The organism is Lentzea sp. NPDC058450 (genome assembly GCF_042721395.1).
GTDB lineage: Bacteria > Actinomycetota > Actinomycetes > Mycobacteriales > Pseudonocardiaceae > Lentzea.
The window spans coordinates 307204-364874 of the sequence record NZ_JBHXLO010000003.1; the positions used below are offsets into that span (position 1 = coordinate 307204).

At 70.0% G+C, this 57671-nt stretch carries 45 protein-coding genes and 1 pseudogene (2 of these 46 only partly in view); 21 read left to right on the forward strand and 25 right to left on the reverse strand.

Going from position 1 to position 57671, the window contains the following annotated elements:
- The 6 genes in view from ACFWNN_RS07695 to ACFWNN_RS07720 are tightly spaced (at most 16 nt apart) and all read right to left on the reverse strand, a layout consistent with a single transcriptional unit that may run on beyond the window.
- Window positions 1-838, reverse strand: the 5' portion of a protein-coding gene (locus ACFWNN_RS07695; RefSeq protein WP_382439078.1) for a 3-deoxy-7-phosphoheptulonate synthase. It extends 341 nt beyond the left edge of the window; 838 of the gene's 1179 nt are visible here — the first part of the coding sequence; it begins with the start codon at window positions 836-838; the stop codon falls past the left edge of the window.
- A 5-nt stretch (window positions 839-843) separates the two neighbouring features.
- Entirely contained in the window at window positions 844-1821 is a 978-nt protein-coding gene (locus ACFWNN_RS07700; RefSeq protein WP_382439079.1) for a hypothetical protein, read from the reverse strand.
- Entirely contained in the window at window positions 1818-2120 is a 303-nt protein-coding gene (locus tag ACFWNN_RS07705; RefSeq protein ID WP_382439080.1) for an acyl carrier protein, read from the reverse strand. Before ACFWNN_RS07705 ends, ACFWNN_RS07700 begins: the two co-directional genes overlap by 4 nt.
- On the reverse strand, window positions 2117-2539 hold the full coding sequence (locus tag ACFWNN_RS07710) for a hypothetical protein (RefSeq protein ID WP_382439081.1): 423 nt from the start codon (window positions 2537-2539) through the stop codon (window positions 2117-2119). The genes ACFWNN_RS07705 and ACFWNN_RS07710 overlap by 4 nt, the downstream gene beginning before the upstream one ends.
- 16 nt (window positions 2540-2555) lie before the next feature.
- Window positions 2556-4232 carry a prenyltransferase/squalene oxidase repeat-containing protein gene (locus ACFWNN_RS07715; protein WP_382439082.1) on the reverse strand — a complete coding sequence of 559 codons (1677 nt, stop codon included), beginning with the start codon at window positions 4230-4232 and terminating at the stop codon, window positions 2556-2558.
- On the reverse strand, window positions 4229-5536 hold the full coding sequence (locus ACFWNN_RS07720; protein WP_382439083.1) for a phenylacetate--CoA ligase family protein: 1308 nt from the start codon (window positions 5534-5536) through the stop codon (window positions 4229-4231). Before ACFWNN_RS07720 ends, ACFWNN_RS07715 begins: the two co-directional genes overlap by 4 nt.
- A gap of 233 nt (window positions 5537-5769) precedes the next feature.
- Between ACFWNN_RS07720 and ACFWNN_RS07725 the strand changes: the two genes are divergently transcribed.
- Window positions 5770-6972, forward strand: coding sequence for an AMP-binding protein (locus ACFWNN_RS07725; RefSeq protein WP_382439084.1), 1203 nt, complete (start codon window positions 5770-5772; stop codon window positions 6970-6972).
- A gap of 23 nt (window positions 6973-6995) precedes the next feature.
- Here ACFWNN_RS07725 and ACFWNN_RS07730 read toward each other — a convergent pair.
- A pseudogene (locus ACFWNN_RS07730) lies at window positions 6996-8126 on the reverse strand (LysR substrate-binding domain-containing protein); the annotation flags it as partial.
- 168 nt (window positions 8127-8294) lie between these two features.
- Here ACFWNN_RS07730 and ACFWNN_RS07735 point away from each other — a divergent pair.
- On the forward strand, window positions 8295-9503 hold the full coding sequence (locus tag ACFWNN_RS07735; RefSeq protein ID WP_382439085.1) for an MFS transporter: 1209 nt from the start codon (window positions 8295-8297) through the stop codon (window positions 9501-9503).
- A complete protein-coding gene (locus tag ACFWNN_RS07740; RefSeq protein ID WP_382439086.1) occupies window positions 9500-19543 on the forward strand; it encodes a MupA/Atu3671 family FMN-dependent luciferase-like monooxygenase in 10044 nt (3347 codons plus the stop codon). The genes ACFWNN_RS07735 and ACFWNN_RS07740 overlap by 4 nt, the downstream gene beginning before the upstream one ends.
- Here ACFWNN_RS07740 and ACFWNN_RS07745 read toward each other — a convergent pair.
- The 5 genes from ACFWNN_RS07745 to ACFWNN_RS07765 all read right to left on the reverse strand — a co-directional run bounded on the left by ACFWNN_RS07745 (window position 19535) and on the right by ACFWNN_RS07765 (window position 23543).
- On the reverse strand, window positions 19535-20533 hold the full coding sequence (locus ACFWNN_RS07745) for a streptomycin biosynthesis protein (RefSeq protein ID WP_382439087.1): 999 nt from the start codon (window positions 20531-20533) through the stop codon (window positions 19535-19537). The genes ACFWNN_RS07740 and ACFWNN_RS07745 overlap by 9 nt on opposite strands.
- A 368-nt stretch (window positions 20534-20901) precedes the next feature.
- A complete protein-coding gene (locus ACFWNN_RS07750; protein ID WP_382439088.1) occupies window positions 20902-21918 on the reverse strand; it encodes a GNAT family N-acetyltransferase in 1017 nt (338 codons plus the stop codon).
- Complete coding sequence (locus ACFWNN_RS07755; protein ID WP_382439089.1) at window positions 21863-22825, reverse strand: sporulation-delaying protein SdpB family protein; 963 nt, start codon at window positions 22823-22825, stop codon at window positions 21863-21865. The genes ACFWNN_RS07750 and ACFWNN_RS07755 overlap by 56 nt, the downstream gene beginning before the upstream one ends.
- Window positions 22816-23361 carry a hypothetical protein gene (locus tag ACFWNN_RS07760; protein ID WP_382439090.1) on the reverse strand — a complete coding sequence of 182 codons (546 nt, stop codon included), beginning with the start codon at window positions 23359-23361 and terminating at the stop codon, window positions 22816-22818. Before ACFWNN_RS07760 ends, ACFWNN_RS07755 begins: the two co-directional genes overlap by 10 nt.
- 5 nt (window positions 23362-23366) lie before the next feature.
- Entirely contained in the window at window positions 23367-23543 is a 177-nt protein-coding gene (locus ACFWNN_RS07765; RefSeq protein WP_382439091.1) for a hypothetical protein, read from the reverse strand.
- 126 nt (window positions 23544-23669) lie between these two features.
- On the opposite strand from ACFWNN_RS07765, the gene ACFWNN_RS07770 reads away from it, so the two are divergent.
- Window positions 23670-26738, forward strand: coding sequence for a BTAD domain-containing putative transcriptional regulator (locus ACFWNN_RS07770; RefSeq protein ID WP_382439092.1), 3069 nt, complete (start codon window positions 23670-23672; stop codon window positions 26736-26738).
- An 87-nt stretch (window positions 26739-26825) separates the two neighbouring features.
- Here the strand turns inward: ACFWNN_RS07770 and ACFWNN_RS07775 are convergent, their stop codons facing one another.
- Entirely contained in the window at window positions 26826-27668 is an 843-nt protein-coding gene (locus ACFWNN_RS07775; RefSeq protein ID WP_382439093.1) for a helix-turn-helix transcriptional regulator, read from the reverse strand.
- A gap of 211 nt (window positions 27669-27879) precedes the next feature.
- On the opposite strand from ACFWNN_RS07775, the gene ACFWNN_RS07780 reads away from it, so the two are divergent.
- The 7 genes from ACFWNN_RS07780 (at window position 27880) to ACFWNN_RS07810 (ending at window position 33876) form a co-directional block, all read left to right on the forward strand.
- A complete protein-coding gene (locus tag ACFWNN_RS07780) occupies window positions 27880-28785 on the forward strand; it encodes an aldo/keto reductase (RefSeq protein ID WP_382439094.1) in 906 nt (301 codons plus the stop codon).
- Between the two features lie 29 nt (window positions 28786-28814).
- Window positions 28815-29603, forward strand: a complete 789-nt coding sequence (locus ACFWNN_RS07785; RefSeq protein ID WP_382439095.1) for an SDR family NAD(P)-dependent oxidoreductase — start codon at window positions 28815-28817, stop codon at window positions 29601-29603.
- A gap of 72 nt (window positions 29604-29675) precedes the next feature.
- Window positions 29676-30560: a helix-turn-helix domain-containing protein gene (locus ACFWNN_RS07790; RefSeq protein ID WP_382439096.1), complete on the forward strand. Its 885-nt coding sequence runs from the start codon at window positions 29676-29678 to the stop codon at window positions 30558-30560.
- Window positions 30561-30601: 41 nt separating this feature from the next.
- The gene (locus tag ACFWNN_RS07795) at window positions 30602-31810 is read left to right on the forward strand and encodes a M20 family metallopeptidase (protein WP_382439097.1); all 1209 of its coding nucleotides are present in this window, start codon (window positions 30602-30604) and stop codon (window positions 31808-31810) included.
- Window positions 31807-32172: a hypothetical protein gene (locus ACFWNN_RS07800; protein WP_382439098.1), complete on the forward strand. Its 366-nt coding sequence runs from the start codon at window positions 31807-31809 to the stop codon at window positions 32170-32172. Before ACFWNN_RS07795 ends, ACFWNN_RS07800 begins: the two co-directional genes overlap by 4 nt.
- A complete protein-coding gene (locus ACFWNN_RS07805; RefSeq protein WP_382439099.1) occupies window positions 32115-32822 on the forward strand; it encodes an aminotransferase class I/II-fold pyridoxal phosphate-dependent enzyme in 708 nt (235 codons plus the stop codon). Before ACFWNN_RS07800 ends, ACFWNN_RS07805 begins: the two co-directional genes overlap by 58 nt.
- Window positions 32823-32838: 16 nt before the next feature.
- A complete protein-coding gene (locus ACFWNN_RS07810; protein ID WP_382439100.1) occupies window positions 32839-33876 on the forward strand; it encodes a GlxA family transcriptional regulator in 1038 nt (345 codons plus the stop codon).
- Here ACFWNN_RS07810 and ACFWNN_RS07815 read toward each other — a convergent pair.
- Both ACFWNN_RS07815 and ACFWNN_RS07820 read right to left on the reverse strand, forming a co-directional pair.
- A complete protein-coding gene (locus ACFWNN_RS07815) occupies window positions 33845-34708 on the reverse strand; it encodes an aldo/keto reductase (RefSeq protein WP_382439101.1) in 864 nt (287 codons plus the stop codon). The genes ACFWNN_RS07810 and ACFWNN_RS07815 overlap by 32 nt on opposite strands.
- Before the next feature lie 149 nt (window positions 34709-34857).
- Complete coding sequence (locus tag ACFWNN_RS07820) at window positions 34858-35325, reverse strand: hypothetical protein (RefSeq protein ID WP_382439102.1); 468 nt, start codon at window positions 35323-35325, stop codon at window positions 34858-34860.
- Window positions 35326-35470: 145 nt separating this feature from the next.
- On the opposite strand from ACFWNN_RS07820, the gene ACFWNN_RS07825 reads away from it, so the two are divergent.
- Window positions 35471-38209 carry a BTAD domain-containing putative transcriptional regulator gene (locus ACFWNN_RS07825; protein ID WP_382439103.1) on the forward strand — a complete coding sequence of 913 codons (2739 nt, stop codon included), beginning with the start codon at window positions 35471-35473 and terminating at the stop codon, window positions 38207-38209.
- Between the two features lie 175 nt (window positions 38210-38384).
- Here the strand turns inward: ACFWNN_RS07825 and ACFWNN_RS07830 are convergent, their stop codons facing one another.
- Complete coding sequence (locus tag ACFWNN_RS07830) at window positions 38385-39398, reverse strand: aldo/keto reductase (protein ID WP_382439104.1); 1014 nt, start codon at window positions 39396-39398, stop codon at window positions 38385-38387.
- Between the two features lie 127 nt (window positions 39399-39525).
- Between ACFWNN_RS07830 and ACFWNN_RS07835 the strand changes: the two genes are divergently transcribed.
- Window positions 39526-39702, forward strand: a complete 177-nt coding sequence (locus ACFWNN_RS07835) for a CsbD family protein (RefSeq protein WP_382439105.1) — start codon at window positions 39526-39528, stop codon at window positions 39700-39702.
- 40 nt (window positions 39703-39742) lie between these two features.
- On the opposite strand, the gene ACFWNN_RS07840 is transcribed toward ACFWNN_RS07835, so the two are convergent.
- Both ACFWNN_RS07840 and ACFWNN_RS07845 read right to left on the reverse strand, forming a co-directional pair.
- Complete coding sequence (locus ACFWNN_RS07840; protein WP_382439106.1) at window positions 39743-40984, reverse strand: RNA polymerase sigma factor; 1242 nt, start codon at window positions 40982-40984, stop codon at window positions 39743-39745.
- Window positions 40981-41337: a YciI family protein gene (locus ACFWNN_RS07845; RefSeq protein ID WP_382439107.1), complete on the reverse strand. Its 357-nt coding sequence runs from the start codon at window positions 41335-41337 to the stop codon at window positions 40981-40983. The genes ACFWNN_RS07840 and ACFWNN_RS07845 overlap by 4 nt, the downstream gene beginning before the upstream one ends.
- A gap of 121 nt (window positions 41338-41458) precedes the next feature.
- Between ACFWNN_RS07845 and ACFWNN_RS07850 the strand changes: the two genes are divergently transcribed.
- Window positions 41459-42304 carry a DUF1963 domain-containing protein gene (locus ACFWNN_RS07850; RefSeq protein ID WP_382439108.1) on the forward strand — a complete coding sequence of 282 codons (846 nt, stop codon included), beginning with the start codon at window positions 41459-41461 and terminating at the stop codon, window positions 42302-42304.
- A 148-nt stretch (window positions 42305-42452) separates the two neighbouring features.
- Here the strand turns inward: ACFWNN_RS07850 and ACFWNN_RS07855 are convergent, their stop codons facing one another.
- The gene (locus tag ACFWNN_RS07855; RefSeq protein ID WP_382439109.1) at window positions 42453-44696 is read right to left on the reverse strand and encodes a LuxR C-terminal-related transcriptional regulator; all 2244 of its coding nucleotides are present in this window, start codon (window positions 44694-44696) and stop codon (window positions 42453-42455) included.
- A gap of 233 nt (window positions 44697-44929) precedes the next feature.
- On the opposite strand from ACFWNN_RS07855, the gene ACFWNN_RS07860 reads away from it, so the two are divergent.
- Both ACFWNN_RS07860 and ACFWNN_RS07865 read left to right on the forward strand, forming a co-directional pair.
- Window positions 44930-45700, forward strand: a complete 771-nt coding sequence (locus ACFWNN_RS07860; RefSeq protein ID WP_382439110.1) for an IniB N-terminal domain-containing protein — start codon at window positions 44930-44932, stop codon at window positions 45698-45700.
- A 132-nt stretch (window positions 45701-45832) separates the two neighbouring features.
- Complete coding sequence (locus tag ACFWNN_RS07865) at window positions 45833-46921, forward strand: alpha/beta hydrolase (protein WP_382439111.1); 1089 nt, start codon at window positions 45833-45835, stop codon at window positions 46919-46921.
- Window positions 46922-46975: 54 nt separating this feature from the next.
- Here ACFWNN_RS07865 and ACFWNN_RS07870 read toward each other — a convergent pair whose 3' ends face one another.
- A complete protein-coding gene (locus ACFWNN_RS07870; protein ID WP_382439112.1) occupies window positions 46976-47626 on the reverse strand; it encodes a fasciclin domain-containing protein in 651 nt (216 codons plus the stop codon).
- A 97-nt stretch (window positions 47627-47723) separates the two neighbouring features.
- A complete protein-coding gene (locus tag ACFWNN_RS07875) occupies window positions 47724-48575 on the reverse strand; it encodes a DUF4394 domain-containing protein (protein WP_382439113.1) in 852 nt (283 codons plus the stop codon).
- A 145-nt stretch (window positions 48576-48720) separates the two neighbouring features.
- Between ACFWNN_RS07875 and ACFWNN_RS07880 the strand changes: the two genes are divergently transcribed.
- A complete protein-coding gene (locus ACFWNN_RS07880) occupies window positions 48721-49242 on the forward strand; it encodes a sigma-70 family RNA polymerase sigma factor (RefSeq protein WP_382439114.1) in 522 nt (173 codons plus the stop codon).
- The gene (locus ACFWNN_RS07885; protein WP_382439115.1) at window positions 49239-49856 is read left to right on the forward strand and encodes an anti-sigma factor family protein; all 618 of its coding nucleotides are present in this window, start codon (window positions 49239-49241) and stop codon (window positions 49854-49856) included. Before ACFWNN_RS07880 ends, ACFWNN_RS07885 begins: the two co-directional genes overlap by 4 nt.
- 57 nt (window positions 49857-49913) lie before the next feature.
- Here the strand turns inward: ACFWNN_RS07885 and ACFWNN_RS07890 are convergent, their stop codons facing one another.
- From ACFWNN_RS07890 to ACFWNN_RS07900, 3 genes are all read right to left on the reverse strand, one after another.
- Window positions 49914-51431 carry a hypothetical protein gene (locus ACFWNN_RS07890; protein ID WP_382439116.1) on the reverse strand — a complete coding sequence of 506 codons (1518 nt, stop codon included), beginning with the start codon at window positions 51429-51431 and terminating at the stop codon, window positions 49914-49916.
- A gap of 60 nt (window positions 51432-51491) precedes the next feature.
- Window positions 51492-52328: a hypothetical protein gene (locus ACFWNN_RS07895; RefSeq protein WP_382439117.1), complete on the reverse strand. Its 837-nt coding sequence runs from the start codon at window positions 52326-52328 to the stop codon at window positions 51492-51494.
- A gap of 194 nt (window positions 52329-52522) precedes the next feature.
- Window positions 52523-54013 carry a molybdopterin-dependent oxidoreductase gene (locus tag ACFWNN_RS07900; protein WP_382439118.1) on the reverse strand — a complete coding sequence of 497 codons (1491 nt, stop codon included), beginning with the start codon at window positions 54011-54013 and terminating at the stop codon, window positions 52523-52525.
- 96 nt (window positions 54014-54109) lie between these two features.
- Here ACFWNN_RS07900 and ACFWNN_RS07905 point away from each other — a divergent pair, with 96 nt between their 5' ends.
- Complete coding sequence (locus ACFWNN_RS07905) at window positions 54110-54841, forward strand: anti-sigma factor domain-containing protein (protein WP_382439119.1); 732 nt, start codon at window positions 54110-54112, stop codon at window positions 54839-54841.
- A gap of 45 nt (window positions 54842-54886) precedes the next feature.
- A complete protein-coding gene (locus ACFWNN_RS07910) occupies window positions 54887-55267 on the forward strand; it encodes an NAD-binding protein (protein ID WP_382439120.1) in 381 nt (126 codons plus the stop codon).
- 69 nt (window positions 55268-55336) lie between these two features.
- On the opposite strand, the gene ACFWNN_RS07915 is transcribed toward ACFWNN_RS07910, so the two are convergent.
- Window positions 55337-55987: a fasciclin domain-containing protein gene (locus tag ACFWNN_RS07915; RefSeq protein ID WP_382439121.1), complete on the reverse strand. Its 651-nt coding sequence runs from the start codon at window positions 55985-55987 to the stop codon at window positions 55337-55339.
- Between the two features lie 280 nt (window positions 55988-56267).
- Here ACFWNN_RS07915 and ACFWNN_RS07920 point away from each other — a divergent pair, with 280 nt between their 5' ends.
- Window positions 56268-57671, forward strand: partial view of a cytochrome c biogenesis protein DipZ gene (locus ACFWNN_RS07920; RefSeq protein WP_382439122.1) — the 5' portion only. 321 nt of this gene lie beyond the right edge of the window; only the first 1404 of its 1725 coding nucleotides appear in the window; its start codon is at window positions 56268-56270; the stop codon falls past the right edge of the window.

The following is a 57671-nucleotide window of genomic DNA, read 5'->3' on the forward strand; positions in this document are numbered from 1 at the left end:
ACGGCAGTGCGGTGCCGATCGTGCGGGCACCCATGCGGACGATCAGCGTCAACCTCCCGGCGCGATGTCCTCCCGCAAGCAGCTCGATGATCGCGGCGACGTCGTCGGCGGTGGCGGTGGGCCCGATCTTGACGCCGACCGGGTTGTTCACCGTCGCCGCGAACTCGAGGTGTGCACCGTCGAGCTGACGCGTGCGTTCGCCGATCCACAGCATGTGGCCGGAGGATCCGTACCAGCCTCCGCGCAGACCGTCCGGTCGCACGAGTGCCCGCTCGAAGTCGAGCAACAACGCCTCGTGGCTGACGTAGGTGGGCGACAGGCCGGCTGTCGGCAGTAGGAACTGGTTCAGGAACAAGGCGTCCAGTGCCGTCGCCGCGTGGTCGTACGCCCGTAGCAACCGGCGTGCGTCGGCGCGGCGCGCTCCCGGTTCGGGCGCCGGATCGTTCACGGCGTCACCGCGGTAGACCGGCAGCACCGTGCCGTCGGCCCCGGTCTCGGTCGGGCTGGACCGCGGCTTCGCGTACTGACCCGCGAGCCTGCCGACCCGCACGACGGGGAGCCCCGCGACGTGCTCGACGAGATCGCCGAGCACGTCGAGCAGCGCGGCCTTGCGCTGCACTCGCGGTGCGGCCGAGTCGGCGAACGGCTCGGCGCAGTCTCCGCCCTGGATCACGAACGCCTCGCCGCGCGCGACGACCTCCAGCTCGCCGCGCAACGCGTGGCAGGAGCCTGCGTCGACGAGTGGCGCGCGTGATCGCAGCTCCTCAATGACGGCGGCGAGCTCCGCCTCGTCCCAGTCCGGTTGCTGTGCCGCCGTCTTGGCTGTCGTTTTTCGCATCGTTCCTAGCCTCGGACCGCGGCGTAAAGGCGATCGACCTTCGCCTTGCCGGTGATCGTGCGCGGGATCTGGCCGACCCGGTACACCGCGCGAGGCACCGGGAATCCCGCTAGCTGCCGCCAGATCGTCTCGGTGCGCACCGCGCCGCCAGGGTCGGTGTGGAAGAGCTCGTAGTGCTCTCCGCGCACGGCGTCCCGCACCGCGACGCACACCACGTCGACATCGGGCAGCCCGGCGCGCACGGCGTTCTCGACCTGGTCGAGGCGGCACCGGACACCGTTGACCTTGATCAGCCGCGACGACCTGCCGACGAACTCGAAGGTCCGGTCACCCACGAACCTGACGACGTCGTTCAACTCCCACCACTCCGGCGCCGCCACCATGTCGGCCCGCCGGCCGATGCGACCGCTGCGCACCTTGAGCAGCCGCTCGGCGGGTCCATCGTGGACGTCCACATCGGATAGAAGGCGCCACGGTTCCGGCCGCGCGACGTCCCTGACGGCCACCGCTCCGGTCTCGGTGGAACCGAACACCTCGACGGCCCGGAACCCGGTGAGGTCGTTCAGTTCGGCGGCCACCTTCCGCGCCACGGCCGTCGTCGGCCCAGCGCCGTGCAGGACGGCGGCGCCGGGCAACGAGCCGATGGTCGTCGACAGGCTCCGCAACACCATCCAGCTCGACGGCAAGCACACGAACAACGTGCGCTTGTCCGTGTCGAGCGCCGGGGTGGCGAGCGGATCGCCCCACAGGTCGATCGGCACGAGTCCGAGCAGTTCGGGGAGCACGCGGCCGAAGAGGTTGCCGTAGAGGTGCGAGGGAGGCGCGAAGTTGACGATCTGCTCGACGTGTTCACCGAACTCGGTGGCCACGAGCACCGCCTCGGTCTCCAGCTGCACACGTGTCCGCGACCAGCGGACCGGATCACCCGAGTGTCCCGAGGTGACGAACTCCGTCTCGTCGGCCGGGGCTGTTCGCGCCGTCACGCCCCACCCTCCAGCGCCGCGTTGTCCTCGAGCAGGTCCTGGACGAAGCCGCTGATCCGGCTCAGCGTCGAGAAGACGAACCTGACGTCGTGGGAGACGAAGTCGACCTCGATTCCGAACTCCGTCTCGATCCGCGACACGAACTCCATCGCGGCCAGGCTGTCGTACCGATCGGCAAGGACATCGCGTAGTTCGTCGTCGTCCGCCACCCCGTCCAGCACGTCGCCGACTTGGTCGCGCAGCACCGTCCGCACTCGCGCGCGGGTCTGGTCGAGGGTGGGCAGGTCGGTCGCGTTCATGTCGTCTCACCTCGGTGCGGAACGGGCGCGACCTCGTCAGCGCGCGTCATCCGGCCGCCGATGGCCAGGTAGACGTCGCTGGGCGCGGTCGTGCGGAAGTCGATGTGGAGAAAGGGAGTCCGTTCGGTCATGCCGAGCGCTTGGGCGATCTCGTCCGCCAACTCGAGGCGGAAGTGCGCGTCCCTCTCCGGGGAGACGCAACAGACCACCGACGCGTGCCGCAACGCGCCGGGGTCGTGCGGCAGCGCCTCGACCGGCATGCCACCGGTGAACACCGTCCCCGGCGGGTCCTCGGCGAACCGGACCACCACGTGTGCCGGCCGCACGCCGCGGGCCGAGAGCCATCTGGTCAGTCTCACGGCGACCGCCCTGCGCTTCGGCACGGGAAGTGCGGAGGTGTTGATCTGGATCGTGGGCACGTGTCCTCCGCGGTTCTCAGGAGAGCGTCAGTGCGGGCAGGGCACCGGGTCCGTCGTGCAGCCTGCGGTGCAGCAGGGTGCCGAGACAGTCGGCGAGGGCATCTCCTCCGGGAGGAGCGAGCGGGCTCCACGCGGTCCCGCGGTCGGTGTGCACTCGGCGCACGAACCTGCCGAGGTGGTCGGTGTCGACCTCGACGCCGTGCCGGTCCGCGGTCGCCACCGCCTCGTAGGTGGACAGCAGATCCGGCATGCGCGAGCCCTCGTTCGCCCACCCACCGCCGCGCACGTGGTGGCGGGTCAGCAGCAGGCGCACGCCCTGCGAGTCGGCGGAGCCGAGCGACTGGCGCACTCGCAGTGCCTGCAGGCCGGAGCGCAGAGTGCCGGATGGAAAGGTGTCGGTGAACCCCTTCAGTGCGGCGACGTCCAGCACCTCGGCCACGTTCCCACCCAGCAGCCGAACCGATTCGACCGCCGCCGACGTGGACACGAGGTCCGATCCCCTGCCTTCCCAGAAGCCGAAGCCACCGTCGGGGTTCTGCATCGCCCGCAGCCAGGTGAGCACCCGATCCGCTCCGGCCGGATCGTCCTGGAACGCGCCCGCCGCCAAGGCCCACAACGTGCAACGGACCTCGCTGCCCCTGCCCGGCATGTACATGACGCCGCCCTCGTTGGGCAGTTGACAGCCCTCGAGCCATCGGCGACCCCGCTCGGCATCGGTCCGCCCGATCAGGACGGCGGCCGCGGTGGCGAGGGCGTCCGCCGCGGCCGCCGGCTCGCGGTAGGTGTGCCCGCCGCCGGGGCAGGCGAGTTCTGCGAGCCTGGCGACGACCGCGTCGGCGACGTGGTCGGCCCGCGAACCGGTGGCCTGCAACGAGCCGACGGCGCAGAACGACGCCCAGACGTCCTCGACGTCGTAGCCCTGCCACCGGACGAACGCACCACCTGGGCGGCGCAGACTCGTGACCCACTCGTCGACGGGCTGGTCAGGACGGTGCCCCAGCGCGTCCAGCGCGGCGGTGGCGCGGTACGTCGCCCACATGCAGGGGACCTCGGCATCCTCGGCGAACCGGAACCCCCCGTCGGCTGACTGCTGCTCGTTCAGCCAGCGGACGAGCGCGGGCACGTCCCACGGTGGCAGCGCCGGTTCCAGCGAGTTCAGCGCCTTCCACGCTGCCGCGCCGTAGTGACATGCGCGAACGTCGGCGCCCCCCGCGCGGGCGTGGTCCGGTGACCAGCTCAGCCCCCCGTCCGCCGTCTGGAGGGCGGCGAGCCAGTCGAGCAGCCTCGCCCGGTCGGGAACGTCGATGCCGCACACCGTGACGGCGGTCCTCGTCGAAAAGTGCGTCGCCCAGACGTCCGGCTCCTGACCGGGCGTCATCGCGTACGCCTCACCGGTCCACGTGCGGTCCAGCCACGCCGTGGTGCGGTCGACGCCCGGCACCGGCAGACCGAGGTCCCTCAGCGCCTGCGTGCAGTAGAACGTGGCCCAGGCATCGGAAGGCATGCCCTTGCTCCACGCGTAACCGCCGTCGGCGTTGGCGCGGCCACTGAGAAAGGCGGCTGTACCGGCGACGTCCTGGACGGTGTCGACGCGCCCCAGCCACGCCAGCGTGCGCACCGCGGCATAAGTGCACCAGAGGTCGGGACCACCGACGGCCACTCCGACCCCTGGGGGCGAGACCACCGCGGTCATGACGCCACGATCCGAATGTTGGAGCGCTTCCAGCTCTTTTGGGACCCGCCGCTCTTCGTGGTCTGCGGCAGCGAGTTGACGAAGACGATCTCGTCCCACACCAGTCCGGTGCTGGACCGCATCGCCTCGTCGACCGCGAGCTTCATCCCCGCCTCCGCGGACCGGTCTGCGTGCACGTCGCGCTCGAGAAGCAGGCGGGCCCTGGCACCGGACTCGTCCAGCTCGATCAGGTAGCCGGTCGCCGAACTCGCGTGGTAGACGACGTCCTCGACAGCGCGGACCGTCAGGTCCCGTTGGTGCACCTGGATGACGTCCGTGCTCCTCCCGCGCACGGAGAGCAGCGGCGCGGCGCTGTCGCAGGCGCAGTCGCCTCCCACCACGACCTCGTCGCCGGTGTCGAACCGCAGCAACGGCCGGGCGTGCAGGTTGAGAGGAGTCACGACGAGACGACCAGCGCAGTCGCCGGACAGCGGCTTCACCTCGTCGCCGCTCGCGATCTCGAAGTAGTTGGTCGAGGTGAGCAGGTGCAGGCCGCCTTCCTCGCACGTGGCGGCGAGCGTCCCGGTCTCCGTGCTGCCGTAGCTGGCGTCATAGGCGGTCGCCTGCCACCACTCACCCAGCCGCGCGCGCAGGGCGGGTGTGCTGACCTCGCCGAGCAGCATGAGCGTGTGCACGCTCTCGCTGAGCTCTCCGAAGTGGCCTCGCTGTTTGAGCAACCGGGTCAACTGGAGCGCGAGCCCCGGTGCCACGAACACGACCGTCGGCCGCAGCGAGCGCCACAGCGTCGTGAGCCGGTCCCAGTCCGAGATACCGGTGGCGAACGGGTAGACGCGGCTGTGCGGGACGTCCAGCAACTCGCACACCCCGACGACGAGATCCGCCACCGGCACGATGTCCGACGGCAAGAGAATCGCGACGCGGTCCCGCTCGCTCAGGACCCGTCGCCACGCCTGCTCCACCGACACCGCGTTCCAGGCGATGTCCTCGAACAACCGCGGAGTCGGAGTGACCTGTCCCGACGTACCCGTCGTCTCGTAATACTTGGCGCTCGCGCCGAGATCGGTGACGACAAAGCTCCACGGATCGTTCTTGAGCGCTTCCTTGGTCGTCACCGGTTGCGAGGAGAAGGCCTCCTCCGAGAACTCGGGGAGGCACCCGTACGCCGCCGCCTTGGCCGCCCGCTGCCACGCCTCCGCCAATTTCGCCTGGTAGAACTCACTAGGAGGCTGAAACCTGAACAAAGATCGGATCTCGTCCTGCGCCCTGGTCAGCGTGTCCAGCCGTTCTCGGGTGTTGATGAGCATGCTCACTATTCCTCAGATTCGGGGCAGACGACCTGTAGTGCTCAACTTATTGGCTTCGCGCGATGCACGCTAATAACTGGTCCTGCTCAGATGAAAACCATCGATTACCACACCGACCGACTGATAAGCGGGAGTTATCGAATGTGAACGAGATGCTCTTGGACGAACAGCGGAAGTCGTGTCGTACTTGAGTGACGTCCACGGAATCAGGCACCACGACCTGGAGTCGCCTCATGCCTTCCGCTCCTCCTGCCGCGATGGCGGCGTTGCGCCGAATGACCGAGTTGCCGTCGCTCGCCGACCGCTACGCGGAGTTGCCCGGCTTTCCCGAACCCGACTGGGACCAGGTGCCGATCCTCACCAAGGACGACTTCCGGTCCGCCTTCGCCGACGTGCTCGAGCGGGCTCGTGCCGCGCACCACGGCGCGTTCGTGCTCGGCAGCGGTGGCACCACGTCGGCGCCCCAGCTGAGCCTGATCCCCAGCGGCCAGTTCGTCGCCGACGTGCGTGAGCTCTGGGACCCCGTCGCCCGCGACGAGGTCATGGTCAACCTCGACACTCCCGGCCGCCTCTGCGCCTCCCACAACTTCTTCAGCGCACTGGCGCACAGCGCAGGCGCGGTCGTGATCCCGCTCGGCGGCATCGAGGACGACCAGCTGGACATCTGGCTGGACTTCATGGAGCAGTTGGGCGCGACCGCCCTGAGCGCCACCCAGAGCCACATCGCGCATCTCCTCGAGCACTGCGAGTCGACCGGACGCAAGCCCCCGCCGTTGACGAAGCTGCTCTGGAACGGCGAGGCGTTCGGCCGACCCGCCCTGGAGATCACCCGCCGGATGCTCCCGGACGCCGAACTCCACGGGGTGTACGGATCCACCGAGACCTGGGTGATCGGGCACAACGGGCCGCGCTGTGCGCTCGACACCTTCCACCTGATGCCCTACCAGCACGTCGAGCTCGTCGACGGCCTGGTCATCGTCACGAACACGCACCAGGAGTGCCTCAATCCCGTCGTCCGCTACCGCATCGGCGACCGCGGGGAGTTCGTGACCTGTCCGTGCGGCCGCGAGGACCTCGCGCTGCGCGTGGTCGGTCGCGACGACCAGCAGCTCAACTTCATGAGCATCCTGGTGGCACCGCGGGAGATCGCCGAGGTCGCGCTCGCCGACACCGACGTGATCGACGTGCAGGTCGCCCTGTTCGGTCACGGCAACGCCGGCGAGCGGATCGAACTGCGGCTGAAAGTGGCCGACGGTGCCGATCACCACGATGTGACCCGGAGGGTCCGCGACGCCGTCCTGACCGACGTCTACCGCCTCGGGTTCGAGGTGGCGGCGGCACCAGACGCGTTCTCCGTACTGGTGGCCAGCCGTTTCTCGGTCAACTCCCGGTCAGGTAAGACACCGTTGCTGGTGGTCGAGGACGCCGCGCACTGAGCCAGCCGGTCGCGGTCGAGCACGAACGAGAGGAACGCGTTCAACGCCGGATTCGCGTTGTCCGGGCGCCAGGCGAGACCGACCGGCACCTTCGGCTCGTGCCGGATGGTCCTGATCACGACGCCTGGCACGGTGAGCATCGCCGCGGACGACTCGGTGAGCAGCGTGATCCCCGCGTGCTCGGCCACGGCCGCGAGCATGTGCGGCTCGTCGGGCTCCACCCGGCAGATGTCGGGCCGCGGTCCGTTGCCGTACACCGCGTCCAGCATGGAGTCCCACAGCCCACCGGCGGACTGCGGGAAGTACACCAGCGACTCACCTTTCAGGTCGTGCACCGCGACGTCCTGCTGCTCCGCCAGCGGGTGGTCCTCGGGCGCGGCGAGCACGACCGCTTCCTCTCCGAGGACCGCGCACGAGAGACCTGCGCCGGTGTCGATCGGCGGGCGCACGAACCCGACGTCGACCTCGCGCGTCTTGAGGCGGTCGACGTTGAGGCTCGTGAACCCGCTGTAGGTCTTCACGGAGATCTGCGGGTGCGCCTTGCGGAACGACGCGGTGAGTTTCGCGGGCAACCCGATACCAGCCGAACGCGTGTGGCTGAGCACCAACGCGCCCTGCTCGGCCGTGGCCAGCCGTTTGGCCAACTGCTCGACCTGGCCCGCGTGCTCCAGGAGACGCTCGGCTTCCGGCAGCAGCGCGGTCCCGAACGAGGTGAGCGCGACGTGCTGCCGACTTCGCTCGAACAAAGGCCTGCCGATCTCCCTCTCGAGCGCCCTGATGCTCTGAGACAGACCAGGCTGACTGATGTAGAGCCGCTTCGCGGCCCTGCCGAAGTTGAGTTCTTCGGCGACGGCCACGAAATGGCGAAGAGTCCTCAGTTCCACAACATCTCCCCCCAGGCGACAGTTGCGGTGTGTGCTATTCGGTTGTGAACTCGGTCGAACCCGGGTACCCACAGCGCGCCCGGACAACCCTGCCACCATAGCGAATCCGGCCGGGTTCGTGTGCGCCGTTGCGCACTCCGGGACGCGCACCGGCGCGGGCGGGGCGACTCCGTTCCAATTCAGTGAACGGATTCCCACGAACCGGACACTTGCGCGCGACTTCGCCGTGTCGATCGCAACCAGGTGCCCCACTGATACCGGCCCGGTCATAAGCCGTGCTTTCCACGTGGCCACCAGGAGTTATTGGACCGCGATCGCGGCTGTCCGTTTAGCTGGGCGCAGCGCAATTTGCACTGTTCGCGCGGTCAAACCCTCGGCAGGCGGCGTTCACCGTTCCGCCGCGATCGAGAACTCCAAGACCTGTGACGGATCGGGCCCATGGTCAACGAATCGGCTGTCGCTCCACACGGCACGCGGACCGGTAAGTGGTTCGGTTTCGTGGTCATAGCTCACGCGGTGTCCACCGCGGGCAACTACCTCAACCTCGTCGCTCTGGGCCTGTTCACGTACGAGGTGACGGGGAGCGGGCTCGGGGTGGGGTTGTTGATGGCGCTCAGGCTCGCGGCCGGCGCACTCGGCGGGGTCGTCGCGGGCCGCTGCGCGGGCAGGTTCGGCGGGCGGGCGATGATGATCGCCGCCGACATCGCCCAGGCCGCGGCGATGGTCGTGCTGGTGCTCGCCGCCGATGACGTGCTGGTGCCCGCCGCCGCGGTCGTGGTTCTCGGCGCGGGCAACGCGGTGTTCTCCGTGGCCCTGCGCACCTCGGTACCTGAGTGGGTCGGGCAGGCCGCGCGAGTGCGGGCGAACAGTCGGCTGATGGCCGCGCGGTCCCTGGGCACCGTCGCGGGCTTCGGCTCTGCGGGCGTGGTGATCTCGTCGGGCGGCTTCGGCCTCGCGTTCACGCTGAACGCGGCGAGTTTCGCGCTGTCGGCGTGCATGCTCGCGCTGGTGCGGCCCCGGAACGCCCACGCCCAGCCGGTCACGACGCACGACGGACGGAGGTTCCGGCCTTCCGCGTCGTTCCCGGTCCTGCTGCTGGGCATGGTTGCGTTGCGGGGTGTTGACGCGCTGGCGTCGTCGTCGCACAACGTCGCGCTGCCGGTGCTCGCGAGCACCATCCACGCGGGAGACGCCTCCGCGTTCCTGAGTCGCTTCTGGTTGGCGTGGGCCGCCGGTGCTCTGCTGGCTCAGCACGTCGTCAGGCGGTGGTGGCGCGGTCACGACCCGGCCACCGGCGAGCGGCTGTTCGCGATCGGCACGTGCGTCATGGCGGTCGCGTTCGCCGCCGCGTTCACCGGGATGCCCACGCTCCTGCTCCTGCTCCTGGCCCTGACCGCGGGCCTCGCCGACGGTGTCACGGACATCGCCTACACCTCGCGGTTGCAGGAGACACCACACCACCTGCGGGGACGCCTGTTCGGCTGGTCCGCGACGGCCGAGACGTCGGGTTTCGCGGTCGGCATGGTCACGGCCGGAGTTGCCTTGGAAGTCCTGCCCGCGGTCGCCGTCGTGGCGCTGTTCCACGGACTGGCGCTGTGCGCGGCGGCGGGATTCCTGCTGTTCAGAAATCGGGGGGAACGAGAATGACGACGACTTCGACGACGACGTGGTGCACAGGCCCCGCGCTGGACCTGGACGAGGACGACCCGCGGGACGTCGTCTCCGCTCTGCTGCGCGCCGCACGGCTGCACCCCGAGGCGGGCGTGGTCGCAGTGGGCGCGGACGGGCTCGGAGGCCTCATCACCTACCCGCGACTGCTGGACCGAGCGCGGAGGCTTCTGACCGGTCTGCGCTCTCGGGGCGTGCGGCGAGGTGATCACGTCCTGCTGTCGGGACTGCAGCTCGCCGACTTCTTCCCGGCTGTGTGGGCCTGCGTGCTCGGGGGCGCGATTCCCGCTGTGGTCGCCGACCCGGCTCAGGACGGCGGCCCGGTGCTGGAACGGCTGCGGCACACCTGGGAACTGCTCGACGAACCACTGGTGGTGGCGGACACTCCGGTGGACGGCTTCCCGACCGCGACGGTGGCGGAGTGCGAGCGGTACGAGCCCGCGCAGGACCTGGTGCGCGCCGGAGACGACGACGTCGTCGTGCTGATGTTGTCGTCGGGCAGCACCGGCGCGCCCAAAGCCTCCCAACTCACCCAGCGGGCACTCGTGCGCTTCGCTGCGAGCAGCAGGCGGATCCTCGGCGTGCGGCCCGGCGACGTGAGCCTGAACTGGCTGCCGCTGGACCACAGCGGCGCGTTCCTCCTCTACCACCTGCTGGCGGTGTTCACGGGAACCGTCAACGTGCACGCGCCCACCCGGTTCGTGCTGGCCGAGCCGACGCGCTGGCTGGACCTGATCGCCGAGCACCGGGCGAACCACAGTTGGGCGCCGACGTTCGCGTGGCAGCTCGTGGCCGACACCGTCGGCTCCCGGCAGTGGGACCTCTCGTGCGTGCGGACCCTGGTCTGCGGCGGAGAACAGGTGTTGCTGCCGGTCCTCGAACGCTTCTCGGACGTCACCGGCATCGGCCGCGAGTGCCTGATGCCGGTGTGGGGCATGGCCGAGACCACCACCGCCATCACCTACGGCAGGCTGACCGATCCCGGCACGGTCCACCGCGTCCTCACGAACAGCCTCGGCGAAGAACTCGTGCCCGCGGGCGACGAGGTACCGGACTTCGACGTGACGACGTTCGTCGCAGTCGGACCGCCCGCGCACGACACCAGCCTTCGGATCGTCGGCGACGACGGCGTTCCGCTGCCGGAGAACCACATCGGCCGCGTGCACATCAGTTCGGTTCGCGTCACGCCCGGCTACCTGAACGCTCCCGAGGCGACCGAGGCGGCGTTCCCGGAACCCGGATGGCTGGACACGGGTGATCTCGGATTCCTGGCGGGCGGTCAGCTCGTGATCACGGGACGGCACAAGGACCTGGTCGTCCTCAACGGGCACAACCACTTCTCGCACGAGATCGAGGAGGCCGCCGCCTCCGTCGCGGGTGTGCGGATCGGCGGAGTGGCCGCGTGCGGTGTACCGGACGAGCGAACCGGAACCGAACGGCTCGTGATCTTCTTCGTCAGCACCGACGACGACGCGGAGACGTCGGCCGCGATCAGGAAGGCGCTGCACCAGCGACTGCGGCTCACCGCGGCACACCTGGTCCCCGTCGCCGAACCGGACTTCCCTCGCACCCCGGCAGGCAAGGTCCAGCGCGCACTGCTGCGCGAACGCCTGCTCTCCCCGCGCCCAGCCGACGAGCGCACGACGGCCGGGGTGGTGGCGGATGCCGTCACCGCGGTGCTCGGTGGGCCGGTGGCCGAGCACACCCCGTTCTACGAGGCCGGGATGACGTCGGTGCAGATGATCCAGCTCGGCGCGCGCATCGAGCGCGAGCTCGGCACCACCACGCCCGTCACGACCCTGTTCGAGCACCCGACCGTCGCCGCGCTCGCCACGCACCTGTCCGGCGGCGCCCCCTCCCCCGGCGAGAGCGCCTCCCCGGGGGCAACACCGCCGGACGATCGGATCGCGATCATCGGCATGGCGTTGCGGTTCCCGGGAGCGAACTCGCCAGGAGAGTTCTGGGCGAACCTGCGGTCCGGTGTGGACGGTCTCACCACCTTTCCCGGCGACGGCTCCGCCCGCGTACCGGTGATGGGGGTGATCGACGAACCCGAGGCCTTCGACGCGGAGTTCTTCGGGATGACTCCTCAGGAAGCCGGGCTGACCGACCCCGCACAACGGTTGTTCCTGGAGGTCTGCCAGCACGCTCTCGAAGACGCCGGGCACGCGGGCACCTCCGCACGGGTCGGTGTGTTCGCGGGCTCCGGGGCGAACCTGTACGGGCACCAGGGACGGGCGGGGATCGGCGACGGCTCCCCGGCCGGCATGCAGGGCGTGATCGGCCAGTCCCCGGACTTCCTCGTCACGCGGGCCGCCTACCGGCTCGGGCTCACCGGGCCCGCGATCACCGTGCAGACCGCGTGCTCGACCGCGCTGGTCGCCGTGCACCTCGCGGCGCAGGCGTTGCTCACCGGCGAGGCCGACCTGGCACTCGCCGGCGCGGCGGCGGTGCACCTCCCACAGGAGTCGGGCTATCTGCCCGAACCGCCGTTGTCGCCGAGCGGCAGGTGCCGCCCGTTCGACGTGGAGGCCGACGGCACGGTGGGCGGCAACGGTGTGGCCGCGGTCGTGCTCAAGCGCCTGGACCGGGCCATCGCCGACGGTGACGAGATCCACGCCGTGGTGCTCGGCTCCGCGGTGAACAACGACGGAGCGGTCAAGGCGGGCTTCGCGGCGCCGGGCCTCGCCGGACAGGTGGACGTCGTGCGCCGGGCGCTGCGTCGAGCCGCCGCCGAGCCCGACTCGGTCTCCTACGTGGAAGCGCACGGCACCGGCACGGAACTGGGCGATCCGATCGAACTGGAGGCGCTCTCGCGCGCGTACAGCGGAGCCGACGACCGGCGACGCCCGATCGCACTCGGCTCCGTCAAGGGGAACATCGGTCACCTCGACAGCTGTGCGGGCATGGCCGGCCTGATCAAGGTCGTGCTGATGCTCCGGCACCAGGAGCTGGTGCCGACGCTGGGAGCGCGACGGCCCCTGGCCCGCATCACCGAGTCCGGCTCGCGGTTCGACCTCAACACGGAGACCCGTCCCTGGACGGCGGAAGGACCGTTGCGAGCGGGCGTGAGCGCGCTCGGCGTCGGAGGCACCAACGTGCACGTGATCCTGGAGAACGCACCCGCGCGGCCGGCCGCACCAGAACCCCGGATCCCGATGATCGCGCCGTTGTCCGCACACGACCCGGCAGCTCTCACCGACCTCGTCGGACGCGTCCGCGGGCGGCTCGCGGCGGACCTGCGACCTCTCGACGTCGCCACGACCCTCGCTCACGGACGTGCGCAACTCGCTCACCGGGCAGTGCTGGTGGGACGGAACCTCGAAGAGCTCGTACGTCCTGTCAGAACGGAACCGCTGGGGCGTCTCGTCTTCGCGTTCCCGGGTCAGGGCAGCGCCAGGTTCGGCATGGCGCGTGAACTGCACGAGGCCTTTCCGGTGTTCCGGGAGGTGCTGGCCCAGGCAGGCGACGACATCCGCGATCTCCTTCTGGGCGCCGACAGCGACACCCCGTGGCCGACCGAGACGGCCCAACCCGCCCTGTTGGTGTTCGAGGTCGCTCTCGCACGGCTGTGGCAGAGCTTCGGCATCACACCGGACGTGGTGACCGGTCACAGTCTCGGCGAGTACGGGGCGTTGTGCGTCGCGGGCGCGCTCACCCTCACCGACGGACTGCGCGTGACCGCCGCCCGCGGCCGGGCGATGGCGAGCGCCGCACCTGGAGCGATGCTGTCGGTGCGGGCCGAAGGCGGACTGGTGCGACGGATCGCGTCCCTCACCGGCACCGAGGTCGCCGCGGTGAACGGCCCGGCCGCGCACGTGCTCGCCGGTGCACCCGACCAGGTGCGCATGGCGGAGGAGGCCTTCGACGCGGAACGCGTGGCGCATCGCCGGCTCGCGGTCGACCGCGCGTTCCACACCGCGTCGATGGCCGACGCGGTGCGGCGATTCCTCGCCGAGATCGACGACGTGGTGTTCCGGCCCCTGCGTGTGCCGCTGATCAGCACGCTCGACGGCCGGGAACATCCGATCGGCTGGGTTCCGGACATCGGACACCTGGCGCGACAGGCGAGGCAGCCGGTCCGCTTCGACCGGGCGGTCACCTCGGCGGGTGACGCGGACCTGCTGGAGATAGGACCCGGCGAGACGCTGGTTCCGCTGTGCGAGCGCGGGATCGCCAGCCTCGGTCCGGGTGAAGGTGCCGTCGACGCGCTCTGGAAGGCGCTCGGGACCATGTACGTCCGCGGAGCCGAAGTCGACTGGAACGCGGTGCTTCCGCCCGGTGGCAGGCGGGTGTCCCTGCCCGGCTACCCCTTCCGACGCACCGTCTTCCCCGTCACCGCGCCGAATCCTCCCCGCCAGGAGAGCGCCGACTCGTTCGACGCGGTGCAGGCCGTCGTGGCGCGGGTGCTCGGCGTACCCGGATCCTCGGTCACCCCGGACAAGTCCTTCCTCGACCTCGGGGCGGACTCCCTGTCGCTCATGGGCCTCGCGAGGGCGGTCGACTCGCAGTTCGGGGTTTCCCTGCCCGTCCGCGACCTGTTCTCGGACGTCGACACGTCGCGCAAGCTCGCCGCACTGGTGACACCGGCACATCGGGACACCGCGGTGCCGTCAGCGGAGCCCGTACGACCGGCCGGCGTGCCGGAGGTGGTCCGGCGTCAGCTGGAACTCGGCGAGAAGCTGGTCGAACTGATGGAGCGCCAACTGGATCTGTTGACCGGTGAGGAGTCGGCCGCTCCGGTCGCGGTGGTACGGGAAGAACCAGCGCGCGAACCCGTTCAGGTCGCTCCGCCGGTATCGGTACCCGCCACGCTCTCCACCGCCCGGTGCGACTTCAGCCTGTACTTCTTCGGCGACTACCCCGAGCAGGACGAGAACGAGAAGTACGCCCTGGTCAACGCCGCCACCGAGTTCGCGGACCAGCACGACTTCCACGCGGTGTGGTTGCCGGAGAGGCACTTCCACTCCTTCGGTGCGCTGTTCCCCAACCCGTCGGTGCTCGCCGCCTCGCTCGCGGCAAGGACCCGGCGGATCAGGCTGCACGCGGGGTCCGTGGTACTGCCGTTGCACGATCCGATCCGCGTCGCGGAGGAATGGGCGGTCGTCGACAACCTCTCCGGCGGCAGGGTGGGTCTGTGCGTCGCGAGCGGGTGGCACGCGGGCGACTTCGCGCTGGCACCGCAGAACTTCGGCGACCACCGCGAACTGATGTACGAGCGTCTCAGCGAGGTGAAGAGGCTGTGGGCCGGTGACGCGGTCGAGCGGACGTCCGGTTCTGGGCAGCAGATCGAGGTGCGGACCAGCCCACGACCGATCCAGCCGCTGCCGCCGCTCTACGTCGCGGTGGTCGGCAATCCGGACAGCTACCGGCGCGCCGGCGCCGAGGGGCTGGGCGTCGTGACCAACCTGATCACGCAGACGGTGGAGGAACTCACCGCGAACATCGCGCTGTACAGGCGAGTTCGCGCGGAACACGGCTTCGACGCCGACAGCGGACGCGTCGTCGTCCTCGTGCACACCTACCTCGGCCCGGACGCCGCCCGCGCTCGTGCGGAAGCGAGAGGACCGTTCCTGTCGTACCTGAGGTCGTCGCTGTCCTTGTTCGACCAGGTGACCACCAGTCTCGGCGTCGAGGTGGACCTGGAGAACACCCCGGAGGCGGACCTCGAGTTCCTGCTCGATCGGGCGTACGAGAGGTACTGCGACTCCCGCGCGCTGATCGGCGATGAGCACACCGCGTCCGCCGTCGTGGACCGGTTGGTGGCGGCGGGTGCGAACGAGGTCGCCTGCTTCGTCGACTTCGGGGTTCCGACGGCTCGCGTGCTCGAGGCACTTCCCGCAGTCGATCGAATGCGTCTGCGCCACCGGTCGCCGCGGTTGGCTCCGACACCGGCGCAGCGGCGCATCTGGCTGGCCGAACGCATGCTCCCGGGGAGCAACCTCTACCACGAGCCCAAGGCGGTCCGGTTGCTCGGTGAACTGGACGTGCCGTTGTTCACGACCGCTCTGCGGCAGGCCGTGAACCGGCATCCCGCGCTGCGCACGGTCTTCCGCGAGGACGCGGACGGCCCGTACCGGGTGGTGCTGCCGTCGGTCGACCTCGACTGCCCCGTGCTCGACTGCGCGGGAGTCAGCGAGGACCAGGCGTTGCGAGCAGTGCTGGAGACGGACGGCAAGCAGCACCTGGACCTGACCGAGGGTCCGCTGGTGCTGGCCAGGCTCCTGCGCTTCGACGACAGGCGGCACGTGCTCTTCCTGCTGGCGCACCACATCGTGTTCGACTCCTCCTCCACCGCTGTGCTCCTGCGGGACGTCGCCGCGTACTACGGGGGAGAACCTCCCGCCGCGGCAGCGGTCCACGTGCCCCGCGAGCCCGACCCGGACAGCAAGCAAGCCGACCTGGAGCACTGGCTGCGAGAACTGCGCGACCTGCCTGTGTTGCGCCTGCCGACGGATCGGCCACGCCCTCCCGTGCGTGAGGGAGTCGGGGCGCACGTCGTCCACGAGTTCGGTGCGGTGCTCGCGGACCGTCTGACGACGCTCTGCGCCGAGAACCGGGTCACGACGTTCATGGCCCTGCTCGGTGCCGTCGGCGCGGTGCTGGGCCGGTTCAGCGGCCAGGACGACCTGGTGATCGGCACCGCGGTGTCCCATCGTCCGGAGGACGCCGAGGACCAGGTCGGTCTGTTCCTCGACACCGTCGCACTGAGGATGGACCTGTCAGGAGACCCGGTGTTCGCCCACCTGCTGCGTCAGGTCCGCGACAGGACGGTGACCGCGTACGAGCATCGCGCGGTCGCGTTCGACGAGATCGTCGAGGCTCTCAACCCGGATCGCGATCCGAGCCGGACGCCGATCTTCCAGGTGCTGGTCGAGTTCGAGCACGAGGAGGAGGTCGTGTTCACGCCAACGTTGTCGGCGCGGTTGCTCGACGTGCCGAGCGACCGGGCGCCGTTCGACCTCACGCTCTACCTGACCAGGCATCACGACGGACTGCGCTGTTCAGTCGAGTACGACAGCCGACTCTTCGACGAGGACACCGTGCGACGGGTCCTGGGCCACGTCGACGGCCTGCTGCGGCGGGCGGTCGAGCAGCCGGAAGCCCGGCTGTCCGAACTCACCTCGACCACCGGAACCGATCTCGAGGTGGTGCGGTCGTGGCAGGGCAAGTCCGTGCCGGTGCCGGATCTCGGCCTGCACCACCTCGTGGAACGGCAGGTGCTGGCGACGCCCGACGCGGTCGCGCTGCTCGCGGAAGGGACTCGGTGGTCGTATGCGGACCTGGACGGACGGGCGAACCTCGTGGCCCGGCGCCTGCGTGAACGAGGTGTGGGGCCGGGCGACTTCGTGGCGTTGTCGCTCCCCCGGGGCCCGGTCCTGCTGGCGGCACTGCTCGGCGTGCTCAAGAGCGGCGCGGCCTACGTGCCGATCGACCCGGCCACACCGGAGGCACGACAGCGATTCCTCCTCGACGACTGCGCGGCCGCGGAGGTGCTGACGAGCGACCACCCCGTTCTCGCCGACGGACCGCCTGCGGGGCCACCGGCCGTCGAGTTCACTTCGGACAGTGCCGCCTACTGCATCTACACCTCCGGATCGACCGGGAGGCCCAAGGGCGTCGTCGTACCCCACCGCGGCCCGGTCAACCTCGTGTCGTGGCACCTGCGGCACCACCGTCCGATGCGGACCGCGCAATGGACGTCGACCGCGTTCGACGTGAGCGTTCAGGAGATCTTCACGACGCTCGCGTCCGGCGCCACCCTCGTGCTGGTGAACGAGCACGAGCGACACGACCTCGCCGCTGTGGTCACGCGCCACGGGGTGGAGCGGTTGTTCCTCCCGTTCACCCCCTTGAAGCACCTGGTCGAGCAGGCGCCGGAAATGCCCTCGCTGCGCGAGGTCTTCTCCGCCGGGGAGGCGCTGCACCTGACGCCCGCGCTGCGCCGTTTCCTCGCCTCCCACCCGTCCTGCGCGCTCCACAACCAGTACGGGCCCACCGAGGCGTCGATCATCGTCACCTCCCATCGGGTGGATCCCGAGGCGGGCCACCGCCCGCCGATCGGCGCGCCCATCGACGGCGCCGAGGTGAGGCTGCTGGACGCTCGCGGCCGCGAGGTGCCCATCGGCACGAGCGGCGAGATCGAGATCTCCGGTCTTCCGGTAGCGCACGGCTACGTCGGCAGTCCGGAGTTCGGGGGCGTCTACCGCACGGGCGATGTCGGCCGGTGGCGCAACGACGGCACCATCGAGTACCTCGGCAGGCTGGACGACCAGGTGAAGATCCGCGGTCACCGCGTCGAGCCCGGAGAGGTGCAGTCGGTGCTGGCCGAACTGCCCGGTGTGGTGGACGCCGCCGTCGTCGCCAGGCCTGGCCCGCACGGCGACCTGGAGCTGGTGGCCTACGTCGTGTCGCCGCGCGACGATCTCCTGGAACAGCTCGCGCGATCCCTGCCGGACCACCTGGTGCCGAAGCGGTGGGTTCGGCTCGATCGCTTGCCGTACAACACGAACGGCAAGCTCGACAACGAACGGTTGCCCGAGCACGTGGTCCAGCCGGTGCAGGCGGATCGCCCCGCCACCGAACTCGAGCACGCACTCCACCGGTTGTGGTGCGCGGAACTCGGCCTGGACTCCGCACCGGTCACCGCGACCTTCTTCGCGCTCGGCGGCCACTCGCTCAGTGCCGTGAGGCTGATCAACAGGATGGCGGCCGACCACGACATCGCGCTGACCATGGCCGATTTCTTCCGTGCCCCCACGATTCGCGCGATCGCGGGCCGGCGCGCCGCGGAAGTGGTCGACACCGTCGAAGCGCCGTCAGCGCTGCGCCGGCTCAGGCAGCGCCACGACGCACGGCGGGATCCTTCCGTGTACAACATCGCGCAACGCGTGGACGTTCACGGGCGGCTCGACACCGACGCCCTGCACCGTGCACTGACCGAACTGGTGCGCAGGCACGACGCGCTGCGGATCAGACTCGCCGACCGCGACGACGACCTCGTCGTGGAGGTGTTGCGGGAGGTCGCGGTCGACCTGCCGATCATCCCGTGCGAGGACGTGGACGAGTGGTGCGCGCGGGAGGCGGCGCGACCGTTCGCGCTGGATCGGGCACCGCTCTTCAGGTTCAGGCTGGCCAGGGTGCACGACGAGCACTGGGTGCTGCTGGCCGTGTGGCACCACGCGGTGTGCGACGCCTGGTCCTTGTCCGTGCTGTGGCGGGAAATCGGGCAGCTGTACCGCGGAGTCCGCCTCGATCCACCGGCTGCCCGGTACGTCGACTACGCCCGGTGGGAACGCACGGTCCCGCACGCCGATCACGAGCGGTTCTGGCGCGAAGCGCTGGACGGTGCGCCGCTGCGGCTGGAGCTGCCTGCGGACCGGCCACGCTCCGCACCCCTGTCCGGGGCTGGAGCACACCACGAGCTCGTCGTTGACTTCCCTGCGCGGGAACTGGCGGCGCGGCTCGAGACCACGCCCTACGTCGTGCTCGCGGTCGCCTTCTCGGAGTGGGTCTCCGAGGTGACCGGCCTTCCGGACCACGTGCTCGCGGCGTCGAGCGCTAACCGGTTGCTCGCCGGCCACGAGAACACCGTCGGGTTGTTCGGAGACGCGGTGCTGCTGCGCACTGGGTCGGCAGGCGACCTCGCCGAACGGGTCGAGCGGATGAGCCGAGCGGTGAGCGAGGCCGTGGACCACCAGGTGCTGCCGTTGAGCGAGGTCGTCCGCCTGATCGACCCCGGCGTAGCAGACGGCCTGTTCCCCTCGGTGCTGTTCACCGTGGTCACGGCTCCGGAACCGGTCGTGGACCTGCCCGGCGCCGTCCTGCGCCCGGTGCTGAGGCCCGGACTCGCCCGCACCGAGCTGTACGTGGTGGTCCTGTTCGAGGAGACCGGGGTTCGCGTGGTGTTCGAGTACTCGACCGACCTGTTCGACCGGGACACCGTCGTCGGGTGGGGCGAGAAGTTCACGGCCGTGCTCGAACGCCTGGCGGCGCGGCGGGTTCGGACGTCACGCTGATCGCGGCTCCCGGCCGGCTTCCCCACCCAGCTGGTCCGCGAACTTCTCCCACGTGCGGGCGTACTCGCGGGCCAGCCGCACGACGGTTTCGCGCTGGTGCGGCGGGACGGACCGGATCAGTTCGTCCCGCTGGTCCGGGTCGATCGCGGCGGAGTCCAGGAACCTGATCAACGCACGGCCGAACTCTGTGAAGCGCAGCGAGGGATCTCGTCTGAGGTTGGCGATGAGTTCCGCGGGCTCGGCCGTGCCGGGCAGAGGCACGTCCGGGACGGCTTCGCCCGCGGCCTCGGAGGATCGCTGCGGGAAGTCCGGCGCCTCCCCGCGCGCCAGCCGCGCGCGTACGTCCTTGACGGTGGCGGGTGACACGCCCGCGGCACCCGCGATGGCTCGCAGTGAGGCGGACGGGTTTTGCGCGAGGAGTTCGCCCGCCCTGCGCCTGCCCGCGCCACCGTCGCGCGGACGGGCTTTCCCGTCCTTGCCGACCCTCGCGTTCAACTGCTCGGGTTGAGCTGTTGAACACCGCCTGATCGACGCGACGGTCGCCGCGGCGAGCCCGATCACCGCGGCAACGCGCCGGTCCGACCACTCGGGGTGCGAGACGATGATCCGTCGGGCGGCAGCCCGACGGTCCGCGAGCGACAGGGGCAAGCCGTGTTCCCGGTTCGCCTCGACGGCCAGCACGAACGGATCTGCCCCTTCGTCCTCGACGAACAGCACGGGAATCGCGGCATCGCCACGAATGCGCGCCGCTTCGAGCCGGTGCATGCCGTCGATGACCCGCATCGAACGGCGGTGCACGAGGATCGGCGGGAGGGGTTCGCTCACCTGGGCGAGCAGGCCCGCGTGCTCCGCGTTCTCCCCCGCCACCCGCGGCGAGTCGGAGCGGAGCAACGACTCGAGCGGGATCCGTTCAGGCGTCCGTGAGGTCGTGCCCAGCGCATCCGTGCGATCAGGCTCGTGCGAACCGGCGGCATTCCTGCCGACACCCATCGTCCCCCCAAGGACTTCACTCGTCTCCGATGCCTTGCGGGACCAGGATGTACGCGCTCACTACTCGAACACGACTCGGCACCGATCGCGGCCTGGTGAGGTGCCCGCTGCGGCGCGGCCAGGAGCGTCGCGGGCCGCTGCTGAGGCACGTGCCCCTCGACGGGTGGCGCGGCTTTCCCGGCCGCACCGACCCTCCGACCTCTCACTCACTGCTGAGCACGATCGCGCTTCGGGGCACGGGCTCGCGAGATGAGCTCCAGGCTGTCCGCACCCCCAGCACGGACACCCGAGCTCCAGTGTGCGAGCCCGCACTACCCGTGCGGTATCCGCCGACTACTCGTCGGCACAGTCCGGCGTCCGCCGACACCTCACCCGAGGCGAGCCCGGAGCTCCGCGATCTCCGCGCTGACGGCGACGGTCGTGGCTGTGGTCGTGAACCCGATCTGGTCGTTGACCCTCATCATGTGCTCGTTGCCCGCGTTGACGTTGGTGAACACCCGGTCGACCTCCGGCCGTTCGGAGAGGAGGAGTCGCAGCATGTGCGCCTTGACGCAACGGCCGAGGCCGTGGCCGCGATGGGCGGGAACGACGGCGGTGTCCTGCTGGATGCCCCACGTGGGATAGGTCTCGTAGACGTCCATCTGCGTCACCGCCACCGCGTTCCCGGTGTTCTCATCGATCGCCACGACCACGCGCTGCACGACTCCCTGTTCCTGTCTGGCGGCTTCTTCCTCACGTACGCGGGCGGCCGTCCAGTCGGCGAACCTGTAGTCGGAGTCCTCCACGGGCGCGTCGCGCATGGCGAAGAGGGCCTGCGCGTACGTCGACACGAGTTCCTCCGGCGCGGTACCCGCCCAGGCCACGAGGCGGTAGCCGTCAGGGACGGGTACGTCCCAGCGCGACCGGTCGACGTTCTCGATCTTCAGGGTCTGCGCGACGGTGGACTTCGCCGTGTGCAGGCCGACGTCGATGGCCCACCGATGCCCGGCGCCGTCCTTGGCGAGGTCCCATCCCTCCACCACGGACCTGCCGTGCGACTCGAGTTCGGGCAGCAGTGCCCGCAGCACCGCCTTGCCCACGCCCTCACGACGCCGCCGCGGCGCGACGGTGATCTCCGTCAGGGCGAAGTGACCGTTCTCGTTGTCCGGGAAGTAGGCCACTGCTCTTGCCACCAGCTCGCCGTCACGACGCACGACCCAGGTCCGCCGCGGCCCGAGGCCCGCCGCCGGCTGACTCAACGCCGACACCCACGCCTGGTAGTCCAGCAGCACAGGGTGCTCGTGGTCCTGTACCTGAGCGGCGGTCGAGAGCTCGTAGAGCGCCGTCAGCTCAGCCGGAGTCGCCCGCTCCGCCTCGAACGGAAGAACCTCCACGCACGCGTTCATTTCGCGTCACCACCTCATCTTCCGCAGATCGGATCGGGGAGCACACAAGGACGACGACGCCGATCAGCACCAGGCCGAACGCCGACAAGCTCATCAGCACCATGATTCCCGCGTGAAATCCGATGCCCAGCACGAGCGCCCATCTCCGTGCGCCGTCGCCACACCAGAACAGCACGGCGAGTGCGAGCTGGACCGCGATGACCGACCAGCTCGCACTCGCGACGATCCAGTGGACGTGCAGCAGCGGATCGATCAGGTCCCGCAGGAAGGGCGGGAAACCGGCGTACGGGTGGTACGCGACCGCGACCATCGCACTTCCTCGACGCCACAGGGGATCCCCGGCCTTGGACAGGGCCGCGCCCAGGTAGACGATGGAGAGTTGCAGCCGCAGCGCGTGGTGCCCGGCGTAAGCCACGCCCCGCCAGGCGGCGGGCATCGGTGAGTCAGGGCCTGTCCAATGCCACGTGCGATCGTCGCCGAGACACAAGGGGATCAACAGCATCGTCGCGAGCATGAGCACGCGGTCGCCGCCGTCGGACTCGGGTGTGCTGACGACCATGCTGAACGCCACGTACCAGTGCGGAACGCAGGACAGCCGGGGGCGATAGCCGGACAGGACGACCAGCAGGACCGCGATCGTCACGGTCCTGCCGATGAGCAGGCTCGCGCCCATCCCCTCGGTCGCACACCACAGCGAGATCGCCCGGATGCCGTCGCAGCGCACTCCGTCCGGTGGCCGTAGGACCGGGGAGAACAACGCGGTGCTCTCGCTGAACACCACTGTGGACAGTTGGGCGAGTGCGAGCAGGCTCCTGCCGATCCCCTGCTGGAGTCCTCTCGGTTCGGCCAGGACTGCGGCCCGCACGAGCCGCGAGTGCAGCGCGTGCCACGCGCTCGTCAGCCGCATTCGACGTTCACCACAGCGATTCTGTGCACTCTTCTCGCTGTCGCGGGTAGTCGCCCGGGCTCAGGCACCTCGGTCCGTTCCGCCGACAGCACGAGGTCTCCGCACAGGAGCCGACCTCCGGGGCCGTTCTCCAGCCGGTACGGGTCGACGGGACCGAGGTCGAGACCGCACTCGAGCGCGTCGCGTCGCGTGCAGATCTGCCACTGCTCGTCGGGGACGCGGCGGGCGAACCGCCACGCCTCGTTGAACCGGGTCTCGGCGGACCTGCCCAGGCCGTGGTGTCCGATGTCGTCGAGTGGCGACAGGGGAAGCCCCGGCCCGGAAACCCGATAGGCCACCACCGAGTCCCTGTCGAGCCCGGTGAAGAACCTCCAGTGCTGCGGCCAGAGCACGGCGAACGCGCTCAGCCCGGGAACCCCGAGCTGAGCGAGCCACCCCAGGACGAAGCCGCCCACGAGCACCAGCGACGCGAATCCGAGTCCGCGTGCGGTGCGGGTGTGGACGTCCTCGTCTGCCGGACGAGCAGTGCGGCTCATGGCGCTCAGCCGGTGTGGCCGGGCGGCCTTCCCGTGTGGTCGGCCGTCGAGTCGGTCAGAACCGAGTTGTTCGACTGAGGTCCCTCGTTGCCCGGTTCGTCTGCGGAAGCCAGACCCGCGACCCACACCGCGACGAACGCGGCGACGACCAACACCAATCCCGAAATCGTCTTCTTGCTCACTTGTCCCCCAATGGAATTCACCAACGGTCCGATGAGCAGTCAGACCTGGCGACGAGCCTCCCACCTGTCGCTACCTGACCGCTACTCGCACACTACCCTGAGTCACCTGATCAGTATGCTGAGCAGGTGAGCGTGACGTTTCGCCTGCTGGGACCATTCGAGACGATCCTGTCCGGGGAGCCGGTCAAGGTCGGCGGCGCGCGCCAGCGCAAGCTGCTCGCGGTCCTCCTGCTCAACGCGAACCGGATCGTGTCCGTCGACCAGCTCGTTGCCGCTCTGTGGGAGAACCCACCGGGCTCCGTGCGTCAGCAGGTCCACAACTCGATCGGCAGCTTGAGGCGCGTGTTGGCGGGTGCATCGAGCGAGGTCCAGATCATCAGGACCGACACCGGTTACCGGCTGGACGTCGCCGAAGACGTGATCGACCTCCACCGCTTCGACCGCAACGTCCGCGCCGCGCGTGACGCGGAGCAGCGCGGAGACCTGTACACGAGCCTCGGGCTGCTCGACGAGGCCTTGTCGCTCTGGCGCGGCAAGGCGTTGAGCGGTCTGGACGGGGTGTGGTTCGAGACCGCCGCGGCGAGCTTGAACGAGAACAGACTCGCCGCCGTCGAGCAGCTCGCGTCCTGCCGCATCCGTTGCGGCGAGGCGGCTTCGCTCATCGGAGACCTGACGAAACTCGTGCGGCAGCACCCGCTGCGCGAGTCCCTGCGCGACCGCCTCATGCGGGCGCTGTACCTGAGTGGCCGCCAGGCGGACGCGCTCGCCGTCTACGAGGAAGGCCGCAGGGTTCTGGCGGACGAACTCGCCCTCGACCCCGGCTCCGGTCTGCGCGAACTGCACCTCGCGATCCTCAACGGATCGCTCCCGGTGACGACCACGCCGCACCACGAGGGCACGGCGGAGATGCTCTCCGCACCAGGGTCCGGCACTAGTCCCACGAAGTTCTACCTGCCTCACGACAACCACGACTTCTCCGGCCGCACGGCCGAGATCGCGCACCTGCTCGAGGAGGCGGCCAGGGAGAATCCGTCGACTCTCGTGATCTCCGCCATCGACGGGATGGGCGGCGTCGGCAAGACGACGCTGGCAGTCCACTTCGCACACGAGGTCGCGGACGGCTACCCGGACGGTCAGTACTTCGTCGACCTGCACGGGTTCACCACCGGAATGGAGCCCATCACCGCCGACCAGGCGCTCGAGCAACTGTTGCGCGACAGCGGCGTGCCGCCCGAACTGGTGCCCACCGGAACCGAGGCGCGCAGCCATCTGTGGCGGTCCCGGACCGCGGGTACCCGCAGTCTTCTCCTGGTGGACAACGCAGTCGACGCGGCTCAGGTCCGTCCGCTGCTCCCCGGCAGCGCGGGTGTGCTGGTCATCATCACCAGCAGGCGCAGGCTCTCCGCGCTCGACGGCGCGGTCCCCATGTCGCTCGACGTCCTGTCACCCCACGAGGCCGCGGACATGTTCGCGCGGGTCGTCGGCGAACGCCGTGCGGAGAAGGAACCGGAAGCAGTCGCCGAGGCGGTCCGGCTCTGCGGACATCTACCGCTCGCGATCCGGATCGCCGCCGCGCGACTGCGGGACCGGGACAGCTGGACGGTCGCCGACCTGGTCGACCGAATCCGCGACCACGCGCACCGCGCACGATTCCTCCAGGTGGAGGACCGCAACGTGATGGCGGTGCTGAAACTCTCGCACCGGTACCTCGATCCGTTGCATCGCAAGGTCTTCCGGTTGCTGAGCCTGCATCCGGGCGCCGAGTACGACGTCGGTTCCACCGCCGCGCTCGCGGAAATCTCGACCGACCAGGCCGAGTCCTGTTTGGATGGACTCTTCGATTTCAACCTCGTGAAGCAGTTCACGCCAGGACGGTTCCACTTCCACGACCTCGTGCGGGACTGCGCGGTCCAGATGCGCTCCGAAGTGGACACGGAGGACGAGCAGCAGGCGGCGCTGAGACGCCTGTTCGACCACTACCTGAAAGCCGCCGGGATCTGGTGTCAAGCGCTCGCACACGGCAATCCGGTGAAGGAACCCGACGAGGACTCACCGTCCAGCGTGCGGACTCCGGCATCTCCCGCCGAAGCGACAGCCGTGCTGAACGCGGAGTTCCCGAATCTCGTCGCGACCGCACGTCTCGCCGCAGAAGTCGGCCGGCACGCCCAGGCGTGGAAGCTCGTGTGCGCCCTGGAGCCGTACCTGAGGGCGACCAACTACGCGGGCCCGTCCTACGACCTCTACTCCCTCGCCGCACGCTCGGCGAACATCGACGGAGACGCCCACGGCGAGTCGCTGTGCTGGTCGGGCTTGGCCTCGGTGTGCCGGGAGCGCGGGCTGACGAGCGAGGCGATCCGCCACCTCGACCGCGCACTGGAGTTGACCAGACGACTCGGCGAACTTCACCGCGAGTCCGCACTGCTGATCCACCTCGGCCTCCTGCGTCTCGACATGGATGACTACGCCGGGGCCGAACGGGACTTCGGCCTGGCGCAAGCCCACATCGCCGAGGAGCCGGATCACCCGTACCACGAGACGATCATCAACAACCAGGCCGTGGTCGCCAGGGAACTGGGCAGGTTCACCGAATCGCTCGAGCACTTCACCCTGTCGCTCGAGCTGATGCCACCCGATGACGCGATCAGCCGACTGGTGACCAGGTGGAACGTCGCAACCGTGCTGCACGCGCAGCGCGAACACCACGGAGCGCTCCGAGAGTTCGGCGAAGTGTTGTCGGGCAGCCAGGCGATCGGGTACCAGACCGGCATCGCTCTGGCGCAGTTGGGCCTGTGCGCCACCCAACGATCGCTGGGCGACTACGCGGCCTCGGTCCAGCACGGCCGCGACGCACTCGTCCTCGCGCGCCGGCTCAACCTGCACAGGGTGGAGTGTGAGGTGCTCGACGCCCTCGGCGAAACCGCCGTGGCGGCGAAGGACCTCGACCACGCGGAAAAGGTCTACGCGCAAGCCAGAGAACGATCGAACCACTACTCTTTCGCTCGCTACGAGGCACGTGCACTGGAAGGATTCGCGCACATCGCTCACCGCCGGCACGACCCGACTCTCGCCGAGCGCTACTGGCGCGAGGCGGTCGCGATGTACCCAAGCGTCATGCACGACGCCACTCACGCGCGACATCACCTTGCCTCACTCGACGACGAGTCGGCGACCTGCTTCCGGTGCGAAACGCCGTAAAGCATCAGCCCTTGGCCCAAGACCACCGCGGCTGATTGGTTCGTTCTCCTGACGGACCACTGGTGCCGGCGGACTCCGCGCGAGCCGTCAGTCCGGCGTGCTCTCCCCGGCGAGCAGTCGCAGGCTCTTCGCGGCGGCGGAGCCGGGAGGCGCGCTGTAGACCACCACGTTGAGTCCGCTCTCGTCCGGCAGGCCGAGCGTCTCCTGGTCGAGCACCAGGTCACCGACCACCGGGTGGTTCAGGCGTTTCGTGGTGTCGCGGAAGACGTACACGTCGTGCGAGCCCCACATCGTGCGGAAGGTCTCGCTGCCGGCGGTCAGGTCGCCGATCAGGGTGGACAGTTCCGGGTCGTGCGGCCGCCGTCCCTGCTCGACGCGCAACGCCCCCACGGCGAAGCGGGCCATGCGGTCCCAGTCGGGGTAGAAGCGCCGGGCGGCCGGGCTGAAGAAGGCGAAGCGGACCACGTTGGATTTGAAGGCCGGGTCGTCGAGCATCTCCGCGTAGAGCGCTCGGCCCAATGCGTTGGCGGCCAACGTGTCGAGGCGGTTGTTCATCACGAACGCCGGCAGGCCGGGCATTCCCTCGATGATGCGCGTCAGGCTCGCCCTCACCGCCGGCCGCGCCCGTTGCCCGGCGCGGGAGCCTGGTGTTCCCGCCGTGCGCGCCAGGTCGTGGAGGTGCATCCGCTCGGTGTCGTCGAGCCGCAGGGCGGTCGAGAGAGCGTCCAGCACGCTGTCGGAGACGCCTCGGAGGTTTCCGCGTTCCAGGCGTGTGTAGTACTCGATGCTGACGCCTGCCAGGGCAGCGACCTCGCCTCGGCGCAGGCCCGGGACCCGTCGCTGGCCGTGGTCCGGTAGTCCCACCTGGCCGGGCGTGAGCTTGTCGCGCCGGGACCTCAGGAACGTGGTGAGCGCGTCCTGGTCGTCCATGATCACAGGATAGGACGGGATGCACGACGTCTGGGGGACCCTGGTGGTGACCCCCACGCCGGTGTCCTTTGTGTCCGGTCTGCTGAGCGGGTTCAGGGGTGGTCTCGCAGTACACGGATCAGCTCGCCCTCCCGCGACTCCGGGCCGCGGGGTCTGCTGGGAGCACGGCGCTGAGCCGGTCCTGTTCCAAGAGTGAAGCGGAAGCACAGAGATGAACGCAGTTCCCGAGATCAGCCTGAACAACGGCGTCACCCTGCCGGCGCTCGGCTTCGGCGTGTTCCAGAGCGCGCCCGAGGAGACCGTCGCCGCGGTCGAGACCGCGCTCGCCACCGGTTACCGGCACATCGACACCGCGGCCGTCTACTTCAACGAGCGCGAGGTCGGGGAGGCCGTTCGGCGGTCCGGTGTGGACCGGTCCGAGATCTTCCTCGAGACCAAGGTGTGGGTCAGCGACTACGGCTACGAGCAGACCCTGCACGCGTTCGACAAGAGTGCGCTGAAGCTGGGTGTCGAGCAGATCGACCTGCTGCTCCTGCACCAGCCGGTGCCCTCCGCGTTCGAGCGGACCATCGGTTCCTACCGGGCGTTGGAGAAGCTGCTCGACGACGGCCGGGTGCGTGCGATCGGCGTCTCCAACTTCACCGCCGAGCACCTCAAGATGCTCATCGAACAGACCGAGGTCGTGCCTGCGGTCAACCAGGTCGAGCTGCACCCGTACTTCAGCCAGCGCGAGCTGCGCGAGGTCGCCGACCAGCACGGGATCGTCACCCAGGCCTGGTCCCCCATCGGCGGCGTGACCTTCTACCCGGACACCATCGGGTGGGGCGCCAAGGACCGGACCAGCACGCTCACCGAACCGGTGATCCTCGGCATCGCGGAGGCCCACGGCAGGTCCGCCGCGCAGGTGATGCTCGCCTGGCACCTGCAGCAGGGCCGTTCCGCGATCCCGAAGTCCGTGAAACCGGAGCGGATCGCGGAGAACTTCGACGTCTTCGACATCAAGCTCAGCGCCGAGGAGCTGGCGGCGCTCGACGCGCTCGACCGGGGCGTCCGCAACGGACCCGACCCCGAGGCCATCACGCCGGAGAACAGCAACTGGCCCATCCCGGAAGCGTGATCGACCAGAACAGCGAAAGGGCAACGGCAGTGGACTTGCAGCTGACGGGAAAGCGGGCGCTCGTAACGGGATCGAGCGCCGGGATCGGGGCGGCGGTCGCGGTGGCGCTCGCGCGTGAAGGCATGGCGGTGGTCGTGCACGGCCGTGACGAGGTGACGGCGAACGAGGTCGCCGAGTCCATCAGGGCGGAGGGTGGCACCGTCGACGTCGTCCTCGGCGACCTCTCCACCGACGCCGGGGCGGCACGGGTCGCCGAACGGGTCGGCGCGGTGGACGTCCTCGTGAACAACGCGGGCGTCTACGAGACGAGCGACTGGGACACGCCGACGACCGCGCACTGGACCAGGGCGGCCGAGACCAACGTGCACTCCACGGTGCGGATGATCCAGGCGTTCGTGCCCGGCATGAAGGAACGTGGCTGGGGGCGCGTCATCCAGATGGGGTCGGGCACCGGCCACCAGCCCCTGCCCGGCTACCCGCAGTACGGCGCGACCAAGGCCGCGCTGCTCAACCTGACGATCTCGCTCTCCCGTCATCTGCGCGGCACCGGGGTCACGTCGAACATCGTCACGCCCGGCCTCATCCGCGTGGGCTCGCTGGAGACCATGTTCCGGGCGATCAGCGCCGAGAACGGCTGGGGCGACACGTGGGAGGAGATCGAACAGGGCGCCCTGCGCGACTTCGTGCCGAACGACGTGGGGCGCATCGGCACCCCGGACGACGTCGCCTCGATCGTGGCGTTGCTGGCGAGCCCGCTCTCGCGCTACGTCACCGGCGCGAACTGGCAGGTCGACGGCGGGTCCACCGCGGGCATCTGACGCGGGCGCTGCGGTCTGGGGGTTAATGCCAGTGCCTCCTCCGGCCGCCGCTGTCGATCTAGCCTCGGGCTCATGAAGCTGGAAGACGAGGTGCGCGGCTTTCTCACCTCCCGCCGCGCCAGGATCACCCCGCAGGACTCGGGTCTTCCTTTCTACGGCGGGAATCGCCGCGTCCCGGGCCTGCGCCGGGAGGAGGTGGCGCTGCTCGCGGGGGTGAGCACCGACTACTACAACCGGCTCGAGCGCGGCAACCTGCGCGGGGTGTCGTTGGCCGTGCTCGACTCGGTCGCGTGCGCTCTGCGGCTCGACGAGGCCGAGCACGCGCATCTCCGGCACCTCGCACGGGCGGCGAACTCGGCGCGGACCGGGCGGCGGCGGACGATCCCGCAGGCCGTCCGTCCCGCTCACCGAAGCCTGCTCGACACGATGCCGGGAGCCGCGGTGATCCTGAACAGCAGGATGGACCTGTTGGCGGCCAACCAACTCGGCCGCGCGCTGTACTCCGACGTGGCCACCGCCGACGACCAGCCGGGCAACCTGGCGCGGTACGCGTTCCTCGACCCGCGGGCGAGGAAGTTCTACGCGGACTGGGAGAAGACGGCCGACGAGGCCGTCGCGGTGCTCCGCTCCACCGCCGGCAGCGATCCCGGCGATCGCCTTCTGTCCGAAATGGTCAGTGAACTCTCGTTGCTCAGCACGGACTTCGCGTCGCGATGGGCGACGCACAACGTCCGGTTCCACTGCAGTGGGACCAAGCGACTGCACCACCCCGTGGTGGGTGCGCTGACGCTGTCGTTCGTGGCCCTGGACCTCCGCTCGGACCCCGGTCTCACGATGCTGGCGTACGTCGCCGAGGCCGGTTCCAGTTCTGCGGACGCCCTGCGCGTGCTGGAGAGCTGGGCCGCCACGCAGGAGTCCCCGTGCCCTGACCACCCCCTGTCCGGTCAGGCCGGATAGCTCATGATCCGCAACGCCCTGGACTGCCTTGGAGGAGACACATGACTCTCGCGACCCGGATTCAGGAGTGGGTGGAACCACGAGCGGAGGAGATGGCCGAGCTGCTGGAGAAGCTCGTCGCGCTGGACACGGAGAACCCTCCTGGCCGCGGCCTCGGCCAGTGCGCCGCGTACCTGTACGAGGTCATGGACCGGTTCGGGTTCGCACCGGAGATCATCGAACTGGCGCCGCACGACCAGCTCGAAGAGCCCCGCGTCGTGCAGGGCCGGGTCGGTGACGGCCCGCGGCTGGTCTACTTCCACGGCCACTTCGACGTCGTGCCCGCGCAGAGCCGCGCCCAGTTCACGGCCGAACGCCGCAACGGGCGCATGTACGGCCGCGGCACCGCTGACATGAAGGGCGGGGTCGTCTCCATGCTCTACGGCGCCGCGGCCGCCCGCGACCTCGGTCTGCTGGGCGACGGGTCGATCGTGTTCCACCTCGTGTGCGACGAGGAGACCGGGAGCGACGCCAGCTCGGGCCATCTGCGGCGGGCAGGTCTCATCGACACGTCCGCACTGGCCATGGTCACCGCCGAACCGACGGGCGGGGTGATCTGGCACGCCAGCCGCGGCGCGCTCACGATGCGGGTCGAGCTCAGGGGGACCGAGGCGCACGTCGGGCAGGCCCACCTCGGCGACAACGCGTTCCAGCACATGGTCAACGTCGCCGCGCCCCTCAACGCGCTCGCGAAGGAACTGCTGGAGAAGCGCACCGCGTTCCCCATGGAGGACGAGGCCGCCAAGGGCTCGATGATGGTCGTCGGCGGGGCCAGCGGCAGCGGCGTGAACTTCAACGCGGTGCCCGGCTCGGCGTGGTTCTCGATCGACCGCCGGTTCAACCCGGAGGAGGACGTCGACGAGGAGATCGAGCGGTTGAGCACGCTCATCCACTCCGCCGCCGAGGCGTCCGGCACCACCGCGTCCATCGAGATCGTGCAGCGCCAGCCGTCCGCCGGTGTCGACCGGGCCCATCCCGTGGCACGACTGCTCGCGGGCAGTGTCGCCGAGATCGAGGGCACGGCGCCGCCGTTCGAGCTCTGCCCCGGCATCCTCGAGACCCGCTGGTACGCGCAGCTGGGCATGCCGGCCTTCGGGTATGGCGCCGGACGTCTCGACGTGTCCCACGGACCCGGCGAGTACGTCGACGAGGCCGCGATGCGGCGCTGCGCCGCCGTCTACGCGATGTTCGCGGCGAAGGCCTTCGCGTGATCCCTGCCGCTCTGACCGGCGTCCTCGCCGCGGTGGAGCCCGGAACGCGAGAGCTCGGCGTGCGGCCCGGCGCGCCGGGTCTCGTCACCCAGGGCGGCGCCGAACTCGTCAACATGGCCTCGTGCGACTACCTCGGTCTCGCCCGCCATCCGGTGGTGGTCCGGGCGGCGCACGACGCGCTGGACGAGTGGGGTCTGGGCACCGCGGCCGGTCGCCTGCTCAGCGGCACGACCGAGCTACACCGCGACCTCGAACACCGCCTGGCCGCGTGGACCGGGTGCGAGGACGCCGTTCTGCACTCGTCGTGCTGGACGGCCTCCGCCACGCGCTGTCCACCTTGCCCGCCGAGGCGGTCAAGGTGATCGTCACCGACGGGGTGTTCAGCATGGAGGGCGACGAGGCTCCCCTGCGTAACCTGCTGGGCCTGGCGGAGGAGAACGGCACGCTGCTGGTCGTGGACGACTCGCACGGCACCGGGGTCGCCGGCCCGCGCGGGCGGGGAACCGCGGAGAGCCACCAGGTTCTCGGCGGCGTCGACGTCATCACCGGAACGCTCGGCAAGGCGCTGGGCGGAGCGATCGGCGGGTTCGTCGCGGGCTCTGGCGCACTCACCTCGGCGCTGCGGACGTTGTCGCGCCCCTACACCTTCTCGAACAACCCGCCGCCCGCGGTCGTCGCGGGGGCGCGAGCGGCTCTCAACGTCCTGGCAGGACCCGATTCGCCCTTGCCTCTGCTGCGCACCAGGGTGGCGCGGCTGCGCGCCGGGATCACCGCTCTGGGGCTGCCCACCTTCGCCGGCGACCATCCCGTCGTTCCCGTCGTCGTCGGTGACGAACTCGAGACACGCGCGCTCAGCGAGAGGATGATCGCGCAGGGCGTCTTCACCACCGCGCTGACCTACCCGGTCGTCCCGCGCGGCCAGGCCCGGCTGCGGCTCCAAGTGTCGGCCGCGCACAGCGAATCGACGATCGACCACGTCCTCGACGCGCTGGCGTCCTGCTGGATCCGTTGAAACCGGAGGAAGAACCGTGCTCCCCGACCACCACTCCGGGCAGCCCAGGACGACGCCGCACCGGGTCGCCGTTCTGGGCCTCGACGGTGTCGGCACGTTCGAGGTGGCGCTGGCCGTCCAGGTCTTCGCGTCGGCGAACGACCACGCGGGCGCCGAGCTCTACGAGGTCGCCGTGGCAGGCCCTGCGGGACCCGTGGTCACCCGCACCGGGTACGCCACGAGCTACGCGCTGCTCCCGGACCGGCCGCTGGCGTGGGCGGAGTCCGCGCACACCGTCGTCGTCCCCGCCGTTCCGGGGATGTTCACCCCGTCCCCGGAGCTGACGGCGGCCCTCCTGCGCGCCCACGCGGCCGGGGCCAGGGTCGTCGCGCTCTGCCTGGGCAGCTTCCTGGTGGCGGGCACCGGCCTGCTCGACGGCCGTGAAGCCACCACCCACTGGCACTGGGCCGGTCAGCTCGCCGCCGAACGGCCACAGGTCCGGGTCCACCCTGGCCGCCTGTTCGTCGAGGACCGCGGGATCTTCACCTCCGGAGGCGGCACCGCCGCGCTCGACCTGCTCCTGCACCTCGTCGAACTGGACCACGGATCGGCGCTCACGGCGGAGATCGCGCGGTTCATGGTCGCCCCGCTGCGCCGCGACGCCGACCAGGCGCAGCACGCCGGGTGGGCCGTCCCGCGCCGCACACCCTCCCTCGTGGACACACTGCACTGGGCGGAGGAGCACCTCGGCGAGGAGCTCACGGTCGCGAGGCTCGCCCGGCACGCGGGAACGAGCGTCCGGACGTTCTCCCGCCTCAGCAGGGACTCGCTCGGCATCCCGCCGATGGAGTGGCTGCGGCGAGCGCGCGTGCGATACGCGAAGGAGCTGCTGCAACGCACGGACTGGACCGTGGACCGGGTCGCCGCGCAGTGCGGGTTCGGTTCCGAGTCCGCACTGCGCTACCACTTCGGCAAGCTCACCGGCGTGTCCCCCGGCCAGTACCGCGGCAGGTACGGCCCCGCCCGCGGCAAGCGACCCGACATCACTCCACAGTGGACTCCGCGGCCGCGGTGAGGCGGTCGACCTGCTCGTCGGTCAGGCGCAGCGAGGCCGCCCTGACGTTCTCCTCGAGGTGCGCGATCGAGGAGGTGCCGGGAATCGGGCAGATCACCTCGGACCGTGCCAGCAGCCACGCGAGGGCGACCTGCGCCGGCGTGGCCTCGGTGGCCGCCGCGACCTCGGCGGCGACTCCGCCTGGCTGGGCGAGAGCGCCGTTCATGACCGGGAACCACGGCACGAAGGGGATGCGTTCGCGGGCGCAGTGCTCGACGACGGGGTCCCAGTGCCGCGTCGTGAGGTTGTAGATGTTCTGGACCGCGGCGACGTCGATGATCGTCCGCGCGTGCTCGATCTGCGCTACGTCCACTTCGGACAGTCCGAAGTGCGCGATCTTGCCCTCGTCCCGCAGTTCCTTCATCGTGCCCAGCTGGTCGTCGAAGGGCACCGCCGGATCGACGCGGTGCAGGTAGAGCAGGCCGATGCGGTCGACGCCGAGGCGGCGCAGGCTCATCTCGCACTGGTGCCGCAGCAGAGCGGGATGACCGACGGGCACCCATTCACCGGGCCGCGGCTGGACCTGGCCGATCTTCGTCGCGATCAGCAGGTGTTCGGGGTACGGGTGCAGGGCTTCGCGCAGCAGGTCCTCCACCACGCCCATGCCGTAGCTGTCGGCGGTGTCGATGTGGTCGACGCCGAGCTCGACCGCCCGGCGGGCCAGCGCGATGGAGTGGTCCCGATCCGTTGGCGGGCCCCAGATCGCGGGGTCGGCCATGCGCATCGCCCCGAAAGCCATCCTGGACACCGTCCTGCCGCCGAGTTCGACGGTCGACGTCCGTGTGTTGTGCATGTGGTGATCTTGGAACGCCACCCGCGCGCCGTGCTGCCCAGCAGCGGCCAAAGACGTTCAGCATTCGGCCACGTGGCGGGTGGCGCCGCAGGCTCCCCTGTCCTCCGGCGCCACCCGCGTCTCGGGTGCGTCCGCTCAGCGCGAGCGGACTACCTGCGGTAGCACAGGCCGGTGTGCGACCCGCCGTTGTTGTGGTCGTAGGCCTGGAACGTGAAGTACGAGCTGGTGATCGGGCCGAAGCGGCCGTCCACCTTGACCGCGGGCTGGTTGATCCGGATCTGGGCGTTCCTCATCGCGTGCTCGGTGTTGCCGCCGAAGTCCGAGTCCGGGCCCTTCGGGCCGACGTACTGCTCGTAGCAGGCGACCAGGCTCTCCTGCAGCACCAGCGTGGGGAAGCCCTTGTGGCCCCGGACCACGACGCAGTTGTAGTTGCCCGAGTTCCCGCCGAGCGACGGCACGTGCAGGTACCAGCCGCCGCCGATGCTCACGTTCGTGTAGCTGGTGCACGCGACCTCGGCCGCGGCCGCCGGCGCGGCCTGCGCCGCCATCGTCCCGGTGAAGGCCGCCACGACCGCCAGCAGCACGGCCAGGCCTGCCCTCCTGAGTGTTCCGAACATGTGGTGTCCCCTCTGAGGTGAGTCGTTCCCCTGTGGGACCCACGGTCGGCGGCCAACTCCGTGAAACTTCAGCGTTCTTCAACAATCCGCTGGTCAGCACTGATATGACCGCTCGCACAACCTGTCGGCGACTGGGGACCACCGGATGGAACTTCGTCTCTTGGGTGGAATCGTGGTGCTGGTCGGGGGCCACGCGCTGGACCTCGGACCGGCACGGCAGCGCTGCGTGCTGGCCGCGCTGGCGGTGGACGCGGGCCACGTGGTCTCGGTGGACCGGCTGATGCGGCGCGTCTGGGGTGACGACCCGCCGCTGCGGGCCAGGGCGACGTTGCTGAACTACCTGTCCCGGCTGCGACTGCTGCTGGCCGGTGCCGTGGCCGTGACCCGGCGGCCAGGGGGTTACGCCCTGGAGGTCGACCGTGCCGCGGTCGACCTGCACCGGTTCGACGAACTGTGCGCCGAGGCGCGGTCCGCCGACGACCACGGCCGCCGCGCCGGGCTGCTGGAGCAGGCGCTGGAGCAGTGGCGCGGCGAAGCGTTGACCGGCATCGACGGCGACTGGGCGACAGCCGAACGGGACCGGCTCGGGCAGCAGCGGCTGAGCGCCGAGTGCGATCTGACCGACGCCCTCTTGGGCCTGGGCCACGGCGAGGACCTCGTGACGCCGTTGAGCGCCCGCGCCGCGCAGTGGCCGTTGGACGAACGGGTGGCCGGGCAGTTCATGATGGCGTTGCACCGTGCCGGACGCACGGCCGATGCGCTGGCCCACTACCGCCAGCTCCGCGAACGCCTCGTCGAGCAGCTGGGCACCGAACCGGGCACGGCGCTGCAGAACGTGCACCAACGCGTGCTGGAGGCCGATCCCGGCCTGACCAGACCCTCCGGTGACACGGCGGCGGCACCGAGACAACTGCCCGCGCCGCCGCGGTGGTTCACCGGCAGGCAGGCCGAACTGGCCCGCCTCGACGAGGCGCTGGCACCGGGCGCCGCGACCGTGGTCATCTCGGCGATAGGCGGCGCGGGCGGCATCGGCAAGACCTGGCTGGCGCTGCACTGGGCCCACCGGCACGCGGACAGGTTCCCGGACGGCCACCTGTTCACCGACCTGCGCGGGTTCACCCCCACCGAGCAGCCGGTCACCCCCGACGCCGCGGTGTTCGGTTTCCTCACGGCACTCGGCGTCGCGCCGGTCCAGGTCCCCGCGGACCTGGACGCCGCGTCGGCGCTGTACCGGAGCCGGGTCGCGGGCAGGCGAATGCTGATCGTGCTGGACAACGCCGCCACCGCCGAGCAGGTGGTGCCGCTGCTGCCGGGCAGCCCCACCTGCACCGTGCTGGTCACCGGACGGAACAGGCTGGCCGGTCTGATCGACCGTCACGGCGCCCGGCACCTGCACCTGGACGTGCTCACCCGGCAGGAGGCCCGCGCACTGCTGGCCGCAAGGCTCGGGGCCGGCCGGGTCGCCGCCGAGCCGGACGCGGTCGACGAGCTGATCGACCTGTGCGGCGGCTACCCGCTGGCGCTGTCGATCGCGGCCCGCAACGCCACCACCCGCCCCGGCATCCCCCTGGCCGAGGTGGCCACCGAGCTGCGCGAGTTCGGCCTGGAGCTGCTGGACCAAGAAAGCGGTCTGTCCACGGTGCTCTCGTGGTCCCTGCGCTACCTCACCACGACCCAGCGGACCCTGTTCGCGTTGCTGGGCATAGCACCCGGCCCGGACACGACGCTGCCCGCGGTGGTCTCCCTGACCGGAACCTCCCCCGCCGACGCACACCACGCGCTGTCCGCCCTGGAAGAGGCGTCGCTGCTGGAACGGCACCCCGGCCGCCGGTACGCGATGCACGACCTGGTCCGCGACTACGCCACCACCACGGCCTCAGACCTGCCTGCCGCCGAGCGCGCCGCGGCGTTGATCCGGGTGATCGACTTCCACCTGCACACCGCACGAACCGCCGACCGCCTGATGGACTCGCACCGCCCGGAGATGCCGGCCACCCCGCCCGCGCCAGGCGTCCGCCCCCTCCCACTGCTGGACGCCGCAGCCGCGTCAACGTGGCTGGAGGCCGAACACGCCACTCTCCTGGCCACCCAACGCACCGCCGCCGCCCTGGGCCGCCACGAGACGGTCTGGCACCTGGCGTGGACGCTCGACACCTTCCACCTCTGGCGAGGACACCGGCACGAAGCGCTGGCCGTGTGGCGCGCCGCCCTGGACGCGGCCGCCCACCTGCCCGACCCCGCCGCCCTGAGCCGCACCCACCGGCTGCTGGGCCGCGCCTGCTCCCGCCTCGACCTGCGCGACGAGGCGTCCTGGCACCTGGAGCAGGCACTGGAACTCGCCATCCGCCACAACGACCAGACCGAACAGGCGCACACCCACCGCTCGCTCGCGTTCGCCTGGGACCTGCGAGGCGACGACCGCCGAGCCCTGAACCACGCACGGCACGCCCAAGAGCTGTACCACGCACTAAACCAGCCAGCCTGGGAAGCCGACGCACTCAGCGCGGCCGGCTGGTACGCCGCACGCCTGGACGAGTTCGACACCGCGCGTGAACACTGCCAGGCCGCCCTCGCTCTGCACCGGCTGCACCACAACCCGGCGGGCGAGTCGGCCACCCTGGACAGCCTCGGGCTGATCGCCCAGCAGACCGGCGACCACCGGCAGGCCGTGGTCCACTACCGCGAGGCCGTCGCGCTGTACCGGTTGCACGGCAACGCCTACTACGTCGCGGAGACCCTGGACCGGGTCGGCCGGTCCCACCTCGCCCTGGCACAGCACGACGAGGCCCGCGCGGTCTGGCAGGAGGCATTGGAGCTGTACCGGGACCAGGGACGCGACGAGGACGCCACCAGGGCGCGGCTGCAGCTCGACGACCTGCCGTGACCTGCGGATTGTTGAAAGCTGCGGGAGTTTCACCGGCGAGGCGACACCCGCGTCGGCGAGCGCCGACGGCCCGGTGACGATCATGGCTTCCTGCGGAGCCGTCAGCTCCCCGCCGAGGGACGGCCGGATCATCGACGCCTACCTGCAGAAGGGCTGACGCCTCGTCGAGCCGGGGTCAGCGACGGCGCAGCGAGGGCTGTTCGAGCTGTGGCGGCACGTACGCCACGTCGATCGGGCCGACGTCGGTTCCGGGCGGGACGATCTCGTCGACGCGGTCCAGCACGTCGCCGGAGAGGACGACGTCGACTCCCGCGAGCAGGTCGTCGAGCTGCGCCGGCGTGCGGGGGCCGATGATCGCCGAGGTGACGGCCGGATGGGCGGTCACGAACCCGAGAGCGAGGTGCGGCAACGACAAGCCGGCGTCGGCCGCCACCTCGGCGAGCTTCTCGACGGCGTCGAGTTTGCGTTCGTCGGTCAGGTGGCGGCGCGCCCAGTGCAGACGCCCCGGCGACGGGGTTTCGGTGCTGCCACGGCGAAGCCTGCCGGACAGCAGCCCCATCGACAGCGGGCTCCACACGAGAACGCCGAGCCCGTAACGCCGGCAGACCGGCAAGATCTCGCGTTCCACTCCCCTGTTGAGCATCGAGTAGTGCGGTTGCTCGCTGCGGAACCGGGCGAGCCCTCGTCGTTCCGCGACCCATTGGGCTTCGACGATGTCCGACGGCGGCAGGTTGGAATGGCCGATCGCGCGGATCTTGCCCGCGCGCAGCAGATCTGTCAGCGCACCCAGGGTCTCCTCGACGTCGGTGCCGGGCTCGGGATGATGGGCCTGGTAGAGGTCGATGTGGTCCACGCCGAGACGGCGCAGGGAGCCCTCGACGGCCGAGATGATCCAGCGCCGGGAACTGCCTCGCTGGTTGGGGTCCGCGCCCATCCGCCCGTTGAACTTGGTGGCGAGCACGACGTCGTCCCGGCGCCCTCGCAGCGCCCGGCCGACGATCTGTTCGGTCTCGCCGTCGCCGCCGTAGACGTCCGCGGTGTCGATCGTGTTGATGCCGCGGTCGAGTGCACTGTGGACGATGCGCGCGCACTCGTCGTGGTCGGAGTTGCCGTACGGGCCGAACATCATCGTGCCCAGGGTGAAGGTGCTGACCTGGATGCCGGTTCGGCCGAGAGGGCGGGTGTGCATGGTGGATCCTCTCGAGCGGTTCTGCGCCGCGAGGACACGGCGACGAGAACCACGATGTCCGGAGTAGCGGACAGAGATCGTCCGCTACCGCACGTTTGTCGTTGCCGGTGCAGGGAATCCGATGAGCATGGGTGCTGATGACAAGCTGGAAGCCAAGGCCGACCAGCTCAAGGGCAAGGTGAAGGAAGGCGTCGGCGACGCCACGGACGACCCCGGTCTGGAGGCTGAGGGTCAGACCGACCAGGCCAAGGGCCATCTGAAGGAGGCCGCGGAGAAGGTCAAGGACGCCTTCAAGAAGGACTGAGCCGGTCTTTTGAGGAATTTCGGTCACCGGCTGGCAGAGGTCACAAGTTCCGCGTGACCTCTGCCAGCCGTTCGGTGAGGAAGGCGCGTTCGACCTCGTTGGCGGTCAGCGCCAGCGCCTCCTCGTACGCCGTGACGGCCTGCGGCCAGTTCTCCAGCCGGCGCAGGAGATCTGCGCGAGCGGCGCTGAGGTAGCCGTAGGTGGCCAGGGCAGGGTCGGCCAGCAACGGTGCCAGCGCGTCCAGTCCGGCCTGGGGCCCGTCCCGCATGCCGACCGCGACGGCGCGGTTGAGTTCGACCACCGGCGAAGGCCACAGCCGGAGCAGGACGTCGTAGAGGCTGACGATCTCCGTCCAGTCGGTGTCGGCCCAACTCGGCGCCTCCGCGTGCACGGCGGCGATCGCGGCCTGCACGGCGTACCGGGTCGGTGGCCGCCGCAGCAGACTCTCGGTCAGCAGCGACTGGCCCTCGGCGATGAGCCGCCGGTCCCAGCGCGAACGATCCTGTTCGGACAGCAGCAGAAGACGCCCCTGCGCGGTCAGCCGGGTCTCCTGACGCGCCGCGTTGAGCAGCAGCAGCGCGAGCAGCGCACCGGTCGCCGCGCTGGTCGGCATCAGCAGGTGCAGCAGGCGGGCCAGCCGGATCGCGCTGCCGGTCAGGTCGCGACGCACCAGGTCCGCGCCGAACGGTGCGGTGTGCCCGGTGGTGAAGATCAGGTGGACGACCTCGAGGACGGCGCAGACCCGTTCCTCCAACTGGTCAGGACCCGGCACGCGGTAGGGGATGCGCGCCGCGGCGATCTTCTTCTTCGCCCTGGTGATGCGGGCCGCCATGGTGGCCGGCGGCACCAGGAACGCCCTGGCCACCTCGGGCGTGGACAGGCCGCAGACGAGGCGCAGCGTCAGCGCGACCTGAGCGTCCGTCGACAGCGCGGGGTGGGTGCAGGTGAAGATGAGCCGGAGCCGGTCGTCGTTCAGGGCGTCCTCCGGCCCCCGCACCGTCTCGTCCCCGACGAGCAGGGGCATCCGGCGGCGGAACGCCGAGTCACGGCGCAGCACGTCGAGGGCGCGGTTGCGGGCGGTGGTCGTCAGCCAGGCACCCGGCCGTTCCGGGACGCCGCTGCGGCCCCACGTCTCCAGGGCCTGCGCGTACGCGTCCTGGACGCACTCCTCTGCCAGGTCGAAGTCCCGCGTCAGCTGGGCGGTCGTGCTGAACACCGTGGTCCAGTCGCGGCGGTAGGCCTCGCCCACCGCCGCGACGACCGCGTCTCCCGGGTCGCTCACCCGCGCTCGACCACGGGACGGATCTCCAGGCCGCTGTGCGTGTAGTTCAGCTCGGGCAGCAGTGCGGCCAGTTCGAGCACCTCGTCCAGGTCAGCCGCTTCGAGCAGGTAGTAGCCGCCGATCCCTTCCTTGGTCTCCAGGAACGGGCCGTCGGTGGTGTGGACCTGCCCGTGCGCGTCCGCGCGCAGCGAGGTGGCCATGGGCGTGTTCTCGAGCTGCCGGCCGTCGAGGACGCGGGTACCGGCCTTCGCCGCGAACGCCGTGTGGCCCGCGTTGTGCGCGTTCCACTGCTCCTCGGTCATCGCGTCCCACTGCTCGGCGTCGCCGTAGATGAGGATCATGTACTTCGCCATGTCGTCAGCCCCTCGGGTGCGGGCCCCCTCGGTGGGTGGCCTCTACCCTACGACGAACCGCACGACCCGCAGATCGACAGTGCGTGGGAGCGATTTCAGCGTTCTGCCATCATGCTGCGGCATGGATCGTCATGAGCAGTTCCGCAACGCAGCGATCGATCGAGGCATTCCCGAGGACGAGGTCGACGCGTTCGCCGAGCACCTCCGGTTCGCGGTCTGGGCGCGGCCGGCCGCAGACGGCGAGGAATCCGCCGGACGGATGGGAGGCCTTCCCCTGTTACCGGCCGGTGTGGACTGGCCGGGCGGCGAGTTCCCGTTGCCGTTCATCGGTTCCGTCGACTGCGCCGCCCTGCCGCGAGCCGAAGGACTCGACCTGCCGGCGGACGGATCGCTGCTGTTCTTCCTGCACCACGAGGAGGACATGGAGGAACACCCGTCCACCGACTACGCGCGGGTTCTGCACGTTCCCGCGGGTACGCAGACGCAGGAGGCGGCACCGCCACCCGACCACGACTCCAGGACGTTCTTCTGCGAGAGCATCCCGTTCGTCGCTCCCGAACAACGGATCGCCGCGCAGGTGCTGCCGGAACTGCCGGACTGGATCGCCGACCGCGACGTTCAGTTGTGCGAGCTCGTCGACGAACTCTGGCCGGAGGCGAAGAACCGCTACCGCTACACGCTCCACCTCGGCGGGTACTGCACCAACGTCGGCAGCTCGGACGGCCCGCACACGCAGATGTCGTTCGACAGCGTCCAGGAACAGCGGGCAGCGAACCCCGACCTGTCCAGCGACGAACGGTGGCGCCTGCAACGGGAAGAGGAGCAGCGGCTCGTCGGCCAGTGGCTGCCGCTCGCGCAGTTCTCCACGCAGAGCGAGGTCTACTACGGATGCTTCCTGATCAGAACCGAGGACCTCGCCGCGAAGAGCTTCGACCGGATGCGGTCGTTCACGATGTTCACCGAATGAGTGGTCCCTGTGCGCCGAGGCGCACAGGGACGTGCGTGGCGCCGTCCCGAGCCGGCTGAACCGCATCTGGCGGATCCACGCACTGTGCATCCGTTGCGAGACAAGGCTCGGTTCGGTCTCACGCGGGCCGTCCACCCGAACAGGTGACCTAGGTGGTCGCGGGCAGGTCGACGTCGGCGAGGGTGCGTTCGAGCTCGCGGCGGTTGCGGGCGCCGAGCTTGCGGCGGATGCGGGTGACGTGGTGCTCCACGGTCTTGGCGGAGATGAACAGCGTGTCGCCGACCTCGCGGTAGGTCAGGCCGTCGCGGACCAGTGCGGCGACCTCCTGTTCGCGGTCGCTGAGGCTGGCCGCGTTGACCCGGTCCTGGCCCTGGCCCTGGAACTGGCGGGCGGTGTCGAGCAGTTGGGCCATCGCCTTGCGGTCGGTGGTGTGCATGGCCGCGTGTCCGGCCAGTCGTGCGGCGTCGCCGCGCAGGCCGTGGGCGCGGAGTTCCCGGGCCGCTGCCTCGACTTCCGCCGCGTCGACCTCGTTGCGGCCGGCGAGGGTCCAGCAGCGGCCCGCGTCGGCCAGGGCGCTGGCGAACGGCAGGGTGGCCGCGGAGTGCGTGAGCACGGCGAGGTGTTCGTCTGCCGCGTCGTGGTCGCCGGTGAGCAGTGCGGCGTGGAAGGCGTTCCACCTCGGCAGTGTTGTCCACAGTGGAGGGTTGTCGAGCCGGTCGAGCAACGCCCACGCCTCGCTCAGGTGCGTCTCGACGCGGCGGAACTGGCCGATGCGGGCGGCCGCGACGACGATCTCGGTGAGCGGGATGAGGGTGTAGAGGTCGACGGGGTGCACGACGAGCGCCTGCTGGGCCGGTTCCCAGGCCTCCCCCAACGCACGCAGGTCGCCGGCGCGGCGAGTGGTGCCGAGTGCCAGGGCCGTCGCGAAGAGGTCCTCGCGCGGTTCGCGGTGGGCGGGGTCGAGTTCGGCCGCGTCGAGGTCGCCGGCGAGCATCTCCGTGGTGGCGAGCAGCAGGCGGTGGCGGTCGGCCTGCAGGCCCAGGCCGTCGTCGCCGAGCACGGACCTGCTGAGCAGCGTGCGGGCGGTGGCCAGCTCTCCGGCGTGCAGGCAGATCAGGGCGGCGAGGGCGACGGGGCTGTCCGGGTGCACCGCGGCGCGCGGGCCCGCCTGGTTGACCCCGGCGGTGGCGACCGCGGCGGAGACGGCGGCCATGGGCGGGCCGGTGACCGAGGCGACCACGATGTCGGCGAGGCGGTGACCGAGGCTGTCGGACAGCGAGCCGGTGGGCTGGGGCGCCCTGGCGGCCAGTGCGGAACGAGCGCGGTCGAGGTGCCCGGCACCCAGGAGGCCCGTGACCGCGAACCCTCGGGCGACAGCGTCGTCGGTGTGCTGGAGCAGTTCGGCGCCGCGGCCCACCTGGCCGCGCAAGGTCAGCACGGTCGCGGCGACGAGCAGTGCGTCCGCGTCCGCTGCCGCGTGCACGGCCTCCAAGGCTCCGTCGAGGTCACCGCTGAGGGCGTGCGCGCGGGCCAGGTCCGTGGTCGCGCCGGTGACCTCGAACAACCTCGCGGCGAGCGCCGGATCGCCGGTGACCACCTCGCGACCGGCAGCGGTGAACACCTCGGCGAGATCAGCGTCCGCCACGCCCAGGTCCAGCAGCGAGAGCACGTAGTGCGACACCGGCTGGGCCCGTGCGGCCTGCGCGACGGCGAGTTTGCGCAGCAGGTCCGCCCGCACGTCCGCGGGGGTCAGCGCGATGATCGCGTCCGCCGCGACGGACAGTGGTGAGCCGTCGACCTTCAGCAGGCCCGCGGACCTGAGCGACTCGACGGACTCGGACACCGTCGGCAGGTCGATCGCGAGCACCGAGGCGAGCAGGCCGAGGTCGAACGGGGCGCCGAGCGCGCCGGCGAGCAGCAGGTCGCGCGCGGTCGCGGGCAGTTCCTCGAAGTGCCGGGCGAAGGCCGCACGGGGATCAGCCGAGAGTTCGGCCAGCACGAACGCGGGCGTGCCGCCGGTCCGTTCATAAAGGCGCGCCACGAGGTCCCGGCTCGGCTCCTCGCCGAGAACGCCCGCCGCGAACGTCCTGACCTGCGACGGGGACAACGGACCCAGCGGCACCCTGGCCACGGTGCCGGGCAGCGAGCCGACGAGCCGGGCGAGCGCGCGGTTGTCCGGCCACAGCCGATGGGCGATCACCAGCGGTTCGCCGGACGCCAGCACCCGATCGGCCTCCGCCTCGGTGATCGCGTGTCCGTCGTCGACGGCGGTGAACCCCTCGAAACTCGCCAGCACCGCGGACTTGCCGCATCCGGCCGGGCCGGTCAGCACGACGTGGTGTGCGTCCCGCGCTCGTTCGAGTGCCCCGATGGTGCCTTCGTCGAGCAACATGAACGCGCGAACCTCCTCGTGACGAGTCCTACCGAGAACATTCGGAGCATCACCCGTTCGGGTTTGGTTTCGAGACGGAAACCCGGAAAAACCCCCTATCCCCTCACTCGCGGTGGCTGCAATCCCCTATGCGTCTCCCCGGTTCCGAACCCGGATCGTCACCCGATGCGGCGAGAGTGCGGTTCTTCGTAACTTTCAGTGGCACAAGCACAACGACGCACCTGGAGTTCGACGTGACCCTGCCCCAGACGCTGAACGAGTTCGCCCTCAACCTGCTCGGCGACCCCGACGCCCGGTCGGCCTTCCAGCTCGACCCCCAGGGCTCGCTCGACGCCGCCGGTCTGGGCGACGTGCACCCGGCCGACATCCAGGAGCTGCTGCCGCTCGTGCTCGACTTCGCCCCGGTCTCCTCGCTGGGTGACCTCGGCTCGATCTCCGACCTGTCGCTCGACGACCAGCTCGACCTCATGGGCACCCTGCAGAACACCGTGGGCTCGCAGCTCGAGGACAACACGGCCTTCGGCGCTGTCTCCGGCCTCGTGGCCACCGTGCACGGCGTCACGAACGGGTTCGACGTGCTCAGCGACCCGACCAGCGCGCTCGACATCGCCCAGGTCGGCACGGTCACCGACGTCACGAAGACCGTCACCGACCTGAACGTCACCGACACCGTCGGCGACATCAGCAACGGCACCGAGGTCCTCGACACCACGCACATCACCGATGTCGTCGGCGACGTCACCAGCGGCGTGCACACCGGCGACCTGGGTGTCACCGACGCGCTCAACGGCGACGTCACCTCGGTCATCGGCAACGTGACCGGCAACGACCTCTCGCTCGACCACGTCGGCAACGTCACCGACGTCGTGTCCAACGTGGGCAACCTCGGCGACGTGACCGGTGTCGGCCACGTGGGCGACATCGGCAACATCGGCGACGTCAACGGCGAGCTGGGCGACGTCAACGTCGGCGGCGTGCTGAACGACCTCGACCTGGGGCTCTGACCTAAGCCCTCCCGTGAGAAACCGCCCCGGAAACCTGGTTCCGGGGCGGTTTTTCGTGTCCGAACCAATCCACGCGGTCCGGCGCGACGAAGCACCGGTGTCCAGGCCAGTCCAGTGGAAGGGCCGACCAGCGTGCTTCAGACCATCATCGTGCTGATCGCGGTGCTCGCGGCGGTGTCACTTCTTCCTTCCCCCGCACCGTTCCTGTGGGTTGTCCGCGCCCTGACGCTGAGCCTCGCGCCTCCCCTGGCGCTGCTCGCGATCGTGCTGGCGGTGGTCGCCGCGGTCGACGGGAACCTCGTGTTCGCGGTCCTCGCCGCGGTGGTCGCGGGCGCCCAGTTGTGCGTGGCCGGAGCACAGCTCGGCCAAGCCCTCGCGATGGGCGCTCGTCCGTCCGTGTTCGCCGCTTTCTTCGACATCACAGGCTTTCTGCGCGCACGTGCACCGGAGACGCACGAGCTCACGTCGCGCGACGGCGCCCGCCTTCCGCTGGGGATCTGGCATCCGGCCGACCGGCACACCACCGGGCCGGCGGTCGTGCTGGTGCACGGCGGTGGCTGGGCAGGCGGGAACTGGCGTCAGCTGCGCGCCTATGCGAACTGGTTGGCGGACAACGGCTATCGGGCGATCTGCATCAGCTACCGGCTCGCGCCGCCCGCCCGGTGGGACGTCGCGCCGTTCGACGTGCTCGACGCCATGAAGTGGGTCGAGGACCATGCCGGCGAACTCGGTGTGGACCCGGCGCGGATCGTGTTGTTCGGTTCGTCGGCGGGCGGGCATCTGGCGTTGCTCGCGGCCAGCCTTGATGAACATCCACGGCCGTGCGGCGTCGTGTCGGTGTACGGGCCGGTGGACCTGTTCAGTCTCTACGACTCCTTGCGGCGCAAGCGCTTCAGTCCGGTCGACCGCGAGGTTTCGCCGTTGGTGGACTTCCTCGGCGGCACACCGCAGGAGGTGTCGTCGCGCTGGGAGTGGTGCTCGCCCATCGCGCATGTGCGCACCGCACCGGCACGCGTCTGCATCATCACTGGTGCGAACGACCAGTGGGTGCCGATCGAGACGGTCACGCCGTACGTCGTGGCTCTGGAACTGCCGACGCTGGTGGCGCTCAAGCGCGCCGACCACTGCTTCGACCTGGTCTGGGGTTCGATCCCCGCCCAGGCGGCGCGCTTCGCGATCCTGGAGTTCGTGCGCCAGTCGGTCGTGGCGAGCAGGCGCTGACACGGGAAGGCCCCCGGCACAGCGACTGTGCCGGGGGCCTCACGCGGTGGGCTGTCAGGCGGGGATCAGCACCGTGTCGATCAGGTACACGGTGGCGTTGGCGGTGTGCACGCCGCCGCAGATCACGCTGGCGTCGTTGACCTTCAGCGCGTCCTTCGAGCCGGTGACCTTCACGACGCCGGTCTCGACGGTCTTCTGGTCGCCGACGATCTTGTCGGGCGAGATCTGGCCGGGGACGACGTGGTAGGTCAGGATCTTGGTCAGCAGCGCGTCGTCGGTCTTGAGCTTCTCGATCGTCGCGGCGTCGATCTTGCCGAACGCCGAGTCGACCGGCGCGAACACCGTGAACTCGGCGCCGTTCAGCGTCGAGACCAGGTTGACCTTCGGGTTGAGCTTGCCCGACACCGCGTCGACCAGCGTCTTGAGCAGCGGGTTGTTGCTCGCGGCGACGGCGACCGGGTCGGCGGCCATGCCCGACACCGAACCGGCGCCCGACGGGACCTGCTTCGCGTAGTCCGCGCAGCCCGGGCCGACCAGATCGCGCGCCGGGTCCGCGGCGGCCGAGGAAGCGGCCGTCGAGGTCGGGGCGGCAGCCGTGGACGAGCTGCCGCTGGCGGCGGTGTCACCCGAGCCGCAGGCAGCACCGAACAGGGCGAGCGAGGCGACGCCGACGGCCAGGGCGGTGCTGCGGACGGTCTTCTTCATAACAGGACATCTCCAAAGAGTGTTCGAACGATTGCTGACCGTGATTCGAACCCCTCCAGAGGGCGGATTGGTTCGGTTACCAATCCGTTACTCACCGCTACTTCGCGAACGCCACACCGACGACTTCGCCGCCCGCGAGCCCGGCGACGGAGGCGCGGCCGGTGCCCAGGTCGATCTTCACCAGCAGGGAGCCTCCGAGCAGCGCCAACGGCGAACGGACGGCGGCGAGGGCGTGGTGGCGGCCGTTGACGGTGGCGATGTCGAAGCCGTTGGCCTTGTCGACGTCCACGCCGAGCCTGCCGACGGTGAAGAGCTGGCCGGTGTTCGGCGAGACGACCGGGGTGACACCGGCGGCCGTGCCCTGGGTGACGAGCGTGTCCTTGTGGCTGTCGATGTCGTAGAGGGTGGTGGAGGTCGCCCCGGCGACGCTGTTCGTGTAGCCAGCCGCGGACACCTTGGGCGTGGAGCCCGCCGCGCGGTCGCCCGGCGCGTAGGCCAGCGGCCCGTCGGTGGCGGCGAGGGCGCCGGTGTCGGGGACCAGGCGCAGGTTCTGGCCGGTGGAGGTGACCAGGCGGATGCGGTCCACGGTCGGGTTGAAGTCGAAGCCGATCGCGGTGCCGTTCAGCGCGATCGGGGTGCCCACGGCGGTGGCGCGACCGGTGCGGGTGTCGAGCGTGTAGAGCTGGCCGGAGCGTGCGATCGCGTACAGGACGCCGGTGGCCGGGCGCACGTCGATGCCCGCGAGGCGGTCGTGGGCCTTGAGGCCGGTGACGCGCACGCGGTGCTGCGCGAACAGCGGCGAGGACCAGGTGCGGGTGCTGAGCACGCCGTCGTCGGTCAGCAGGTGGACGCGGAGCTGGTCGCCGGACGCCGAGGCGGGTGCGGCGCCGAGCACGCCGGCGAGCAGTGCGGCGGCCGCGGCGATGGCGGTCGTGCGGGCGATGCGCATGGTTTCTCCCAGGGCCTGATGAACGCGGAACACGGGTGTGTACGACGCGTCCGGGTCCGGCGTTGAAGCCCGAACCGAACAAATCAGACCCATCCACCGCGGGCCCGGTGCCGAACTGGCTTTCAGGAGCGGCGACGGGAAGCTCATGGCGATCATCGGCAAGAAGACGGACCTGGACCTCCGGGACGTCTACGCCACGCACGGCCCGGAGCTCTACCGCTTCGCGCTCCGGCAGCTCGGCGACGGGCAGGCGGCCGAGGAGGCCGTGCAGGAGGTGTTCCTGAGAGCGTGGCGGTCCGCCGAACGGTTCGACCCGGACGTGGCGAGCCGGCGCGTGTGGCTGTTCGCGATCGCGCGCAACGTCGTGATCGACGAGGCTCGCGCGCGGGCCCGGCGGGACCGGCGAGTCGACGCGGCCGCGGCGCAGCTGCCCGGCGACGTCTCCGACCACGCCGACTCGGTGCTCGACCAGCAGCTCGTGGAACAGGCATTGCTGAGGATCAGCGACGCCCACCGCGTGGCCCTGGTGGAGACTTACCTGCGCGGCCGGTCCTATCAGGAGGTCGCGGCGGAGGTGGGCGTGTCGCAGGTGACGCTGCGCAGCCGGGTGTTCTTCGGGCTGAAGGCGCTGCGGCTGGCGATGGAGGAGATGGGGGTGCGGCCGTGAACGACCCCGTGCACGAGCGGCGAACCGAACTGCTCGGCGCCTACGTCCTCAACCACCTCACCGGCTCCGAACTGGACGCCGTGCAGGACCACCTCGACGACTGCGCCGACTGCCGGGCCACGGTCGCCGAGCTCGCGCCCACCGTGCGTGCGCTGGCTGGCGCGAACCCAGACAACGTCACCGTGCCGTCGCATCTGGAAGACCTGGTCGTGCGGAAGGTCGGCGCCCACCGCAGACGACGCACTGCTCTCCTGGTCGCCGCGGCCGCTGTCGTGCTCGCCGGCGCGACCTGGTGGTACCTGCGCCCCACGGCGCCTTTGGAACAGGTCGCGATCTCGGCGGCGGCGCCGGGGGTGACGGCGGAGGCAGCGCTCGTCCCGCACACCTGGGGAGTCGAGATCAAGCTCGACGGCCAGGGGTTCGCCGCCGGGCAGACCTACCAGGTCTCCGTCACCGGCACGGACGGCGCCGAGGTGTCCGCGGGCTCGTTCGTCGGCACCGGCCAGAACCTCATGCACTGCAACCTGAACAGCTCCCTGCTGCGCGCCGACGCGTCCGGGTTCGTCGTGCGCGACGCCGCCGGGGCGATCGCGCTGTCCTCCACGTTCCCCTGACCGCACGAGAAAGGCGGGGCCGGATCGCTCCGGCCCCGCCCTGTGATCACCTCGTGGTCACGCCTTCACGGAGTGCTTCCCGTGGGTCCAGGACTTGGCGTTGCCGCCGTCGCCCGCCGGACCGGAGTTCCCACCGACCGTGTTGCTGTGGTTGGACGCGTCACCGGTTGAGCCGGTGGCACCCGTGTCGCCGGAGTTGCCCGAGGTGACCTCGGTCCAGGACTTGGTGCCGTGGTTCTTCCAGTTGTGGTGCTTCCCACCGTGGTGCTTGCGGCACTTGTCGCCGTGGTGTCCGGACCACTTGCTGTTGTCCGTCTTCACGAACGCCTTGTTGCCGCCGGTGTCGCCGGAGTTCCCCGAGTTGCCGGAGTTCCCGGTCGTGGCGTTGTTCGAGCTGGAGGCGTTGCCGCCGTTGCCCGAGTTCCCGCCGTTGCCCGCGGTCGCGTTGGCCGAACCGGACTTGCCGTGGTTCCAGGACTTGCCGTGGTTCCACTTGTCCTGCTTGGTCATCGCCCACGCGTCGCCACCGTCACCGGCAGGGCCGCTGTTGCCACCCAAGGTCGCGCTGTGGTTCCACGCGTCACCGGTCGAGCCGGTCGCACCGGTGTCGCCGGAGTCGCCCGACGTCACCGTGGTGTGGGACTTGGAGCTGTTCCAACCATGTCCCTGCTTCTCGCCGATCGTGTAGACGATCGCCTTGTTGCCGCCGGTGTCGCCGGAGTTCCCCGAGTTGCCGGAGTTCCCGGACGTGGCGTTGTTCGAGCTGGAGGCGTTGCCGCCGTTGCCCGAGTTCCCGCCGTTGCCCGCGGTCGCGTTCGTGTTGCCGGACTTGCCGTGGTTCCACGACTTGCCCTCGTTCTTGGCCCACGCGTCGCCACCGTCACCGGCCGGGCCGCTGTTGCCGCCCTTGGTGACGCTGGTGTTGCTCGCGTCGCCGGTGTTGCCGGTCGCACCGGTGTCACCCGAGTCGCCCGAGCTCACGCTCGTGTTGCACTCGGCCAGCACGCAGAGCCCGTAGGCGCTGTTGCCACCGGTGTTCCCCGAGTTCCCGGAGTTGCCCGAGTTCCCGGACGTGGCGTTGTTCGAGCTCGTGGCGTTGCCGCCGTTGCCCGAGTTGCCACCGTTGCCGGCGTTGGCCGAACCGGACCTGCCCTGGTTCGCGGCGGTCGCGTTGCCACCGTCACCCGCCGGGCCGGAGTTCCCGCCCGTCGTGGTGCTGTGGTTGGACGCGTCCCCGGTGTTGCCGGTCGCGCCGGTGTTGCCCGAGTCGCCCGAGCTCACGTTGGTGTTGCACTTCGCGAGCACGCAGACGTTGTGGGCGCTGTTGCCACCGGTGTCGCCGGAGTTCCCGGAGTTGCCCGAGTTGCCGGACGTGGCGTTGTTCGAGCTGGAGGCGTTGCCGCCGTTGCCCGAGTTCCCGCCGTTGCCGCCGTTCACAACGGAGTGCACGACGTCGCCGACGCCACCCAGGAGGCCGTTGCCACCCGTGTCAGCGCTTGCGATCGCCGATCCGGCCAGGAGGAACCCTCCTGAGAACGCTGCGGCCAGCAGGCCGCGTCGCAGATAGCTGTTCATGTCGATCTTCCTGTCGGTTCAAGCTTGGTGATCTGGTCGGCTTGGGACTGACAGGGCTGATCAACTGGGATGACTTCGGCCGTAGTAGTAGCACCACGACCCGTGGACCTGATCTCCCGCAACCTCCGGGAGAGTGGCACCACGCGGACGGTCTCCTTGTCCTGACGGCAGATCCGCCGTCAGCTGGCTCGCCGACCCGCCGGTAGCGGCCGTTCCCGTCATCCCCGGTAACGCGAAGGGCATGTCGGGCAACGGTTCGGCGGGTGCGTTCGGCACCGGCGCCACGCCTGCCTCAGATCGTTCCTGGGGCGCAGGCTGTTTCGCCGAAGCCGCAACAGGATCGGTCCACGCCACCGGAGTGGCGAGTGGTTCGAGCGGAACCACCGGGTCCGGCGCGGGCGTCGGCGGCACCACCTCTGCCGGAGCAGAAGGCTTGTCCACCAACGGTTCCGCGGCACGCGCGACGACCGGGACGTCCGGCACCGCCCGCACCACCGGGGTGAGCAGCGGGCCGACCGCCGGTTGCAGCGGTGCGAGCACGGGCTCCACGGACTGCACGACCGGCGCCACGACCGGGTCCAGCACCGCGTTGAGCGGCTTCAGAACCGGCTTCGCCACGTCGTTCACCGGCGCGAGCACCGGTGCCGCGAGCTCGGTGACCGGCGAGAGCACCAGCTCTGCCTCGCGAACGACGGGAGCGGTCAGGTCGGAGACGCTCTTGGTCACCGGCGCGACCGCCTCTGTCACGGGCGACACCAGCTCGGTGACACCGCCCAGCAAGCCGGGCGAGTCACCGTCGTCAGCACTCGCGACTCCGGCCGAGAGCAGCCCGAACCCGAGCAGGAAACCACCCAGCAGTACCACCCGCCGGACGGTTCTCGTACACGTCGACTTCATGAAATCACCTCCCCTCGAACTTGAGGAGCACCCGTTCATCAGGTGATTCGAAGCCCTCTGCCACCCGGTTCACTCGAAAGTGGAAGAAATTCTGTTCTCGCAGCTCAACTTGTCAAAGAATATTGAAACATTAAATTCCAACTACTTTGCGCCACGAAATTCAATCCAAATGATCCACTCAGCGTGGCGAGCGCCTAGCCCGCCACCGAGGTGAAGACCATCGAGTGCCAGCCGGTCGCCCCGTCCGGGATCGGGGCGGCGCGGTCGTTGGTCTGGGTGTAGCCGTCGCGGTCCGTGGCACGGCATTCGACGGTGTGGTTGCCCGGCTCCAGGTCCAGCTCGGCACGCCACATCCGCCACGTGTCGACGTTGACCTCCTTGGTCAGCGTGGTCGGCTGCCAGGGCCCACCGTCGACCCGGACCTCGACGCGGTCGATGCCGCGGTGCTGGGCCCACGCGATCCCCGCCACGACGAACTTCCCGGCCGGCACCCGTTCGAACGACTTCGGCCGGTCGATCCTCGACATGGTCTTGACCGGGGCCTTCTTGGCCCACGTGCGCTGCGCCCAGTACGGGTCGAACGCGTCGAAGGTGGTGAGCTCCATGTCCACCAGCCATTTCGTCGCGGACACGTAGCCGTAGAGACCGGGTACGACCATCCGCACCGGGAAACCGCGCTCCAACGGCAGCGGCTCGCCGTTCATCCCCAGCGCCAGCATGGCGTTCGAGCCGGGCGCCATGATCGTCTCGACCGGGGTACCGCACGTCCAGCCGTCCACGCTGCGCGTCGCGAGCTGGTCGGAACCGGGGCGCACCCCGACCTCCCGAAGCAGTTCGGCCAGGTCCACGCCGATGAAGTTCGCCGTCGAGATGTACGGCCCACCGACCTCGTTGGACACGCAGACCAGTGTGATGGTCTTCTCCACCAACGGGCGCCGCAACAGGTCGTCGTAGGTCAGCACCATCTCCCGGTCCACCATGCCGTGCACCCGCAACCGCAGGTCCTCCGCGCGCAAACGGGGAATGCTCAACGCGGTGTCCACGCGGTAGAACTTGTCGAGCGGCGTCAGGAACGGCGGCGTGCCCTCGCGGGAGAAGTCGGCGTCGAACGGGATCTTCGGCGCGGTCTCGCGCGGCCGGAGCGTGATCGCCCGGCGGGACGCCTCGACGTCCACCCGGCCGGCGAGCAGCTGCCCGCCCACCGCGGCGACACCGGCACCCGCCGCGATCGCCGCGGTCGACAGCAGGAACTTCCGCCTGCCCGGCACGACAGCGGGCGCCTGCGACCACAACCAGCGGAACGCCGCGACACCGACGACCAGGCTCACGACCGGGGCGATGACTGCCCACGCGGTCGTCGTGGGCCGCGCCAGCACCGCGGCGATGCCCAGCAGTCCGAGCACACCCGCGAGGGCCATGCCCGGCCAGGGACTGCGGCGCGACACCAGACCGGCGACCACGCCCAGCACCGCGAGCACGACCGCCATGCCGCCGAGCAGCACCAGCTTGTCGTTCTCGCCGAACGTGCGGACCGCGAAGTCCTTCAACGGAGTGGGCGTCAGGTCGATCGCCGTGTTGCCGACCGCGAGGAACGGCGAAGCCAATGGGCTCACCAGCCCCGCGACGAGATGTCCCGCCGCCAGCGCGGCCGCCACAGACACAAGACCGACGAGGATGGAACGCATCGCTTTCACACCGATGATTCGGCACCGTTCGTTCACCGGATTGGTTCACTTCCATCGCACAGCAATCCGTTCGCCGATCAGTGTCGAAGCACCCGCGTGAAACCGGGAACGCCTAGTGCGATCAACCCGCACCTGCAGACCGGTGCCCACGCGCTCGGCGCGCTGCCGGAAGCCGAACGTGCCGAGTTCCAGCAACACCTGACCCGATGTCAGTCCTGTGTGGACGAACTCGCGGGGTTCACCCGGACCGCGGCCCTGCTCGGTGCCGCCGTCGACCGCATCTACCCGATGGCCCTCCGGCCTGTCGTGCTCGACGCGGTCCAGCTCGTGCACCAGGTACCGCCCGGCGCCGGCGTCAGGCCGGTCCACTCGCGGAGGCAGGGCTTCCAGCGGGCCGCCGCGCTCGTCGCCGCGGCCTGCGTGGCCGCCATGACGGTGGCCGGCGTGCATGCTTCGCTGACCAGTCCGGGAGTTCGTCCGGTGACCGCTCCCCCGCGCACCAAGACAGGTGATCTGCTGGCGGCTCCGGACCTGCGGCTCCTCTCCGCAGCGAACCAGACGGGCACCGCGGCGGTGTCGGCAGCGCGCGACGAGATGCTGTTTCTGGCGAACGGCCTGCGCACGTTGCCGCACGACCGCGCGTACCAGTTGTGGCTGGTCGACGCCCGCGGACCGCGGTCGGCCGGAACGGTCCTGCCGGGGACCGAGGTGACGTCACTGCTGGTGAGCGGACTGGGAGGGGCCGACGAGGTCATCCTGACCGCGGAACCGGCCGGTGGGTCGCCCAGCCCGACGGGCGCACCGGTGGTCACGATCGCGCTGCGCTGACCTCGGCGGCCAATCCGGTTCGAGGCGTGCGCCGAATCCCTGGTCGTGACCGATCACATCCTCGTCATCGGATACGGCGACGCCGGCCGCGCCGCCGTGAACGCGGTCCTGGCCTCGCAGCCGGACGCGCGACTGACCGTGCTCGACACCGACTACCTCGCCGTCGCCGAGGCGACCGCGAACGGCGCCACCGCCGTCGTCGGTGACGGGCGGGACAGATGCGCGCTCGACGACGCCGCCGCCGACCTCGCCGATCGGGTCATCATCGCGGTCCCCGACGACCTCAACGCGTTCATGATCACCAGAGCCGTGCGGCCGATGAACCCCGACACCGTGATCGTCGTCGTGATCCGCGAGCCGGAGAACCACGTGGTCTTCGAGTCGGACGGCACCGTGACCATCCACAACAGACCGTCCGGCCGCTAGACGGGAAGACTCCGGAAACCGCAACACAGTGCGGTTTCCGGAGTCGCGGTACGGCTACCCCTGGAGATGTCAGGCGGGGAGCAGCACCGAGTCGATCAGGTACACGGTCGCGTTCGCGGTGTGCACGCCGCCGCAGATCACGTTGGCGTCGTTGACCTTCAGCGCGTCCTTCGTACCCGTGACCTTGACCGTGCCGGTCTCCACGGTCTTCTGGTCACCGACGATCTTGTCGGGCGAGATCTGACCCGGGACGACGTGGTAGGTCAGGATCTTCGTCAGCAGCGCGTCGTCGGTCTTGAGCTTCTCGATCGTCGCGGCGTCGATCTTCGCGAAGGCGGAGTCCACCGGTGCGAAGACGGTGAACTCGGCGCCGTTGAGCGTCGAGACCAGGTTGACCTTCGGGTTCAGCTTGCCGGAGACGGCGCTGACCAGCGTCGTGAGCAGCGGGTTGTTCGACGCGGCGACCGCGACCGGATCAGCGGCCATGCCCGACACGGAACCGGCACCCGACGGAACCTGCTTGGCGTAGTCGGCGCAGCCGGGGCCGACGAGGTCGCGGGCCGGGTCCATCGCGGCCGCGGACGAGGCGGTCGTGGTGGGGGCGGCCGCGGTGGAGGAGCTGCCGCTGCTGGCCATGTCACCCGAGCCGCACGCCGCGCCGAACAGGGCGAGCGAGACGGCGCCGACGGCCAGGACGGTGTTGCGAACGGACTTGTTCATGACGAGACATCTCCCAGGAGTGTTCGGCCTGTTGATGCCGGTGATTCGCCACCCCCGCGACAGCGGATGGGTCTGGTTATCGACCTGTTACCAACGAATCCGCGCATCTGACGTGACCAGGAGAAACGCCCCGGCGCAGGGCTTCAGTCCACAATCGACGGTCGGCGTCACCCGATCGGTGGGGGTGCGAAGTGTTTCGCCCGTGCCGGCAATCCGCGGTGCCCACTGCCCCGAAGCACTGGCACCAAGCACTTTCGCCACACTCCAGTAGGGCTCCCCCATGTTGACCCTCGCACTGATCGGTCTGATCGGCGGCCTGGTCACCGGCATCTCGCCGTGCATCCTCCCCGTCCTTCCCGTCATCTTCTTCTCCGGCGGCACGCAGAGCGCCCGCACGACGGACTCCGGCTCCGGGGTGGCGGTGGCGACCAAGCCGGCGTCGCGGGCGCGGCCCTACCTGGTCATCGCCGGGCTCGTCGTCAGCTTCAGCCTCGTCACGCTGTTCGGCTCACTGCTGCTGACCGTGCTGAACCTGCCGCAGGACGTGCTGCGCTACGCCGGAATCGTCGTGCTCGTGCTGATCGGCATCGGCCTGATCGTGCCGCGCTTCGAGCAGTTGCTGGAGAAGCCGTTCACCTGGATTCCGCAACGCAACCCGGACGCGAGCCGCGGCGGCTTCACCCTCGGCCTCGCCCTCGGCGCCGTCTACGTGCCCTGCGCCGGACCCGTGCTGGCCGCCATCACCGTCGCCGGCTCCACCGGCCGGATCGGCACCGAGACCGTGGTGCTGACCCTCACGTTCGCGGTCGGCGCCGCGATCCCGTTGCTCATCTTCGCGTTGGCAGGCCGTCGCGTAGCCGAACGCGTGCGGGCCTTCCGCAAGCGCCAGCGCGGCATCCGCATCACCGCGGGCATCGTCATGATCGCGCTCGCGATCGGCCTCGTGTTCAACCTGCCGCAGCTGCTGCAGCGCGCGATCCCCGACTACACGGCGTCGTTGCAGGACAAGGTGAACAACTCCGAACAGGTCAAGAGGGCACTGAACCTCGGCGGCCTGGTCAACGACCAGAACAAAGACCTCGACAAGTGCTCCGACGGCGCCCCCGAACTGGAGAGCTGCGGCACCGCACCCGACCTCACCGGCATCCAGCAGTGGATCAACTCCCAGCCGCTGGAGCTCAAGGCGCTCCAGGGCAAGGTCGTGATGGTCGACTTCTGGGCCTACTCCTGCATCAACTGCCAGCGCTCGATCCCGCACGTCGTCGCCTGGGACAAGGCCTACCGCGACGCCGGACTCCAGGTCATCGGCGTGCACTCACCGGAGTACGCGTTCGAGAAGGAACCCGCGAACGTCGAGGCCGCGACGAAGAACTTCGGCATCACGTACCCGGTCGCCCTGGACAACAACCTCGGCACGTGGACCAACTACCGCAACCGCTACTGGCCCGCCCACTACCTGATCGACGCCTCCGGCACCGTGCGGCACATCAAGTTCGGCGAAGGCGACTACCAGGTCACCGAGAAGCTCATCCGCCAACTGCTGAACGACGCCAAGCCCGGAGTCCAGCTGCCCGCGGCCACCGAACTGCAGGACGACACCCCGGTCATCGCCGACATCACCCGCGAGACCTACCTCGGCTCCACCAAGCGCGTGAACTTCGCCGGCACCGAGGAGTACACCAGC

Bases quoted from the DNA above. Each gene is read 5' to 3' on its own strand.
- ACFWNN_RS07740 (WP_382439086.1), top strand. From the start codon at position 9,500: ATGACGACGACTTCGACGACGACGTGGTGCACAGGCCCCGCGCTGGAC.
- ACFWNN_RS07715 (WP_382439082.1), bottom strand. From the start codon at position 4,232: ATGACCGCGGTGGTCTCGCCCCCAGGGGTCGGAGTGGCCGTCGGTGGT.
- ACFWNN_RS07815 (WP_382439101.1), bottom strand. From the start codon at position 34,708: ATGCACAACACACGGACGTCGACCGTCGAACTCGGCGGCAGGACGGTG.
- ACFWNN_RS07790 (WP_382439096.1), top strand. From the start codon at position 29,676: ATGAAGCTGGAAGACGAGGTGCGCGGCTTTCTCACCTCCCGCCGCGCC.
- ACFWNN_RS07880 (WP_382439114.1), top strand. From the start codon at position 48,721: ATGGCGATCATCGGCAAGAAGACGGACCTGGACCTCCGGGACGTCTAC.
- ACFWNN_RS07735 (WP_382439085.1), top strand. From the start codon at position 8,295: ATGGTCAACGAATCGGCTGTCGCTCCACACGGCACGCGGACCGGTAAG.
- ACFWNN_RS07835 (WP_382439105.1), top strand. From the start codon at position 39,526: ATGGGTGCTGATGACAAGCTGGAAGCCAAGGCCGACCAGCTCAAGGGC.
- ACFWNN_RS07900 (WP_382439118.1), bottom strand. From the start codon at position 54,013: ATGCGTTCCATCCTCGTCGGTCTTGTGTCTGTGGCGGCCGCGCTGGCG.
- ACFWNN_RS07875 (WP_382439113.1), bottom strand. From the start codon at position 48,575: ATGCGCATCGCCCGCACGACCGCCATCGCCGCGGCCGCCGCACTGCTC.
- ACFWNN_RS07705 (WP_382439080.1), bottom strand. From the start codon at position 2,120: ATGAACGCGACCGACCTGCCCACCCTCGACCAGACCCGCGCGCGAGTG.
- ACFWNN_RS07775 (WP_382439093.1), bottom strand. From the start codon at position 27,668: ATGGACGACCAGGACGCGCTCACCACGTTCCTGAGGTCCCGGCGCGAC.
- ACFWNN_RS07870 (WP_382439112.1), bottom strand. From the start codon at position 47,626: ATGAAGAAGACCGTCCGCAGCACCGCCCTGGCCGTCGGCGTCGCCTCG.
- ACFWNN_RS07890 (WP_382439116.1), bottom strand. From the start codon at position 51,431: ATGAACAGCTATCTGCGACGCGGCCTGCTGGCCGCAGCGTTCTCAGGA.
- ACFWNN_RS07750 (WP_382439088.1), bottom strand. From the start codon at position 21,918: ATGAACGCGTGCGTGGAGGTTCTTCCGTTCGAGGCGGAGCGGGCGACT.
- ACFWNN_RS07745 (WP_382439087.1), bottom strand. From the start codon at position 20,533: ATGGGTGTCGGCAGGAATGCCGCCGGTTCGCACGAGCCTGATCGCACG.
- ACFWNN_RS07895 (WP_382439117.1), bottom strand. From the start codon at position 52,328: ATGAAGTCGACGTGTACGAGAACCGTCCGGCGGGTGGTACTGCTGGGT.
- ACFWNN_RS07820 (WP_382439102.1), bottom strand. From the start codon at position 35,325: ATGTTCGGAACACTCAGGAGGGCAGGCCTGGCCGTGCTGCTGGCGGTC.
- ACFWNN_RS07725 (WP_382439084.1), top strand. From the start codon at position 5,770: ATGCCTTCCGCTCCTCCTGCCGCGATGGCGGCGTTGCGCCGAATGACC.
- ACFWNN_RS07755 (WP_382439089.1), bottom strand. From the start codon at position 22,825: ATGCGGCTGACGAGCGCGTGGCACGCGCTGCACTCGCGGCTCGTGCGG.
- ACFWNN_RS07720 (WP_382439083.1), bottom strand. From the start codon at position 5,536: ATGCTCATCAACACCCGAGAACGGCTGGACACGCTGACCAGGGCGCAG.
- ACFWNN_RS07830 (WP_382439104.1), bottom strand. From the start codon at position 39,398: ATGCACACCCGCCCTCTCGGCCGAACCGGCATCCAGGTCAGCACCTTC.
- ACFWNN_RS07795 (WP_382439097.1), top strand. From the start codon at position 30,602: ATGACTCTCGCGACCCGGATTCAGGAGTGGGTGGAACCACGAGCGGAG.
- ACFWNN_RS07850 (WP_382439108.1), top strand. From the start codon at position 41,459: ATGGATCGTCATGAGCAGTTCCGCAACGCAGCGATCGATCGAGGCATT.
- ACFWNN_RS07780 (WP_382439094.1), top strand. From the start codon at position 27,880: ATGAACGCAGTTCCCGAGATCAGCCTGAACAACGGCGTCACCCTGCCG.
- ACFWNN_RS07845 (WP_382439107.1), bottom strand. From the start codon at position 41,337: ATGGCGAAGTACATGATCCTCATCTACGGCGACGCCGAGCAGTGGGAC.
- ACFWNN_RS07855 (WP_382439109.1), bottom strand. From the start codon at position 44,696: ATGTTGCTCGACGAAGGCACCATCGGGGCACTCGAACGAGCGCGGGAC.
- ACFWNN_RS07760 (WP_382439090.1), bottom strand. From the start codon at position 23,361: ATGAGCCGCACTGCTCGTCCGGCAGACGAGGACGTCCACACCCGCACC.
- ACFWNN_RS07915 (WP_382439121.1), bottom strand. From the start codon at position 55,987: ATGAACAAGTCCGTTCGCAACACCGTCCTGGCCGTCGGCGCCGTCTCG.
- ACFWNN_RS07825 (WP_382439103.1), top strand. From the start codon at position 35,471: ATGGAACTTCGTCTCTTGGGTGGAATCGTGGTGCTGGTCGGGGGCCAC.